This window comes from Westiellopsis prolifica IICB1 (genome assembly GCF_004323185.1).
GTDB classification, from domain to species: domain Bacteria; phylum Cyanobacteriota; class Cyanobacteriia; order Cyanobacteriales; family Nostocaceae; genus Pelatocladus; species Pelatocladus prolificus_A.
Window position 1 is genome coordinate 264,154 of sequence record NZ_NAPS01000002.1, and the last position, 54,175, is coordinate 318,328.

Below are 54,175 nucleotides of genomic sequence, written 5' to 3' on the forward strand. Positions count from 1 at the left end.
TACCAATGCCCAATGCCCCATGCCCCATGCCCAATGCCCAATGCCCAATGCCCAATGCCCAATAAAAAGCAAAGCCCGCACTTAGCGCGGGCCAGAGCAAAGAAAATTAAAATTAGTTGAGTTTTATATTAGAGGTCGCCACCGCGAAAAGCTAGTACAAAAATTACCGCTGGGCCAGCTAGCATGATCAATGCTACGAACAATAGCTGAAAAATTACTTCCCAATTGATATTGGCTACAGCCTCAAACATTATTCCCTCCCAAAAAACTTAAAAGAATGTATTACTCTATTGTCAAACTCGGAATTAATCATATCTGGCGATCGCCAGTTAAATTTAATTTACTTAACAAAATTATAAGAAACCACATAAAAAACTAAGATGAACAAGATGTGTATGGCTGAATGCTTAAATAAGTAAAATAACTGTCATCAGCACCTTCTAGCAAGCTTCAGAACTTGATAACTGATAACTGATAAATAAAATAAAGGTATAAAAAATGTCAAATTGGCAATGTGTAAAACAATGTGGAGCCTGCTGTCATCTCGATCCTGAATACCGTCCAGACTTAGACGAGTATTTAAATCCAGACGAACTAGAACTTTATTTAAGTATGGTAGGTGAAGATGGATGGTGTATGAATTATGATCATAATACTCGCGAATGCCGTATTTACCCTGAGCGACCACGTTTTTGTCGAGTAGAACCAGACGTATTTGAAGATATGTATAGCATTAACTCAGAAGATTTAAACGATTTTGCCATTGAGTGTTGCCAACAACAAATAGAAGGCGTTTATGGCGATCGCAGTCTCGAAATGCTGCGCTTCAATCAAACTGTCGGGTATCTAGCAAAGTGAGTTGCAATCAGCCGTCAAATAAATTTTCGGCTCAAAGCTTAAACCCATTTTAATGGGTTAAAACCTGAGCCAGTGGGTTTTGAACCGACTTTAGCTTTCAGCCCAAATTTTAATTTAGGGCTAGGCACAAGATAGTACGATCAGTGGTTTTGTCTAAAAATAAAGATAAGTAAGTTGGCGCTAATATTTACAGCTAATTTATATTTCTTCATATACATTGAATTTTTCCCGCCGACTTACTTATTCTCAATCTAAAATCTAAAATCCAAAATCTAAAATTGCTAGAACTGGAGTGTAGGAACAAGTGAATGAGCAATTACAAGGGATCAACTTGTACTTAATAGGTATGATGGGTGCTGGTAAAACCACACTGGGGCGAATGCTAGCTCGTGAACTAAGATACGGCTTTGTAGATACTGATGATTTACTAGAAAAAGCAGCAGGAAAAACCATCAATCAACTTTTTGCTGAGGAAGGAGAAGCAGCATTTCGTCAGTTAGAAAGCCAGGTACTGGCGCAAGTGTGTGCTTTTACCAAGCTAGTCATTGCTACAGGTGGAGGAATAATACTGCGACGAGACAACTGGAGTTACCTGCATCACGGCATAATTATCTGGCTAGATGTAACAGTGGAAATACTATACAAACGTTTAGCAGAAGATACTACTAGACCATTATTACAAGATAGTGATCCTCAGGGAAAACTGCGATCGCTCCTTGAACAAAGACAAGCACTCTATAACCAAGCTGATCTGCGAATTACCATTACAGCAGAAGAAACCTCAGAAGAAATCATCAAAAGAATCATACAGGCTATTCCTAGCGTTCTGAAACAACCACAGGTTTCACCAAATGGTCATTAGTGGTTCGTGGTTGTACCAGATATGACCAGCACATTTGCCAATTTTGGTGATGGGTTCGGTAATTTTCGCTCAATGTCGAATTTTTGAGTTTGTTTACCAATGACATAGACGCGCAAGCGGCTTCTCGTAGAGTAGGACTTTTGACAAATGACGACCGTTGAAACATAAATTAGTTTACAACTTTCCATTGTCGGGGTTGGTAAAACAAAGATTGATTGGTAATCGTATTTGCTTTGACTGTAAATCTAAAAGATTCGACTGCATCAAAAGAGTAGGCGCCTTCTTTGATAAAAACTTTGGCATTGTATACACCAGGATTCAAGCAGCAAAAAGGCATATACATTTGTAATTCATTTTTTCCCGGTAGAACTTTTAAATAATTATTGTCGCTGGCTGCGGTGAGATATAAAATACGACCGTTTTCTCCTCCAATATCCGTAATTGTGACACAGAGATTAGCATTAGTTACTCTCCGATGTGCTTTGCATTCTACACACAGAGAAGCAGATGTGCCACTTATAGGTGTTTCTACAAAATTTCCTTGCTCATCTTTAAAATATACAGAAGTAATGTCTATACCTGTACTTTCACTTTCAGGTTTTTCTGGTAAAACCAAGTAACCTGTAGATTTTTCTGTACCAGCTAGACATAAATCTTCTTCATATTTACGGACAACAGTATCTATATCCCCAGCAGAAATCAAGCTACCTTTTGATATATAAACTGCCGAATTACAGACATTTAAAATTGCCGGAGGATTATGAGAAACTAAGATAAAGGCAGTACCATTTTCTCGAAGTTTAGCGAGTTTGCGATGACATTTCATTCTAAATTTGATATCACCAACTGCTAAGACTTCATCAATTAATAAAATATCCGGTTCAATATGCACAGCACAAGCAAATCCTAGTCGTGCAGCCATTCCAGAACTATAAGTTTGTACAGGTGCATCAATGGCATCGGCAATTTCAGCAAAGTCTATGACATCCTGAAATCTTTCTTCAATTTCTTTTGTAGATAGACCCAAGATCGACATATTAGCATAAATATTTTCTCGCCCTGTCAAAATAGGATTAAAACCTGCTCCCAAAGCAATTAACGGTGCAATTCTACCTCTAACTTTGACTCTGCCAGTATCAGGTTTAATCAAGCCACTAATAATACGTAGAATTGTACTTTTACCAGCTCCATTTGACCCGATTAATGCTAGGGCTTCTCCCCGATGGAGTTGAAAGCTAATATCTTTGAGCGCCCAAAATTCTTTTGGTCTTAAGGAATCACTTTTTCGATTCACACCAAACAATTCTGTGGTAATATCTTGAACACCGTATAACAAAGATTTTTTTAAGTTTCTACAAAATTTTTTCGAGACATTCTCTACTGAAATCACAACTTCAGCATCCTCTTGAGGCTGGGTAGAAAAATTTTGTTCGATTAAATTTGTCATAATTATGAACTAACTCTTTCGACTACGAAAGGCATAGCTAGACGAAATGTAATCCAAGTGAGTAGTAAACCGATAAAAGTAATGGCGCTGACTACCCAAAATCCTAAAGGTTCTGATACTATGCCTGTGGTTGCTAACTCTCTAGTTGTAACTAATAAAGGAGTAACAGGATTGAGCTTTACTAAAAATCTAAATATCCCATCACTCGGAATTTCATAAACTACTGGTGTTAAAAATAGCCAAAAACCTGTGACTAAAGTTAGTCCTTTAGACACATCTTGATATAGGATTCCGAAAGGAGCTAATAAAATACCGATAAATGTTCCGAGTAAAACTAAGTGAATTAATGCGACTGGCGTTAAAATCACTGTCCAACTTACAGAAACACGAAAGAATATAAATAAAGCAACGATCAAAATTACTTTAATGGCAAAGTTAAAAAATACTTCGCCTAGCTTTGCCAAAATTAATGCTTCGCGGGGAAAATTAACTCTGGCTAGCATCGGTTTAGCGACTGTCACTGCTTGTACTGGGCCGTTTAATGCTTCCACAAATGTTTGCCACAAAGCAGTGCTAAACATGACGTAAGCTGGATAGGGTATATCTGTTTTCCCAACATTGATGACTTGGGCATTATTGGCAAGGGTAAAACTTATTGCCATGACAATTGGGGGTAAAAAGGCCCAGACTATTCCTAAAAATGATTGACGGTATTGGGCGCTGATATCGCGAATCATGAGTCGCCAAGCGAGTTCACGAGAGGCGAGTAAGTCTCGCCACATTTGTTGGAATAATCGGAGGGGATGTTTCAGGCTACTTTCTGGTGTATGAATAACCTCATGTAGCTGAGATTTTGAACGCCTGTTATGCTTCAAAGTTTTCACCCTACTACACTGCATATATATATTTCCCTTCACAGGTAAGTGTTTTCCACTACCTTATGACTGAGGTATTCTCAGTCATGAGAATGTGATCCGGGAAAATTGTATTTTTATCTAGTGAACAATAAAAAAAGATTATCGCGATCGCAGTTTTCTGGCAATAATCTGCGGCACATACAGAGGATCATATGAAGATTTGATGAGGATTGATCGTAGAGTGCCAAAATATTTATTACTTGGGTTACAAGGATAGATAGCTAATTGAGGAGCTGCTTGAGAAATCAAATCAAGTTGATATTTGGCATTGAGGCGGCGATTTTCGGGGATACTGAGCATTAACGCATAGGTGCGAGCAGCGTTAACAATGGGAATTCTCTGGATATTACTAAGATCATACAACTGTTCTTTGGAACTTTGCCAACCAGCGAGGCGTTGTTCAATGTAAAATCTATCTCGCCAGTCCATGTGTTCTTGGGGAGTTTGTTTTACCCATTCTAACCATTCACAAATACCTGCGATCGCACTAGAATTTAATGGTTCGCCATAGGTGCGGGCAATGTATTGAGTGCAGATTTCGATATCATCTATGTTATCGGGAAAGCATTTGCGCCACATGGCTTTACCCACTTCAAAGCACCAACCACCCACAGAAATTCCGTCTAAAGAATCTCGTACACTTTGGAGAAAAGGTAAAGCGTCACCTTCTGAAACATGTCCTGCGGTGTGTTCGGTGACGAGTTCTTTACGGTTGGCTTTGCTGTTGCGTCCTTTTAAAAAGATGTGCTGATATCCAAGTTTATCTGCTAATGTGGCTGGTAGAATGCGATCGGCTACTGACATCCTGGCAGCAATCCGAGTGAAGGGTGTGATCTTGACATTACCACAAGATGCCATTGCTAATACCAGCCGTGAATCAACACCAGCGGAAAGTCCTAGCCAAACTCTATTCTCTAGTTGATAAAGTCGTCGTAGTGCTGTAATCATACTTTGGCTTAAAAGCTCCAAAGCTTGTTCATAGTCAAGTTCTGGATTGATTGGGGGTAGCAAAGGTCGGGAATGAATGCTACCATCTTTGAGGTGAATAACTTGACTGGGTAAAAGACGACTTATTTCCCCAAACCCAGAAAATGGCGGTGTAAACCAGGAAACTCCCCGTTGATAACATAACTGTCGGCAATCAGCCTTTGGTAAAAGTATATCGTTAAGTAAAGCTGGACTACTCGATACCCAAGGTTGACCATCGCGGGTAGTTCCATAAAAGCAACCGAGAAGTCCAGAAGCATCCATGTGTACCTGGCCCTTACCAATCAAGACCCAACGACCAGCCCAACTGGTGTAGAGTTTGGGTATGTCTTCACTAGCTGTCCGGGAAATCTCTGTTATTGGTTCTGATTGGGACTCTAGCGTTTCTACAGCCACTCCCAGAATTACCCAAGAAACTCCGTCAGCGTCCTTTGTCCAAGTGGCACGAAGTTCGGGACAATAGGAAATCCAAATAGAGTCGTCTAATCGGCAATAATGCCAGTCTTCATAGACAGCGAAAACTTCTGGTCCAATTATAAACTGGCGACGATGCGGCCGCATTAATAGGGATTGATTAGAAGGCACAGATTCTTTACTCATGGAGGTTGTGTCCTTGTTTTTTCAGGTCACACCCTGATTAACTTTGTGATGACAGTGTTGTAGATGTGGGTGGGGGTGGGGGCGGAACTTGATTTTTTTGTCCTTGCAAGTATCTCCTTGCATAGCGAGAGGTCAGATAATGGTTTAACGCTTTGTCCATTTCTCGGAGAATTTTCCCTAGTACGCGAGAACCAAATTTACCCAAAGGAATTTTACGGGCGAGGGGATTAACAATTGTCATATCTCGCCGCCATCCTAAGCGTTTGTATTTGTTTTGGAAATACTCATCTTCAGTGAGGTTCCACTTATCACGTAAACGCTTCAAGCTAGCTAGTTCCCAAGCATCGCTCCACCGCAGCATATAGAAGTGTAAGTCTGTCCATTGTAAGGGCGGCCCTGGTACGTAGGTGACTAAAGATTCGGGTTCTAGGTAGATTGTACCGCCAGCTTCATTAACCAAAATACACAAATCTACGTGTTCTTTCGTGTTCAGCAGTCCTTCATCCAGAAGACCAATCCTATCAAAGATTTCTCTACGTACGAGCATACAGTGAAACTCTGCCAATCCAGTTGGTTGGCGTTGCAGTTGGGGACGCACATCAGCTACTTTTCGTCCCTGCTTATAAATCTTCTCAATCATCCGCCGTCTGGTAGTCTCACCTTTAGTTTCGACTTTGACTCCAGATTCCCCACCTGCACAATGCACTTCTGTATGTAGGGGTAGGTATTGACAGACGAGGGGACTAACGATAGTTGCGTCGGTAGCTTCTGCACAGTCTACCAATGCTTGCAACCAGCCAGGTGTCACCGCGACATCGTTATCCATAAACACAACATATTTACTGTTGACTTGGCGTAAACCGATGTTTCTGGCGTGGTTAGGAGAAAGGTAGTGATTCGTGCGGATTAATTGAAACTGTTTTTCGGCTGCTTTTGCTTGCAAATAATTTTTGATGTCAGCAGGGGAACCGCCATCTACATAAATTAATTTAAAAGGATAATCTGTATTGTCGTAAATACTTTCCAAGGATTCACGGCTATAGCTAAAACGTTCACGGGGAACAACAACAATCGTTACCTCTGGTTCTGAAAATAAAGATTTATTCATAAATTATGCTCTTTTTTAAGTGGGGAATAAAACAAGCCAGTGTAACTGTTCTAAATTTTTTTGACTAGTAGTCCATATCACCTTTTTCCAATTGATTGAGGAGTAACCGGAGATCGTTGCAGATCATTCATGATAACTTGTTGATATATTTTGACTAGTTCATCATTGAGGTGATTGGTATCGTAGTGTTTTTCTACATAAGCACGACCAGCTTTACCCATTTTTTCCCATAATTCTGGATGCTCGATTAAATAAGTTAATTTATCTGCGATCGCATTTGCATCTTTTTCTGGAACTAAGAAACCAGAAATTCCATCCTCAACTAATTCCGGAATCCCTCCATGTCGAGTCGCAATCACTGGTAAACCCATAGCCATTGCTTCTTTGAGGGTATTAACCGGTGCATCCTGATTTCCATCTTTGGCTGTGACACTCGGAGCGATAAAAATATGTGTATTATCGATAATTTGAATAATTTCTTTTTGATTTTTCCAGCCTAATAGCTTAACTTGTTCTGCAACACCCAGTTCGATAATTACTTGCTCTAAATGTTCTTTTAAAGCTCCATCACCTACTATATTATATTCCAAGTTGGGATAGATTTTTAAAACTTTCGCAACCCCACGAATGCCATACTCTATTCCTTTCTTTTCCACCAACCGACCAGTTGTGGCAATAGAGATTTTGCCATCTTCTAGAGGCTGGCGTGTGCGAAAACTAAACCGACTACAATCTATTCCCGAACCGTGAACAATTATCTTTTTCTCGTCACACCCTAATTTAATCGCTCGCTGGCGGAAAAACTCACAATTCGCCAGGAAAAAATCTCCTTTGACAAACAATTGATTGTATACATTTTCTCCATATTCTTTTACATACCAGCTGATATCATAGCCCCGAAAAGTGGTAATTAACTTGCCTTCAATTGCACCGATTTCACGATAAATCATTCCCTCGTTGCCTTGGATACCAAATTGAGAGTGAATGATATCATATGATTCGCTATTTAATAAAGGGATAATAGAGTATAAAATCCTCAAAGACGCTGCCAGTTCATGATATCTAAAAAAATTCAGCGATCGCAGTATGACTAGTGGAGCTTTATAAAAATTTGTAATGATTAACCACAGTGCTTTTAATAGCCGCCAGAGTTTATTTTGAGGAAGATTCGGAGCATAAAAAGTAGATTTTAGCAAGTCATATTTTTCTACATCTGGATGATATTTAGCAGTATCATCAGGTCTATAACCGTAAATGTGAACTTCATGTCCTCGGCAAATTAGACCTGTAATCTGATTCAAAATAAATGTTTCCGATAGGACTGGAAATTTGTTGACGATGAAAGCTATTCTCATATGCTCATGCCACCACCTACTAGCTATTTATCAACAGCTATACTATCTGCTTGCGCTGTCAAGATGCACTTTGAAAACCGAATTATTTCTATTGGCAATAAATATAACAAAAGACACCGTAATTATTGTTTCATAAAAAAGCCGAATAGTTAAACTTTATTTGAAATGGAAAATACACAAGCCATCCTCTAACAGGATTTTGGATTGAACCCCATTGTAGAGACGCGAAATTTCGCGTCTCTACAAAGAAATTTCGCGTCTCTACATTTGGTGGAATGACGAAAAATCGTTCAATAAGGGATGATACCCCTGATTTGTCAGCGATATCCTTTAAGAAGTCGGAGATTTGAACACCCGCAACTGATCAAAATTAATGTGGTGAAGTCGCTAGGATCAAGAACAGTGAGTTTGCTGGGATGAAGTTCTATGTCTTTAACTGAGGAAATTCTTTCGCAATTACCGGGTGATGTTTTGGGGGGATTGCGTCGTAGCGATCGCATCTTAACATCGATCAGAGAAGGTAAAGCCCCAGTACCGACAGCAGTTCAAGAAAATCAGCAACAATTGGGTGCTGTCGATTGGGATGTTTTGATTTGCGGTGGTACTTTAGGGATTTTAATTGGTTGCGCCTTAGCTGTGCAAGGGTTCCGGGTGGCGTTACTCGAACGGGGGATATTGCGGGGAAGAGATCAAGAATGGAATATTTCTCGCCAAGAACTGGAAGTTTTTTTACAATTATCTTTATTAACAAACGCAGAATTAGAACAAGCGATCGCCACAGAGTACAATCCAGCTAGAGTCGGGTTTGACAATGGTGTAGAGATTTGGGTAGAAAATGTCTTAAATATTGGTGTAGATCCAGTGTATTTACTGGAAACCTTAAAACAGCGATTTTTGGCTGTGGGCGGAAAGTTATTTGAAAACACGCCTTTTAAAGAAGCAGTGATTCATCCAGATGGAGTCATAGTTAACAATCAATACAAAGCGAGATTGTTAATTGACGCCATGGGACATTTTTCTCCGATGATCCAACAAGCGCGACAAGGACAAAAACCAGATGCGGTATGTTTGGTAGTTGGGAGTTGCGCCCAAGGTTTTCCAGAAAATCACACTGGCGATTTAATCTTATCTTTGACACCAATTCAAAAACAGTGCCAATATTTTTGGGAAGCTTTCCCCGCCAGAGATGGTAGAACTACTTACATGTTTACCTATATGGATGCAGACCCACGACATATAGGATTAGAAGCTTTGTTTGAAGACTATCTGCGCTTAATGCCAAAATATCAAAATGTGGAATTGTCACAGTTAAAATTTCAAAGGGCGCTATTTGGCTTCTTTCCCTCCTATCGTCAAAGTCCAGTACACACACCCTGGAGTCGCATTCTCCCAGTTGGAGACAGCAGTGGGAATCAATCACCTTTAAGTTTTGGTGGTTTTGGGGCGATGGTGCGTCATTTACAGAGATTAACCCAAGGAATTGATGAAGCACTGCAAACTGATCAATTATCTGCCGATGCATTAGGATTATTGCAACCATATCAACCCAGTTTGAGTGTAACTTGGCTATTTCAAAAAGCGATGAGTGTGGGTGTCAATCAAAAAATTGCTCCAGAACAAATTAACGAATTGTTATCAGCAGTATTTCGACAAATGCAAGAATCAGGTGAGATGGTTTTAAAACCATTTTTACAAGATATAATCAGGTTTCCAGCCTTAACGCAAACCTTGTTAAAAACAAATTTTGCCCATCCTGGGATTGTGGTTAAAATCATTCCTCATGTAGGTTTACCAGCTTTGTTAAATTGGTTGATACATTACGGAAATTTAGGTTTATATTCTGCGTTGTTTTGGCTAAGTAAAAGTTTTGAACCCTGGGAGAAATATTTACCCAACACTTCTAAATATTATTTGCATCGTTGGGTTGATGCTTGGAAGTATGGTTCTGGTGGTGATTATGAGAACGGGGAATAGGGAACGCTGACAGGTGTGAGGGTATAAGGGTGTAGGGGTGTAAGTTTTGTAGTAGCGTGTCAAGGCTAAAATAGTGCAATAAATCTCTGATTCTTTCTCTGCGTTCTCTCTCTTGAAAAGCTTTGAAGTTCCCTCCGGGACGCTGCGCGAACGGAGGAAACCTCCGCTCAAACTTTTCGCTGCTTCCTCTGCGGTTTATTAATGCAACATTTTAGTCTAGACACGCCAGTAGGGTGCGTTATAGCTTCAGCCTAACGCACCGCCCATAACATGGTGCATTAAGCACTCATATTATGTTTCTCGCGAAAAATGATACTAAGATACGCGCCTAACAGGTTCAAATTTGGCGATCGCACCCTCGCAAATAAAATCTATACTGTTACCGGGTCAACTACTACAATCCCTTCTAGTGCATAGCGGGTGAAATCACTAGTATTAAATGTCAAAATATGAGTTACACCGTTGGCTTTCATGCTAGCAACAAGGCGAGCATCATGCACTTGCACACCTGATACACTGTATGTAACCACAAGCCTACGCCACTCAGGATAAACAGCAGGTGTCTCAGGCAATAATGAAAACAGACGTTCAATCCGTTGCAGCATTCGTTTTGCATCTGTGGGAGTCAAGCCAAAACCATTTCTTGCTATAGGTCTTGTGGCAACGTTCCAAAATTCGATACAGTTTTGCGATGAGATATATAGTGTGTGCTTATCAGTTCGTAGTTTTCGTATAGCAGTTTTTACGACTGGGTATCGTGGATCGCTGCGAAAAATAAAACGCAACAGAACGTTAGTATCTATAAGGTACACCACGTTTAAGGATGCTCCTGGTAAATACCCTCACGACTCACTGCATAATCTGATAATGGAAGTGCATCTGACCCAACACAAGCTGCAAAATCGTCAGCTAATTGGTCAGCAATTATCTCAAATTCATCATCATGAATTTCAGTATCTGTTTTTTGTCCTAGTAATGCTTCTACCGTTGGTGCAAATGCATCAGCTAATAGCTGTCGAATGGTTTGGGTGTCTTGACGTGCAATACTTTCTCGTAGTTTTTGCTCTAATTCTGGCGATAATTGCAGGGTTATTGTGGTCATACCTTAATAGTACGGCTAAGAGAACGGCTCAACTTTTTTCATCTTATCAAGGTAATCAACGACCATCGTTGGGAATAAGTTTCTGCGTTCGCATTCACTTCTATCAAAAAGCGATCGCGTTCTGATACCAATCTGCGTTCTAATTTAATTAAAAAAACTTGTTGAATTTCAAAGCGCTGGTTTGAGACATTGCAAAAAAGCAAGAGCTTCTGGGTGGGGCGATCGCACAAATTCGGCTGGGGTTCCCAACACTACCAATTCTCCCCCATACATTAAACCAATTCTTGACGCTAAAACAAAAGCTTCTTGAATATCATGAGTCACAAAAACAACTGTTTTACCTAATTCTTGTTGTAACCGTTTAAATTCTCGCTGCAATTCCAACCGCGTAATCGGATCAAGGGCGCCAAAAGGCTCATCCATCAATAATACAGGTGGATCGGCTGCTAATGCTCTGGCGACACCAACTCGTTGTCTTTGTCCTCCTGATAATTCATGAGGATACCTTTGAGCAAACTTTTCTGGTTCTAAACCCACCAAATGTAACATTTCATAAACACGGCTTTTGATTTGGTTGGGTTTCCAATTTTCTAGAGAGGGAACCAGACCCACATTCCGCTCAACAGTAAAATGGGGAAATAAACCTGTTTCTTGAATTACATAACCAATCTTGCGCCGCAATTTAATTTCATTCCATCGAGTTGTGGGAATATTGTTAAATAACACTTCGCCTTGGGTTGGTATGAACAAGCGGTTGATTAATTTCATCGTCGTAGTTTTACCGCTTCCACTACGTCCAAGTAATACCAGCGCTTCTCCTTGAGGAATACTAAAATTGAGATTTGCTACCAGTGGGCGATGGTTACGGCTAAAGGTGACATGGCGAAATTCAACAGCAATCTCCTGGGACATGGATAAATTTTTGTGGAGTTTGGTTTTCTGTTATTATCTAATATTTTGCTTTTGATTGCAGAAGATACGGGAAATATTCTTTGTGGGCGTCTTGGTGTTCACGAATGATTTTGACATACTGTAGTGCGATCGCATTCTCATACCATTTCACGTTAATCGTGATACACATAAATAATGCAGAGACGCGATATATCGCGTCTCTACAAAAAAATATGTTTCACTTTTAAAGGAAATTGGTATCAGATGACAAAAGAGGGGAATAGGGAACAGAGGTTTAAGAATTTCCTCTAACTAACATTTCACCGATCAAAAGCTAGTATCATTCCTTGAGTATAAAGTGACAAAATCTTCTGATATTCTGGCTTGACACGATGAATAATTTCATCCATTAAAATTTGATTCCATTGTTGTAATATTTCCCATTTCACTTCTAATTTTTCCATGACCATTACACATAAATCTACTAGTTCCTGTTCTACTGGTATGAGACTTTCTTCTAATACACATAGCCAAAGATAGGCTTGGAACATATTCAAGTCACGAATACTTGATTGTGCGACTATGGGAGTGTTTAATGAACCGCTACGACTACAATGATTAGGAAATAATTTTACTAGTTTATGATAAACAGCATGAGCAATATCTTCAGAAATAGGTAGCATTTGCTCTACAATCTTAAAGACAGGTGAGCCTAAATCATGTTTCGCACTTGCAACACATACTCTCTGCCAAGGAATTGCAACTTGCTCTTCAATAAAATTGATATATGGGCTGAGTAAAACTTTTTCAATAGGTGTAATTTGATTTAAGATGAATTTATTCGTAAATTTTAACTGCGTAGTCATAAAGCCTAGTGTACACCAGTCTTTACATGCCATGTGTTGCTCTTGAAATGCTATTAATGTCGGTTCCAATGTGGATGTTAATTCTTTGATTGCTGATATTCCGATTTCAGCAATCAAAACCTCCTCTAAATTAAGAGATGTTTGTGATACTTTTGTGATTAATGCAGTCGTATGAGATGCTTGTTTTTGGTAAAAATCTAGTAGAGCTTTATAAACAATCAGTGCAGAATCAGTAATTTTTTTGGCTTCGTTAAAATCTAAAACATTAGGAATATAATTATGTAGAGATTTTGTTTGTAGCCATGCCATTTGACTGTTGATATCTAATAAATTATTTTTTAATCTTGCAACAGTTTGCGCTCTACCTTCTGGTGAAACAGCTTCTGTCAAAGAAGCGATCAATATTTCTTGAGATAGGGATAGAGAAGATAAGTCAGGTATGTAACGTCTTACCCAAAGCTTAAGCAAGCATTCTACAGAAGGTGTCGTTACAATCTGAGTCGTTTTGAACATATATTTTGACTTTATTATCCCTATTTTTATTACTTTGGTGACAGGAAGTAAATTTACTATTTTTTATTTTTCAAGAGTAAAATAAATCAGACAATTTATTTGCTTTTGTTGATTCTCCTAGTTTCCAGGGAGCATCCCAAATGTTTAAAAAACCCGCCTGCGATTGAAATCACAGTCTCATAGTTCAAGTCTGCTGAAGCAGACTGTTTGATTTATTTAAGTCCTCTGAAGACGACTTGTGCTATTAGCTAAGGGTTTAAACCCTTAGCAGTTAAAAAAAATTGCGATGCTCCCAGCTTCCATTTGTTAATCTTGGCTTAACTTTGCGTCTATAATTTTCAAATGATTTATGTCACTTCTCAAAAAAATTTATATTTGTTTACATTTCATACTTGAATATTTGTATTCAAGGAATTCAATGGGTTGGGAATCAGAATCCACATAGCAACCCAGTTTCAGCAATTGATTACCTTGTAAAAAATTTTTTGGAAAGTTTCCGGAATAGGCTGGGGTGATTGAGTAGATAGCTATAGAGCAGTAAAACAATATTGCTCAGTTATATCTCAAGAGTTATACCGAATTCTTTAACTTTATCAATTATCTCAAAAACCCCTCAGCTATAGTCTTTCTCTAATATAGGAGAGAGCAAAGCCAAGATCCCCGACTTCTGTTGAGAAGTCGGGGATCTTGTCTCTCACGAGATGCTGTATGATCAGGATAACTGATAGTTTAGTAAATAATTTGACTTGAAATTAAGTAATATGACTGGCATATTGCACCAGTTGCAATCCGCCATAAAATGAATATAAATCAAGTAATATTTGATTTTTAATCTACAAGATATGTATAAAAGATTATTTATTGCTTTTATTTTGAGTGCGATCGCATTTTTATCTGTTCTGGTTATTCCTAGTCTAGCAACACCAAGCACAGCGATCGCGCAAAAGCCAACAATTAACTGCTCTCAAGCAACAACAACACCAGAATTGAAGTATTGTTCTCAACAATCATACGCAGCCGCAGACAAAAAACTCAATCAAACTTACCAAAAAGTCCTTGTAAATATAAAAAAAGAGCCAAAGCAACTATTAACCAAAGGACAACAAGCGTGGATAGTCTTTCGAGATAACATCTGTGATTTTGAAGTCTATGGTTCTCGCGGTGGGACAGGTTACGAAATTTTTCGCAACGCATGTTTAGAACGACTAACTAAACAACGCACCCAAGATTTAGAAAATTATCTACAACTCAGAGCTAGATAAATTTCCTAAGTCAAAATCGCTCCACCCATCAACCGCTCGTATCGATACTTTAATTCTTCCTTCATCAAATACCAACGCTCTAAAGTTACATCTATTTCTATAACTTTTTCCGCAGCTTGTCGCGCTAGTATTAGTACTTCTTCATCTTCCACTAAACTTGCTAAGGTAAAATCCGGCACACCCGATTGACGAGTCCCCAGTACTTCACCGGGACCACGAAACCGCATATCCATTTCAGAGATAAAAAAGCCGTCTTGGGACTGTTCCAATACTTTTAGCCGTTGTTGAGCATCAGCACTTCTAGAACTACTCATGAGCAAACAGTAGGATTGTGCTGCACCTCGACCAACACGTCCGCGTAGCTGGTGCAGTTGCGACAAGCCAAAACGCTCCGCATTTTCTATGAGCATAACTGTAGCATTGGGTACGTCTACGCCAACTTCGATCACAGTAGTGGAAACCAAGATTTGAGTTTCGTTGTCGCGAAATTTACCGATTGCTTCGTCTTTTTCCGCAGAACTCATGCGACCATGCAACAACCCAACCTGAAACTCAGGAAACACACTTTCTTGTAACTTTTGATGCTCCTCAACAGCCGATCGCAAATCCAATTTTTCTGATTCTTCCACCAAGGGTAAAACTACATAAACTTGTCGTCCCTGTACTATTTCCCGACGCATCAAATCGTAAGCTTGGGGACGCTCCTGACTTGTTAAAGCTGTAGTTTGAATTTTTTGCCGTCCTGGTGGTAATTCATCAATTTGACTCACATCCAAATCGCCGTGAATTGTCAGCGCCAGCGTCCGGGGAATAGGTGTAGCTGTCATCGTTAATACATGAGGTTGTTCACCTTTTTGCTGTAACTTCGCTCGTTGTTCCACGCCAAAACGGTGTTGTTCATCAATTACCACTAAACCCAAACGATGGAAATTTACAGGGTCTTGAATTAAAGCATGAGTTCCCACTAACAGAGGTAATTCTCCTGTTTCTAACTGAGCGTGAATTTGTCGCCGTTTTGCAGTTTTTGTCGAACCTGTCAGTAGTTCTACTGGTAAATATAGTAAGTTAAACCAGCTCACTAACTTACGATAATGTTGTTCTGCTAATACTTCCGTCGGAGCCATCAGTGCTGCTTGATACCCAGATTGAATTGCAGCCAGAATCGCAATTACACCGACTATTGTTTTCCCAGAACCAACATCACCCTGTACCAGACGATTCATCGGAACTGGCTTTTGCAAATCGTTGAGAATTTCATTGATCACACGTTGCTGGGCGTTAGTTAATTTAAAAGGCAATATTTGATAAAATTGTTCTAATAATTCACCTCTAGATGCAAGCACAGCGCTAGTTTGAATTTGCTTTGCTTGTTGCTGACGTTGCAGTAAACCTAATTGCAGGTAAAAAAATTCATCAAAGACAAGGCGACGACGGGCATGTTGTAAACTATCGCTATCTGAAGGGTAATGGATATTGGCGATCGCATCTTTCAATTCCATCAACCCATATTTCCCTCTTAAACCACTGGGTAGAGGATCTTTCAGATGCGCCGCAGTTGGTAAAGCAGCAATCATCGCTTGTCGCACCAAATCCGCACCTACCCCTTCAGTCAGAGCATAAACAGGCACAACTCGCCCGATAGTTAATGACTCAATCGTATCACCCGGATTAGCCAAAACTTCTAGCTCTGGGTCTTCTAGAGTTAGACCATATTTAGTTCCTTTTACCAACCCACACGCCGCCACAATACTACCAACCGGATAGCGACGTTTTAAACTTTCTTGCCAAGCCCGACTACTAAAACGCGTACCCGCAAAAAAACGGCTAATTTTAATCTTGCCAGTATTATCCCGCAGTACCAGTTCTAAAATTGTTAATTTTTGATTCTTTTGGCTAGTACGACAATTGCAACTTTTCACCGCCGCCACGAGCGTCACCGTCTCACCAGCATCTAATTCACTAATACTCACCTGACGCGCATAATCAATATGATCGCGGGGATAGTAAAACAGCAAGTCACGCACAGTATACAAACCAAGACGTGCTAGCTTTTCCGCCTTGCGTAATCCAATTTCTGGTAAATCCTTTAATTTCTGTTCCAGCTTTGGCGCCAGAGTGCGACTTACCTCAGCGACAACTGGAGATTTAGGATTGGGTTTTTTAGACTTAGCACCAGAAGACAAAGAATAAACATTACTTCCCTGTCCCCCCTGTCCTCCTTGTCCTCCTTGTCCCCCATCTCCCCCCGTAACCGTCTCCTGTTCCTGCTGTTCGAGTTGATAAAGATAATTACTAGTCTCCAATATTAAGTTTTTTCTATCTTCAAGTCCCAGATTTGGATAATTAGAAAATTGAGCCGCCAGTTCTTGCCATCGGCGACGTTCATTATTTGGTAAGTTAGCAGGAAATTTGCCAAAAGTTAAGGTAAGAAACTCGCTGAAGCGGTATTGTCTACCCACCAAATCAATAAACCCCTGTTCTTCTTCTATTGCTAGGGCTTTTTGCAATCTTATCCAGTCTGGTTTGTCGATAGTCATTGGTTATTGGTCATTGGTTATTGGTTATTGGTAGAGACGCGATAAATCGCGTCTGTACAATGGTCATTGGTTATTGGTCATTGGTTATTGGTTTTAAACAAATGACAAATGACTTTTGACAAATGACAAAAAACTAATCTTCATACCAACTAGCACGCCATGCTGCTTCAGCTTCGGCTACTGAAAGTTCCCGCAGTCTTTTTTGATACTCTAACCCTAGTTTATTCAATTGGGCTAAAATATTGCGAATCTGTTTGCGCTCAGATGAAAGTTTGGTGTCCGCAAATTCAATTTCGACAAGACGCAGGTTAATAGCCATGAACTGAGTCAAACCAGACTCTTCTGATTGTTGATTATTTTCAATTTCGATCACCAAGCTCATTAGATTGGGTGGACTTGGTACAAGTTCAGCAGATGCTTCCGAACCCATTGCTTCTAAAATCGGTTCTGGCAATTTTTGAGGTAAGATTTTGGCTTTTTGTAGGAGGACATTAGCCTCATGAGAAATCCTTTTGAGAGTATATTGTGTAGCTCTCTCTAGGAACTGTTGCCATTTTGCTAGTTCTATGGGGTTTGCAGAAGTGGGGAAAGTTGGATAAGTAGCTAAAGAGGAGAAATTTGTATCTTCTTCTTCTTGTTCCTCTTGTTCTTGTTGTTCTTCTTCTTCTTGTTCCTCTTCTTCTTCTTGTTCTTGTTCTTCTTCCTCTAGCTCACTTTCATCGTCAGTTGTCTGTTGTAAAGAAATAATTTCAGGATGATCCTGATTCCATTCTAGGAGTTTGTCGTTTTCCTCGTCCTGCGGCTGTTGTTGCTTTTGTTCCTCACCATTTACTAGAGCTAGTAACTGTTCAGTTGACAGTTTACCTAGCTTACGGATCGACTGCTGCAAATTTTGTCGCTGATTCAAGCTTAATTTGAGAAAGCTTTCCGAATATCCTTGAGTACACAAGTGATAAGCTGCTAGAATCAACTGCTGCTGTACAGCTTTCCCCAAAGTGTTTAAATAACTAGTATAAGTGGATTGGAGTTCTTTAGCGATCGCGGCGATCGCCTCTTCTAAAGCTGCAAGATCCCGTTCAATTCGCTCGATTGGTCTCGCCATAGTCTCTACTGATTGCCCATTGCAAACCAAACATAATAGTACAAAAGTACGCTTATATTTTAGGATAATTGTCTTAAAGACTTTAAATTTTAGCTTGATTTTGCTGGTTGTTGGTCAATGGTCAGAAGCCCTCTCTAAAGGAAGTTGTTTGACTGAACAATAATTAACTAGACTGAATGCAGTGAATTTATAATTCGCATACCGGGAGTAAAGAGGATGAAAGCAGCTGTCATTCATCGGTATGGTTCTGCTGATGTGTTGCAATACGAAGATGTCGCACCACCAACAATTAAAGCTGACGAATTACTTGTGAAAGTTCACGCCAGTTGTATTAACCCTGCTGATTGGAAAATCCGTAAGGGAATGTTAAAAATTGTCACAGGCAATAAATTCCCAATAATTTTGGGATTTGATTTGGCAGGTGAAGTTGTGGAAGTTGGTTCTAATGTGACACGCTTCACAATCGGAGATTCAATTTACGGTACTCTCAAACTACCAAGTGCAGGTGCTTACGCCGAATTTGTAGCAATTTCCGAAAATTGTGCAGCTCTCAAACCCACAAACATCAGCTACACAGAAGCAGCTTCTATACCCCTCGCTGGACTGACTGCTTTACAAGGACTGCGAGACCAAGGCAACATTAAACCAGGACAAGCTGTTTTAATTAATGGTGCTTCTGGTGGAGTGGGTACTTTCGCGGTACAAATTGCCAAGATACTGGGTGCAGAAGTGACTGGTGTTTGCAGTACGAAAAACCTAGACTTGGTGAAATCTTTAGGAGCAGATCACGTCATCGATTACACGCAGCAAGATTTCACTCAAGAACCAGTGCAATACGATATTATTTTTGACGCAGTTGGAAAGCGGTCTTTTTCTGATTGCAAAAAAGTATTAAAGCCTAACGGAATTTACGTGACTACCCTACCCACCCCGGAAAATATTCTGCCGGGAATTGTAACAATATTTATCCCTGGGAAAAAAGCTAAATTGGTGCTGGAATCACCCAAAGCTCAAGATTTAGTTTATCTCAAAGAATTGATTGAAGCCGGTAAACTCCGTACAGTGATTGATCGCACCTATTCCCTCCAAGAAATAGCCACAGCTCATGCTTATAGCGAAAGTGAACGCGCTGTAGGCAAAATTGTGATCGCCATAACATAAAATTCACAAGTAGTGGACTGTCAAGGCTAAAATGATGCAATAAATCTCTGATTCTATCTCTGTGTTCTCTGCGCCTCTGCGGTTTATTAATGCACTATTTTAGCCTTGACACGACAGTAGGGTGCGTTATGCCGCAAGCTAACGCACCTCTGAAAATAGCTCTTCACGATATTAATTCTAAAATCCTTGCTGGGGTGAGTTCCTGGACATTATTCAAAATAATAGCTGCTCCTGCTTGGCGCAGAGTCTCAGCATAAGCATCACGTCGTGCAGTTGTTTCCTGGACATGTGGCGGTAGTACACCCACGCCAATCCAAGTTTTTTCGGGTTGGAGCGATGTCTGACGCGCTCTTTCTACTGTATACATGTCAGCTACCGTATCTCCGATGTATACTATTAATGACGATTTGTCAATACTATCTTCCAATAGGCGAACAGTAGCGAAAAGTCCCGTTGGATCTGGTTTTCCTGGTGCATCTTCCATAGCAATTAATACCGGAGATTGTAAACCCAGGCGACCTTGCAAAACGTAGTTAGCAGAACCACGAGTCGCACCACTGAAAAATCCCCAAGCAATACCAGCTAAAGTCAGTTGTTCGAGATAGCTAGGACTCAACAATAAAGGTTCATCACAAATATAGCCAGTAAAATTTTCCGGATCAGTACCTCGATAACGAGCTTGAAAAAAAGCAACAATATTTTTGTAGTCCAATCCCAATTGTTCGCGGGACTGTCCTTGAGCTTCAAAATACCGACAGATTAACTCTTGGGATGCTTCCCAATCATTATTCCAAATTCCTTCAGACTTTAACTTGTCAATATCAAGCGGTGTAGGACGATACTCACCTTGAGTAAAATTTTCCACCGTATCCGCGATCGCGCGACGATAAGAACCACTCACATCGCGCACAACACCATCAATATCAAAAATTACAATTGTGTTCATAGTCATTTGTCATTTGTCATTTGTCATTGGGCATTGGGCATTGGGCATTGGGCATGAATCAGTTAACAGTTTAATTTGATAACTGATAACTGATAACTGATAACTGACAAGTCTCCCCACACTCCCTGCTCCCTTGTCCCCCTTGTCCCCCTTGTCCCTATTCCCCTTTCCCCGATCCCCTTTCCCCGATCCCCGATCCCCAATCCCCAATCTCCTCATTCAATTTGTCCACCTGGCAAGGATTGCGATAGAATAAGCGATCGCTGTTGTTAGTAAGTATTGCCCGGAAATTTCGCGGAGGTGCGATTGTCAAAGTTCATTTTGAAAATTTTGTGGTTAGATGAAAACGTCGCCTTGGCTGTTGATCAGGTGGTAGGTAAAGGTACTAGTCCTTTGACAAAGTACTTTTTCTGGCCCAGAAATGACGCCTGGGAAGAACTCAAAAAAGAGCTAGAGTCAAAACATTGGATTACTGAGGTAGATCGGGTAGAGTTACTCAATAAAGCTACCGAAGTTATCAACTACTGGCAAGAGGAAGGTAGAAACCGCCCGATGTCAGAAGCGCAAGGGAAATTTCCCGATGTTGCTTTCACAGGTAGCGCCTAGTACTGCGAGATTAACCACTTTGCTGTTGTTAAAGCTGCCATAGCTTGATCGTTTTATCCCTGCTGCCACTTACAATTATTTGTGCAACAGGGTTGACAACAACAGTAGTTACTGAATCCACATGTCCAGTGAGAGTAGCAATTTGTTCTCCTGTACAGACTCTCCAAAACTTGAGTGTATTGTCTCTACTCCCACTAATTAGCGTTTCGCCATCAGCGCTAAAAGCTACTGCTAGAACAGACCAAGAATGGCCTAGTAGTGTGTGAATTACCTGACCAGTATTTACATCCCACAATTTGATAGTGTTATCATCGCTACCAGTTGCCAAGATTTTACCGTCGGGACTGAAGGCGACTGTCAAAACTGCCCATGCATGACCCGAAAGGCTGTAGCATGGGCAGTTTTCAATTTTTTTATGGGTTTGCGTGTGAAGCGAAGACAAATCCCACAGACGAATTGTTCTGTCAAAACTAGCACTAGCAAGTAGTTGATTTTGAGGCAAATAAATACCCAATGCTTGCATGACTTCATCAGCTGATTGAAAGCGATGAGATAGATCAATCTCTATCAACTTGTCAAGAATTTTAACTAAGCGATCGCTCACTTTCACGGTTAAATATTGTTGCCAAATCCAGCAATTATTGGCAATATCAAATAAATCAAAAGGGGAAATATGGGTGAGTAAGTAAATACAGGTTACACCCAAACTATAAAGATCACTGGCAAAAACAGCATGACCTTGTATTTGTTCTGGTGCAGCATATTCTGGACTAACCAAGCTTTTTGCTGCTGAAATTTGCTGTTCTGAGAGTAATTTCGCGGTACTAAAATCAACTAAAAATAGATTCTCTTTTGTGAACCTACCAGAAGACCCCAAAATAATATTTTCTGGTTTAATATCACAGTGAATCACATAGCGATCGCTAATAAATTTGATCACAGGCAACAAACTTTCTAAAAGTTGCCAAATTTGAGTCTCATTAAAAGCTCCTTGTTCTTCTACCAACGCAGCTAAATTTTTACCCTCAATCAACTCTTGTACTAAATAAAAATGATCATTTTCAGCAAAATATGATATGACTTTGGGAATTTGTGGATGTTTGCCCAATTCCTCTAATCGCTGTGCTGTTTGTCCAAAAGTTTCAGGTGTATAGTCTTGTTTAGCAAATTGTTGGACAACACAAAAAAATGGGAGAGATTGACCTTCATCTACAGCAATAAAAGTTTGACAATCTCCCCCTTGACCAATTTGTTTAATTAAGCGATGGCGTTCGTGTAGTAATACCATTTCACAAAAATCTTGATACAAATACAGGTGTGTAGAGACGTAGCAATGCTACGTCTGGTACAAGATTCATATGTATCGCTATTAACGTGAAATGGTATAACACTATTTTTAAATCACAGGACAACTATTTTTGGTTTAGTTCGTAGTAAACACTTCAGTGCTTAAAACTGAGCGTTAAAACGCTCACTACGAACTAACCAATATTCCCATCCAAGGGAAAATCCACAACCACGGGTGAATTCCCATTTGGTTGAACTGGTTCTGCTTCGGTAACTGGTGGTTTCGGTTGCAACGGTGATATGATTTCACCTGGTTTAGTTGTTTGATTCCAGAGAATCATTGAAAGTAACCCATCTACCAAACCGTTGCTAGTACTATTATTACCGCCAACTAAGACATCAGGGATGAGGCGGACGTGGCGATCGCCAATAATTTGCATCAGTTGCATAGCTGTGTAACCCCGTGAACCTAAAGCTTCCACCCCAGCACGGTAAGCTTCGGCTTTGGCGTTACCAGTAGCACGGATAGCTTCGGCTTCAGCAAGGCTTTTGAGTCGTAGAGATTGAGCTTCGGCGTCGGCTCTTAAACGAATCGCTTGGGCTTCCCCTGTGGTTTCCTTAACTTTAGCATTCGCTTTGAGTTCGGCAATTTTCACGCCTTGCTCAGATTTTACCGCTTCTTGCTGAATATCAGCTTGGGCTTTGAGTTCAGCAATTTTTACACCCTGCTCAGACTTCACCATGTCTTGTTGGATATCAGCCAAAGCTGTTTCCCTTACCAGTTGCTGTCTTTGAGTTTGCGCCTGCTGCTGAACTTCAAAAGTTTTACGTTGTTCTTCGGCAATTTTTCGGTCTGTTTGCGTTTGCATTAACGTTGCAGGCGGCTGAATATCACCAATCAAGGTATCGATCGCCTGTACATCATAAGCCCGCAGCGCTACTCTAATATAATCGGCGGCTTCTGCTTGGCGTTCACTACGGGCGCTCAAGAAATCTAATACGGTGTAATCTTGGGCTGAGTTGCGGAAATAGTTCCCAATCGTTGGTTCCAATACATGGTCTACTAAATTCTGCATCGAACCCACACGAGAAATCACCTTGGGAGCGTCCAAAGCACCAACGTGAATAATTTGGGCAATTTCCAAGTCAAAAGCAAACCCGTCTTTGGAACGTACTGTTAAAGAGTCAAGTTTGGCATCATAATTATGGCGTTCGGTGCGAACCGACCAATTTAAAACAATATTGGTTGTTGGCACTAATTCAATCTTCATAACGCGACTATTTACTGGGTGCTTACCTGGATACAGGGGTTCTACCCAAACACCTTTGTGTCCTTGATTGACTAAATTCCCGTGGGTAAAAGCTGCACCACTCACATCTTCGTGCGCTTTACCAACGAACGAAATCACTACACCCACATAACCAATGGGAATTTCTGTCATCGGTACTTGCTCAACTTGGACAAACCAAGGATTCAAGTTCCAAGAACCAGAAAGCAAAATCTGTTCTTGCAAACCCCGGCGTCCACCACCATCAATAAATCTTTGTCCATTTTGGAAGTTATCGTGAGCAGCGATTACCGGGCCAGCAATTTCACCGCCAGGAATCGGAAGACCATCTAGGGTTGTAACGATACCAACTTTGTCTCCAGCTACACTATACACCCGCAACTGTTCTGGACTCATGCCATGTTTGCTGGCGTTAGCTGCTGTGATGATCTTAAATAGGGCGGTGTTGATTCGGTAAGTACCAGCTGTGAGAAAACCCATTTGTCGCCCTTTTTCCCCGCCATGAGTCAGGAATTTTCGAGCGTCTTGGAAATTATCACATTCTACAACCTTGCCCAAAATACGTTCCGGTGGTGTATGTGTGCCATCCTCGGCTACAATCAGAGCAATTTCACCTTGGGGAATGGCGACTACTGACTCTTTTTTCACCGAGTATTGCCAAGGCCAATAGCCCCAGTGCCAACCAGGAGCCAGAGTATCAGCTTGAAAACCAGCTTCACCATTCATCGCGATTAAGCGTCCGGCGGGAAGTCCACGTCCAGAAATCGTAAATTTTTTAATCACAACCCCAACTTCTCGTTCACCGATCACAACCAGTCCGCCAAAAAACAGGGGGACAAAAATCACAACACCACCTACAACAATAATGGGAATAACTCCCCAAGGTGATATTTCTGAAAGTTGAACGGTTTTTGGTTGTGTTTGCTGAATTTGGGTTGGGACTGAGGCGAATTCTTGGGTAGTTGTTTTGTTAATCGGATTAGCGATCGCAGTATGAATGCTACCGGCTAAAGTCAAAGTTGTAATTACAGATGCTGCGAAACGAAGTATCTTATTGTGCTTTTGTTGACTTTGATTAGAGGAATCTTGTGAGCCTTCCATATATTTGCCCCTCTGGGCAACTAATTATCTAAGTTATCACTCCATTTAGGTTTCCCCGAATTTCTTAAACTTGTCCTAATTTTGACAAAAGTTTACTAATAACCAAAAGTACACGCAAAATTTCTCGGTGTGCATCATTTTGCACGATGGTCGATATCTAAAAACCCAGTTTATAGAAAGAAGATTAAAGGTTTTGCTACACCGTACCCTTGCGAATCATTCCCAAACCATATACATAAATGTCTGCAAATTTATAGCGTTGCTCCTTTTCACGCCATTCAGCAAGACCAATTTCGCTCAGAAAATCCGCAAAATCGTCAAATTGTAATATATCCTGTGCTGATCTATGCCATATATTTTGCAATTCTTCTCTTGACAAAAGAGCTGAGACATCCTTCAGAGAGTCAAAGAATTGACTCAAATGAGGATATTCCTCTTTAATCGCATCACAGCGTTCTTCTGATGCTTTCTTCAATCCAATTTCCAAAGATGTTGCTCGAAGTAAACGGTCTGTAGGCGATTTAATTGAGGATTGTCCTTTGTAGCTTAACTCTTGTTCTTTTGCTCCTTTAAGCAATATGCTCAAACTTCGAGGAAACGTAGTACCACTTGAGTCAGTTAAGCGTTCATAGACCCATCGAGATACATACTTAGCTTTATTACCACTTCTTCGACGACTTCCCCAAAGTAATTCTAAGGCTCGATCAATAGCTTCTTCATTGGCTTGATCAATACTTTCAATAGGAGAAAATCGATCAACCAAGTTTTTAAATTTTTCTGATTGAATTGCTTGTCGTAGTGCTAATCGCAGAAAGTCAATTCTAGTCCATTGTAAGAGAATATCACGTCCATTAAAATGACTTTTATTATCAAAACTGAGGCGATTCCAAATATCTTCTCTTAAAAATATTTTAAATTTAATTGCTGTCAATCGACGCGCATCACAAGACTGCAAAAATTGGAATAAACCTGTTAAGGCTTTTTGTCTAACCTCTCCTTGTTCAGGGAAATCTTCATCTAAATCATCATAAAGGAACCAAAGCATTTGAGATTGATTTCTCGCTTTTTCATTAACAATATCTATTGCATCCTTAACTATAAGTTGTAAACGAGAATCAGTAGATAATTGTAGTAATGCTTGAGTGTGTTCATACTGCCATTTTTCAAGCAACAGATTATTTATTATTGGTTTTAAATCACTAAATTTTTGACCTTGTTTACCTTTAGGAAAACTAAAATATTTTCTTTGAAATGCTCTCAGAAGCAAATAAGCTCTCCAAAAAGCTTCCCATGAGCCTCCATTCTCTTGTAATTCGTGATTAATGACTCGAAATTCATCACGAGATGGCCGACTATCGTTAAATCTACCATGAGATGACAAACAAACTGTATTATCTAATCGGCTACGAGCCAAATGTTGAGCAACGTCATAGTGTTTTAGTAGAAGCCAATAAAGAGCCGTTTTGCCTGTTCCTTTACGACCTCTAATTAGACAAGTAGTATCATCTAAAAACCTGTCAAAATCAGTAGTGCGTTGAAATAGTAGACTGAGAGGTTGCTTTTGATCAGCAGCATTTACTTCAGGAAATTGAAGGCTTTCAATAATATCCCAGCGACTATCTGTGCTATTTAAAACAGTTTTTCGTTTTAGTTCATCCGTTTCTTCATCGATTAAATTAGCAATTCGAGTGTAATAATCTACTAATGCTGGTACAGGATAGTTATCCGCCAAAGCAATGGGCGAAAGATAAGGAACTACTAATGGCTCTGAGAGTTCAGATTGAGACTCTTCTAAATCTGGTTCACTACCATTAGTTTCATCTTCATTACTTTCATCGTTTTCATCGGTTGTATGATTAATCTTTTCATACAAGCCCTTCCAAATCTTTCTGACTTTAGCCATCCCAGTTTCAGTAACATCTGGGACTGGAGTAAAAACAAAATTTATTGATATATTTTTTAAGAATTGAAGTGATTGTAGAAGTAAATCAATTCCTTGTCGATTTTGCTCATTAGGAAATAAAAATACAATAACTTCATCAGCAGCTTGTAGTAATGAAAAAGCTCCCCATTGATTAATTCCTGTTCGTGAATCAACCAAAAGAATATCAGGTTTCAACTGTTCTTGAATTTCACGACTAAAAATAGACCAAAGATTTTCACCACTATCAATAACAGTAGTAGCTCGTAGATCATCAACTTTAGAAATATAATCCAAGTTTAGAGAACCAGCAGGAACAACAAATAATCTGCCTGTGGCGTTAGGTATTCTCACTTCGCCAAATATTTGAGCAATTGAAATACTAGGATTACTACCTTCCGGTAAGTACGAACGTTCATAGAAATAGTCAACAATTCCATAGCTTGGTTGTGGATTTAAGTTGAATGCTGTACTCAAACCAGGTGCTTCTAAATCTAAATCAACAGCCACAACTTTACGACCGCGCATCGCTAGAATCCAAGCAACATGAGTTAATGCAGTTGTTCGACCGACTCCTCCTTTAAAGGAATAAAATGTTACCGTTCTAGGTACATGCGGTTCACGCTGGTTAACTTGAGATTGATTTTGAGGATTTGCTGCGTGTAGAGCTAAATCTTGCCAAGTGTATACTGAAGCTCCATTAACAACTTGTGGACGCGAAATATTTAGTGATTCTGCTTCTTGAATCGTATATAGAGAGAGAAAACCTGGCGATAAATGAGGAACTTGTGGTTGCAGTAAACTTAGCACTTGCTCTTTGCGCTGAGGTATGGATAAACCAACAAAGCGATCGCTCACAATGCTCAAATTCAGCAAGCCGGACGTCGAAATATTCATTTCAAGCCACTCATGCGGATTTTTTATATATACTTCTGTAATTCGCTGCTTGAGTGATCCTTGCCAAGTTTGCTGCATTTTCATCCTCCTTACAGTGAAGAGGCTTGCTTGTGTAACCAGTCTTTGAGGCGCTGATATTTATCTAACCACCTTTTGTAGCTTGCATCATCAGGCTCACTGCAACAATAGCGCATATCGATGAAATTTTGGTTAGGATTCTCAACCTCGTTTATCCATGTCATCACTTCCGGAAACTTCTCAACTCTAGATTTGAGGCGATTGTGTCGTTTCAGAGCCTCAATGTAGCTATGCCCTGGATTGGTGGTAGTATGTCCGGGATTATTAGAGTCTGTCTTCCATTCCCGATTTGCTTTCTTCGGTAAAGTGGCAAAAATCATTGACTTTAGGAGGCACTCAATAGTCACGCCACCAAAGTGCATAGCAGCTATTTTTCTTCCAGATTTATGTAATGCTTCAGTATCAATATGACGATCTAGAAAAGCTGCTTGGTAATCTTCCATACTCAAATAAAAATGGGTTTGATTCTTATAGGTAAGTAATTAGGCAAAATTATTTATATATCTCGTTTGTCTCTTTGGTTTGGCAAATCAAGGATACAGAATAAAAAATGTCTAATTAATTTTGCATAAGTACTTATTATGAAATAAGAACCACAGCCATTTAGAATAAGAGTAAAAATTTTACATTGACCCTAGATTATATTAATTTTATATAAAATCTAATACTTAACTAAAAACCCGGTTCCTGCTCGAAACCGGGTTTTTAATTATACCATGCCACCAGCAGCTTGAAAACGAGCGCGGGCGCGTTTAAAGGCTTGATTGGCTTGGATTTGACCTTGGCGATCGCCTTCTTTCACTTGACCTAAACGGGCTTGTGCTTCGTTAAAAGCAGTACGAGCTTCTTCAAGGTCAATTTTGTCGCCACGTTCTGCACCATTGACCAAAATGGTCACTTCATCTTCTTCAACTTCAGCAAATCCACCTAGAAGAGCAATCGGTGTCCAGCCTTGATTTTTACTAGAACGTACTCGCATCACACCAGTATCCAAAGCTGTTAATAATGGTGCGTGTCCAGAGAGGATACCTAGCTGACCAGTAGTACTGGGCAAAATTACTTCTTCAGCAGGAGCATCCCAGATTGTTTTGTCTGGGGAAATTACACGAACGGTTAATGGCATATGTCAATGGTCAATAGTCAATAGTCAATGGTCAATAGTCAATGGTCAATGATCCATAGTCAATAGTTAATAGTATTGGACTATGGACTATTGACTCTGGACTATTGACTAGTTTTTAGCCTTTGAGTTTTTCAGCTTTAGCAACGGCTTCGTCAATGCTGCCGACCATGTAGAATGCTTGTTCTGGCAGTTCGTCCAACTCACCAGACAAAATCATGTTGAAGCCTTTGATCGTGTCTTCCAACTTTACGTATTTACCAGGAGAACCGGTGAATACTTCAGCGACGAAGAACGGCTGAGACAAAAAGCGTTCTACTTTGCGGGCCCGTGCCACAACCAGACGGTCATCTTCAGACAATTCATCCAAACCAAGGATAGCAATAATGTCTTGCAGTTCCTTATAACGTTGTAGAGTTGATTGTACAGCACGAGCGGTGTTGTAGTGTTCATCACCAACAATGTTAGGCTGCAACATGGTGGAAGTGGAACCCAGAGGATCTACCGCCGGATAAATTCCTTTAGCAGCCAAACCACGAGACAATACAGTGGTTCCATCCAAGTGAGCAAAGGTAGTAGCGGGTGCGGGGTCAGTCAAGTCGTCCGCAGGTACGTACACAGCTTGAATAGAGGTGATAGAACCTTCGTTGGTAGAAGTGATGCGCTCTTGCAGTTCACCCACATCTGTACCCAATGTCGGCTGATATCCTACCGCAGAAGGCATCCGTCCTAACAGTGCTGATACTTCGGAACCAGCTTGGACGAAACGGAAGATGTTATCGATAAACAAAAGTACGTCTTGCTTGTTTACATCCCGGAAGTATTCTGCCATGGTCAAACCAGACAGACCGACACGCATTCTTGCTCCGGGTGGTTCGTTCATCTGACCGTAAACGAGAGCAATTTTAGATTCGTTGAGGTTATCTTTGTTGATCACCCCAGATTCGATCATTTCATTGTAGAGGTCATTGCCCTCACGAGTGCGTTCACCCACACCCGCGAATACAGACACACCACCGTGTTGAGTCGCGATGTTGTTAATCAACTCCATCATGATCACGGTTTTGCCAACGCCTGCACCACCGAACAGACCAATCTTACCGCCACGACGGTAGGGAGTCAGCAGATCAACAACTTTAATCCCAGTCTCAAACACCGAAGGTTTGGTTTCCAGTTCGGTGAGTTTGGGAGCAGCGCGGTGGATGGGTAATTTATCTTCGCTGTTGACAGGCCCTTGATTATCTACAGGTTCGCCCAGGACGTTGAAAATCCGACCCAGGGTGGCTTTACCAACAGGTACGCTAATGGGAGCGCCAGTATCGACAGCTTCCATACCACGTACTAAGCCATCAGTAGAAGTCATCGCCACAGCCCGCACCTGGTTGTCACCAAGCAGTTGCTGTACTTCGCAGGTAATTGCGATTTTCTGTCCAGCTTCGTTAGTGCCAGAGACTTGCAAAGCGTTGTAGATTGGTGGCATTTTTCCGCTAGGGAATTTTACGTCTACAACCGGCCCAATGATTTGGGTAATGTAACCAATGTTTGTTTTTTCTGCTGTGGTGACCATGCTGAGTCTATGTGATTGAAGCTATATTTCAGATCGGGTCGTAAGAGACTTAAATTTAAGCTATGTCATTTTCCAGAGTAGCACTGAACGACGCCATAATTTGGCATAAATTCATTATTAAGGTTGGGGTGATCAGTGAGTTAGCCAGGTTAGGATCACAGCAGGGGCATTTAGATTTGGTCAAGAGACTAAAAAGGGTGTAGGGATGTAGGAGGAATCCTATTTTCATGCAAGGCTAGTGAAATTTTTTGATTGGGACTGCGTCTCTAAATAATTTATTGGCTGGGAACGTTGGGAACGTCGGTATTTGTCGCTTGAAAAAATTCCTTTTTCTCAAACCCAAAAGTATTAGCAACGAGTGAGTTAGGAAAACTCTGAACTTTTTGATTATATGCTTGCACTGCTTGGTTATAGCGCATCCGCTCGATCGCGAGGCGATTTTCAGTACCTGTTAACTCGTACTGAAGGTTGGTAAATAATTGGCTTGATTGCAATTGGGGATGAGCAACTGCATAATCACGAAAACTGTCGATCGCTTGATTGATTTGTACTGTTGCAGCAGCTTTTTGATTAGGGGTAATTGCTTGTAAATAAGCCTGACGCGATCGCACCAACAAAGAGACTAACTCTTTTTCCTGTTTAGCATAGGCTTTTGTCACGTTCACAAGGTTGGGAATCAGATCAGCACGTCGTTGCAGTTGATTTTCCACTTGCGCCCAAGCTGCATCAACTTTAGTGTTACTGCTTTGAAGAGAGTTGTAAGTCCAGCCACACCAAATAGTTAATGCTGCTACTATCCCAACACCAGCTAGCAATAGTCTTTGGCGTAGATACACTAGTCGCTTTTGTTGTTCTTGCTGCTGTTTATGCTTTGCTTGCACATCTTGGATAGCTTGCTGAATAAACTCGGCGGGAATATCAGCTTCCTTTCCTGCTGCTACCAATTCCGAAACCGAATAACTTTGGGTGTGATTGGCTCCGTAGCGCGAGGCTAACTCTAGCACCTCCGGGGCAATTTCTTCAGGAATTTTCTTCTGTGGATTATTCATAGTATTCACCAGTTACTACCAGCACCACCACCACCGCTACTTCCACCACCAAAGTCACCACCACCCCCACCACTGGAATTACCACTACCAAAACTTACGACAGAAGACGGAGGTAAACAAGGAATGATTTCCTCTTTTTCGTTGCGATAAGCACAATTGTGGCACTCATCGATAATTAGTCGTTCGCCATAATCATATTCTGTAGCTGCTCTGACAGTAGTTTGAGTACGGGTGACGGTTAACTCTTGACAATTAGGACATTTCTGAAATCGAGATGAATCAGATTCTTGAGCGACAATGTGTAAGCCATTACCAGTTAGCTTGTCGCTGCAATTGGCACATCTCCAACCTTCAAATTTGACACTACCAATTTCTTGTGCTGTTTTTTCTGGTTTACTGAGATAAGAATCAATAGTAGTGTCGTCTACTTTTGCCATCGGTTGTTGGCAATCAGCACACAAAAACATGTAATGTCCCTTACTTCTGCGTGTACGTCCTTCTGGTGCAATCAAAACTTTACGAGGACGTGCCAAATAAGCAACTGTTCCTGTCAGCACTACAATCATTCCACCAGTAAAAAGTACTCCCCAAAGCAAACCATCATCGGAATTTGCTTGTATATTCGGGGAAGTTTTCTGGTTGGGAATTACCTGATTTCCAGAGGATGGACGATCAGAGTTTAAAACGAGTACTAGGGCTTTTGTTCCCGCCAGTGTCCCCGCTTGAAAATCTCCTTTTTTAAATTGTGGGATGATTTGGGTATCGATGATATTGCCGACTTTCGCATCAGGCAAAATTGCTTCTACACCATAACCAGTCTCAATTTCTACGCGGCGATCGCCTACTGAAATCAAAAACAAAACACCATTATCCTGTCCTTTCTTGCCAATTCCCCAATTATTAAACAATTCAGTGGCAAATTTTTTCGGAGTACTTGCAGGTGCAGTTTCTGGCACTGTCACCACTGCCATTTCCGTGCCATTTTTTGCCTCTAATTCCGAAATCATCTGATTGATTTGGCTTTCTGTGCGATCGCTAAGAATTCCTGCCAGATCACTTACCCAACCACCATTTGTTTGACGAGGGTTAGGTACTTCTTGGACAGTCACAGCCAAGCTGGAAAGTGGAGAAACAAGTATACCCAAGGAAAATAAACTCACCCAGAAAATACGTTTTGGTTTCAGAAAATTTAATTTCATTGCTTTAGCCTCCAGTAGAACATTTTCTGGAGTTAAATTTGAGTAAAATCAGCTTCTGTTATGGTTTTGTTCTATGATTAATTCTTGATTAACAGAACAATTATTAATATTTTACTAACTAATCAAATCATTTGTTTCACATACTTCTAGTTCTATTTTATGTCTCATCTGACTTTATAGATCATGCAAATCTTCAGCTATTAGTTGCAAAATATTAACAAGTGTGGGTAATTATTTCTTTTTTGGTATTTTTGTACTATAATGAGTTTTCAAAAGTTGAAATTTTAAATTCTAATACTAATACTAATACTAATAATAGATATGCTGAATCACAGCAAAAACTCTCCAGTTAATTCAGCTAATGTTCTTTACAGACATGGTGATGTTTTGATTAGACGTGTTGCGACTATACCTAATCTTGCCCAAAAGCATGTAGGTTCTATTCTTGCTCATGGTGAAGTCACAGGACACACTCATCGTATCCAGCCATCTAATGCTGTGCAGTTATGGGTAAATGGTAGTGAGCTTTTTCTGGAGGTGAAACAAACAGGTGCAACTTTGGTTCATGAAGAGCATCGAGCAATTGAAATACCACAGGGTTTTTACCGTGTTTGGAGACAACGTGAATACCACCCTGATGCTTACGTGGAAGTGGAGGATTAATGCTGAGTTTGATGTCGAAAGGGCGTGTGCCGAAGAAACCAGTAAAGCAGCGCCCATTTGAAACCCAGTCCATAACCGGACAAGATATCCTCAATACAGAAAATGTTGAGTTGCGTCGCCTGCTGCTTGAGCGTCTGGGATACGAAAAATTTTTACAGCAAGTGGGAGGGTTAATACGCGATCGCGATCAAGATGCAGGAGGAGAACGTCAACTCATCTACATTCCTTTCGATGATGATGAAGCCCTGATGGTGTTGAAGGTGATTTGTCCCTCCACAAAGCACATTCACATCCTACGTGTTCCCCCCTATATGCAGACTTGTCATCAAGCAGCAGCCTGGATTGCTGGGTTTGATAACCCAGATGACTATCACCCTCTGATTGAAGCCTGACTATTAGAATGTAGAGACGCCAGATCTCGCGTCTCTACTCAATTGCTAGTGTTGGGTTGCACAAAACGCTTAATGTCACCACAGGCTATATAAGACTTGCCGTCAGGAGCTATTTTGATTTCATCAACGACGTACAGCATTCCTTCCTCACGAATTGAGCGAGGAAAACGCATATTCCAATCAGGTTCATATCCGTCAGAAACTACCCTGGCGCGCAGCTTGCTGCCATCTTTCACACACTGAACAAGAATGCCATGATTTACACTGTCAGTGGTAAGTAAGTCGGCAGCGCTGGCGGGGCCTTTAGCAGCTTTGCCAGTGCTAGTAGGCTTTGATTGTCTGGAAACAACGAAAATATCTGCTTCACCGGGTTTCGCAAAACGGTTAATTTTGCCAGATACACGATAGAAAGAGCCATCAGTTGAAAGTTCCACACCTTCAACAACATAGCGCGCTCCCTCAGCACGAATTGCTCTGGGAAACTGCACGTTTTTAGTTGCATCGTAACCATCGGATATGACTTTGACCCGTAACTTGCCCCCTTCGCGAACACAGTATAATTCCACACCTGAACCAACTTCATTTACTGTTGGCATCGCGTATATTTCATCGCCCGCAGTTACACCACGACCCACCAGATCACTGCGAGTACGGGTCATTGCCTGATAAGTTTGATCGCGTAGTTCTTTACGTCCAGCATTTCCCAAAGCTTTTTGGGCAATCCGTCCGGCAAAATATTCTAGCTGATCTATCTCCTCAGCAATTTCAAAATTCTCATTCAAACCTTTATTTCGCAGGTCTTGCACCAACGCCCGTAGAATTTGCTCGGCTTCTTCATGTTTACCATGCTCTGCTAAATTGAGGGCAGTTTCTTTAGCCTTTGCAATAGTCAGACGGCTCAAATCAAGGATGATATGGCTGGAAGCAGCAAAAGCTGATTCTTCAACTGTGCCAACTTTGGCGACGACATCTGTTGTACCAGACACGCTTTGAATGATGTCATTCTGCACGACATCAGCATTGTAATGCAGTTTCATCACGGGGAATTGACCTATTTGAGCAACAGGAATCTCCAGACTTAACCCCAAAAGCTTGTCTTCGCCCTCGTAAAGTTCCCCTAAAGTAATCACAGATTGACCAAGGTGATTTTGCTCAAATTTAGCAAGACTTAAAACATCAACGAGATTAACACCATCAGCCAACTCAAGCGTGACTTTCAGATTTTGACCAACAACTGCTCTGAGGGTATCTAGCTCAATACTGAATACTTCGGTTGCTTCATCAATGCTTTGAATAAAGTAGAAGTTGCCACTAGCGGCTCTGGCCATACCAATCAGCAGATCCTCATTGAAACCCTGATCAAAACCTAATGTAGTTGTGATCATACCTTCCTCAGCTTTTTTACCTGCTGTTGCTGTGAGTACTTTAGGATCTTGAATACCCATATTGGCGTGACCATCGGTGAGCAGCAGCACACGGTTGATTTTTTGCGGATCAAGTTGCTGTTTTACATATTCGCAACCTTTGAGCCATCCCCCAGATAAATTGGTAATACCTCCTGCATAGACCTTGCTGATAGAATTTTTCAATGCAGATTTGTTGTTTACAGGCTGGGGTGGCACAACGGTATCCACTGCATCATCGTAAACAACCACTGAAAGAATGTCATTTGCCTCAAGTTGATCGACTACAGATTCAGCAGCTTTGAGTGCATGAAACAAGGGAGCGCCAGCCATAGAGCCAGAACGATCAATTACAAGAGACAAGTTAAGATCACGTCGCCCAGACTCAGGTATGTCAGCACGAAAACGGAGCAACAAATTAGTCTTTAATGAAGAGCCGACAGGTAATATAGCTTGGTCAAATGCGTAACTTGTTTTGATCATTTGTAGACTCTCAAAATTATTTTTAATTACTGGTGAGCTTTTTTAATCCGGTCACGATCAGTGTTGCTTTTAGTTTGCCCAGTGGGTGTCAAAATCTAATTCTTTATCCTTTGTCTGTGACGAGATTTTCAAAGATTTTGATATTTCTTAACGTATTACAAAAAATCTTCGTGCTGTACTAGGTATCTACACACTCTTCAAATTCACGTTGATCACAAAAATCATTCCATCCATAGAGAACATTAAAGCGTTTGTTCAATTTGCTTCAACGTTGCTTATTAAGCTTCCTTGATCCATAGAGAACATTAAAGCGTTTGTTCACTACGCTTCAATGTTGCTTATTAAGCTTCCTTGATCCATAGAGAACATTAAAGCGTTTGTTCACTACGCTTCAATGTTGCTTATTAACATTGAATTCATTCACAACAAACGTGAAAGCGATCAAATAACAATTAAATTTATTACGGTTCTTGGTTGGGTGGACTATTAAAAAGTCGCGTAAATGAAGAGTTTTCGTCCCCGTTAGGGGTGAAGGTAGTCTACGACAAAATTGCGTCTACAAAAATCAGCCAGGATGTAAAGACATGTTTCCGTCCCCGTTAGGGGTGAAGGTAGTCTACGACTGTTCACGAGAGTGTCTTCGAGCAATTTGTTGAAGCTCTCAAAGTTCCCGTCCCCGTTAGGGGTGAAGGTAGTCTACGACTGGATTATATATCAGACTTCTTAAAAGAAGACTGATATGGTTTCCGTCCCCGTTAGGGGTGAAGGTAGTCTACGACGTGGCAGTCCAGGAAACCAGAAAAACGTCACCATCATTCAGTTTCCGTCCCCGTTAGGGGTGAAGGTAGTCTACGACTCGTCGTTCCCACTTCCAACCGTTCTCAATGTGTCCTTCGTTTCCGTCCCCGTTAGGGGTGAAGGTAGTCTACGACTAGGGATCTAAACGATCCCAATCGTACGCCTCACCCAAGTTTGGAGTTTCCGTCCCCGTTAGGGGTGAAGGTAGTCTACGACTCAAGATCGCGCCAATGCCTTTTTAGCTTTTCCAACAACGTGTTTCCGTCCCCGTTAGGGGTGAAGGTAGTCTACGACGACATCGAAGAAATAATTGGCGGCGGGGTATTTCTTAAGAGTTTCCGTCCCCGTTAGGGGTGAAGGTAGTCTACGACCCTACCCTGTGGAAACTCTTACTATATTTACTTTTCAAGGTGCAGTTGCGCCAATGCACGGAAGTGGTGATGTAACCTAATAGTACCGTACACATGTCAAAAAACATTTAGCGTCAAAAATTACTTTCAGCTTTCATATTACAGCAAAACAGCCACGAGTAAACCTAAAAAATCTAACTTTTCTTTTATTTACAAACTTTGACTCATTCATAGTTTTGAATCCTCACTGCGTCATTTTCACGCTTCATTTTACAATTGGTTACATTCGTCGAAAAGTAGATATTCAGTCAGTTTCAGCCTTTATACCCCCGTTGATTTCCAATCTCTAGTCTTTACAAGACTTAAAACACAAGAGCCGCATGAGGGACAGTCGCACAGTGAACAAAAGAATGGCGAACCAGTAAATATAGGCAACTGTGGGCGATTTGCGTTATACAAATAATAATGAGGACTCTTCGTAAAAAACGTAACGCCCTGCGCCAATCCTTGGCAGTTTTTCGCTACAGTGGACGAGCGATCGCTTTAGTATGGAACACTAATCGCTCTCTGACGATTATTCTGGCAACTTTAACTCTGGTGGCTGGTTTATTACCAGCAGCTATAGCTTACATCGGTAAGTTAATTGTCGATGCAGTGGTTTTTGCATCTCAAAATAATCCACAAGCTAGCAATATTGTCAATCACTCTCATCCTCTGATTTATGTAGGAATAGAAGCGATCGCTGTAGCTTTACTTGCTTTTAGTCAGAGGGGATTGACAATTTGTCAATCGTTGTTGCGGGTATTACTCGGTCAACGGGTGAATGAATTAATCTTGGAAAAAGCCCTGACTCTAGAACTAACACAGTTTGAAGACTCGGAATTTTACGATAAACTGACAAACGCTCGCCGAGAAGCTTCCATTCGTCCCCTTTCCCTAGTCAATCGTACCTTTGGCTTGGTACAAAGCGCCCTTTCACTATTAACCTATGGCGCTTTGTTGATCAAATTCTCAATTTGGGCAGTGGCTGTACTGATCTTAGCAGCCATGCCTGCATTTGTTGCCGAAACTAGATTTGCGGGGGAAGCGTTTCGCTTGTTTCGTTGGCGCGCACCGGAAACTCGCCAGCAGCATTATTTAGAAACCTTGGCTGCGAGAGAAGATTTTGCCAAGGAAGTCAAACTTTATCAATTGGGAGATATGTTGCTGGAACGTTACCGCAATATCTTCTATCAACTTTACGATGAAGACCGCAACTTAACGATCCGGCGGGGAATGTGGGGATATTTGCTGAGTTTGCTCAGTACGGTTGCTTTTTATATCGCCTACGCTTGGATTGTACTAGAAACCGTCGCGGGAAGAATTTCTCTCGGCGATATGACGATGTATCTCACCGTGTTTCGCCAAGGACAGATGACTTTTTCTGGTGCTTTGACTTCGATTGGCGGAATGTACGAAGACAATTTATATCTTTCTAATCTCTACGAATTTCTCGAAGAAGAAGTAGCACAACCAATAGGAAAAGCAACCAGAGGTGTGAAACCGGGAGATGGTATTCGGTTTGAGAATGTCACTTTTACCTATCCAGAAAGTATCCAACCTGCATTAACAAATATTTCTTTTCACCTCAAACCAGGAGAGAAATTAGCGATTGTGGGTGAAAACGGTTCTGGTAAGACTACTTTAATTAAACTACTAACTCGACTCTACAACCCAAGCTCTGGCAGGATTTTACTAGATGGCTTGGATTTACAAGAGTGGGATGTGGAGGTATTGCGACGACGCATCGGCGTAATTTTCCAGAACTTTGTCCGCTACCAATTTACGGTAGGAGAAAACATTGGTGTGGGTGATGTGGAACGGATGGAAGATAGGGAATTGTGGGAAATTGCTGCTGAAAAAGGTATGGCGCTACCTTTTATTGAAAAATTACCTACAGGTTTCACTACGCAATTGGGTAAGTGGTTCAAAGGCGGACAGGAACTTTCTGGAGGACAATGGCAGAAAATTGCCCTCGCCCGTGCTTTTATGCGAACTAACGCAGATATAGTAGTCTTGGATGAGCCGACATCAGCAATGGATGCTCAAGCTGAGTATGAGATTTTCAATCATTTTCGCACTTTAACTAAAAATCAGATGGTGTTTTTAATCTCTCACCGTTTTTCCACAGTGCGGATGGCTGACAAAATTTTGGTAATAGAAGCTGGGGAAGTGGTAGAAGAGGGAAACCACGAGGAGTTATTGCAGAATGGGGGGAGGTACGCGAGGCTGTTTTATTTGCAAGCGGCGGGGTATCAGTAGGGAGCGGGGAAAGGGAAGACGCGGGGAGGGGGTGATGCAAAGACGCGGAGAGAGAAGAAAACGCGGAGAAGGGAAGACGTATTGCTTTTTAGCTGGAACCTACGATTTTATTCTTGAAGCTCTTTTCTATGCAGCTTCAATGTAAATTGATATCACATCAATCTAGTAAGAATAAGGTACTCATTACTCTCATTTTGTTTCTGAAATTTTTGGATGGGTACAAATCCTAAGTTTTGCCAAACTTTCAAGGCTCTTTTATTAAATGCTGCAATTGTAACGCGAAGGCATTGAGGAGAAAATAATTGTCTAGCATGGTCAACTGTGGCGATCGCAACCCAAACTTCCTACTACTGAAGCATGATTTAAATATGTTTCAGCTTGTCAAAACCCTAATAACATACTACGCAAGCATTTTTATCAGTCGATTAATTTGCTATTATTGAGCGCGACTAACATAAATGTAACACAGGTTACTACTACATGTTAATAAAATTTGATAATATAAAAATTAATTACTACTTCAGAAGTAGAAGGTTAAGATTTTTGTTTGCTATGTTTTTTGTGTTAATTCAAACTCATTATATCTAATGAAACAGTTAAAGGTAATTACAATTGTTACTTCTGGAAGAGGTCTTTAAGAGTATAAAATGAGCAAGCTTAAGTCATAACAGTAAATGAAATAATTACAGGAATTTTACTACTGTCTCACAAAGTAAAACTTTTACTTATTTGAACTGCTATGACCAATAATATTGTACCTAACCGTGTTTGTGAATCTGGCAACAATCATCAAACTGTAGAAATTCCTCTTTTGTTGGTGAACCTGAAAAATAGTATTTGGTTCTGGGGTATTTTTTCTTGGATGTTCGCCATCACTGATAGAGGTATGGCTGCATTTGCTGATGATTATTTATCTGCAACAGAGATTCTACAAATATGTGCGATCTCTTTCTTATTCTTAAGTTGGTTATTTTTGAAGCCAGAAGAAAACTTAAATCATGATGATGAAGTATCGATAAGTGATCAAAATAATTTAGCTCACTATCGCCAGCAAGCAATATCTACAGTCAAAGATAGAATATTTGCTCTGCAAGATCAACATATGATCAGCCAAGTTTATACGCTACCCTTCCCCTATATCTGCCAAATCTATCATTTGTTAAATTTAAAACATCTGGAAACAGTTCACAGCTTTAGCCTGAACAATTTAAAAGTTGTTGATGTTAATCATGTTCAATCTACAACTCATGGCGGAATGCTAAAATTCCAAACAATTTTGGCTGTATCAAACCTCAATATTTTAAGAATGTGGAGACGACCAATAGTTGAGGTAGAGTTAATACTGCATACTCCTTTTACTGTGGAATTGAGTATTCCAGTTTATAACAACAAAAAAATCATTGTTATTTTCAATGCTCTGCCTTTAAACAATAACGCGCATAAGTTTTTTGTAGATATTTACAGTGATTTAGAATGGCCTAAGCCCATAATGCAAATCCTATTACATTTTGCCTCTTGTTTAACACTGTATGAAGATTTACCCTATTTACGCGCACTTGCGAAAAGAAATATAGATCGTTTAATTAACTTAAATAGGATTTCAACTCACAAAACAATGTGGCTATTTAGAAGATTCGTTGAACTCTATGGTTCGAGTATAGAACCTGCTGACCAATTAAGACTACTAAGCAGCTACGAAGCATAAATTATCAGTTATCAGTGAACAGTTAACAGTTAACAGTTTAATTTGATAACTGATAACTGATAACTGATAATTGCGGATACAATCGGAATGCAAGCAGAAATAGAGACAGTTCTGCATTCTGGGAGCGATCGCTAATGAAATTCATTTCTGAACCGTCGATACCTGTAAAAATTCAAAAGATGAAAGAACGGGTGCGTTGGGGTAATGCAAGTCTTATCCAGCGTGGGATTGATCAAACTAGCATGGTAATCGACGATCGCAACTCGGATAATCCAGAATTTTCGTTTATGGTCATCGGTGATAGTGGGACGAAATCATATTATAAACACCATCCCCAGCGCCAAGTTGCAGAATTGATGCTTCCGCACCAACAGGAATCTAGTTTTATTTTGCATACGGGAGATGTAATTTATGTTGTCGGTTCCCGCGAGTATTATCCGCGAAATTTTATTGAACCCTATCGCGAGTTCATCGAAGGGGGAGAAAACTACAAACGCATTCCCTATGATCGCATGGTGTTTAAAACCCCGATTTTGCCAGTACTTGGTAATCACGATTACTATGATGTACCGTTGATGTATCGGCTGTTGACAGGAACTACACTACCACTGCGTCGCTTGTTCCGCTATAAAGATATTGAAATTGGTTGGTATGGTTCTAATCAAGGTGATGCGTATGCACGAGCGTTTATTGATTATCTGAAAGTATTCCATTCTCAAGAACAGTTAGAATTTCATCTCGACGAACACTACACCGCCAAAACAGACACAGGAAGGTGTTTACGCTACGAACCTGGACGTTTTACCCGTTTACCCAATCGTTATTATACTTTTCGTTACGGCGGGATTGACTTTTTCGCCCTAGACTCGAATACTTTTAATGAACCATCTCCCCTACCCGCAACCAAAGAAGGAGAAAGTAGTCGCCGTCAACTAGAAAAACGTCGCCACGAAATCGAAGACGAAGAGATGGAAATTTTGGAAGTGTGCGATCGCCTCAATCCAGATAATCCTGAAGATGCAGAAAAACTCGACGCACTCAAAGCCAAGTTATACCAAATCGACGAAGTTAAAATTGACATCGAAAAACAACTTGCATCCCACGACGAACCAGCGATCGACTTTGAACAATTAGAATGGTTCAAGCAAAGATTGATTGCATCTTGGCATACTCAAGAAGTACGGGGAAGGGTAGTTTATTTCCATCATCCCCCCTATGTTACCGAAGCGAGTAAATGGCATCAAGCCCAAACTTTAGCAGTGCGTCGGCGTTTGCGTTGGGTATTTGACAGTGCTGCACAAACTCTTGGTGCTTTAACTCAAGGACGTCCGATTGTGGATTTGATTTTAAACGGTCATGCTCACTGCTTGGAATATCTCCGCACTACCGACACCGGATATGCCGATTCTCACCTCAATTGTATAATTTCCGGTGGTAGCGGTCGTCGTCCCCGTCGTCAACGAGATGAAGGGACTGAATTAATGGAGACTTTTGAATATATAGAAGAAAAACCCACTCGCAAAATTGCGGATTCGCTTTTATTTATTGGTCGCAATGGTTACGACAATTTCAAGCGCTTGCCATACTCATGTGTGCGAATTGATGTCAGAGGGGGTACTCCACCGAAGTTTGTTGTCAAACCACTGGTTGCAGAACGGTTTCAAGGAGAGTGGTTTAATAAAGAATTGGAAAAGTTTGAGATTTGAAGCTTTAATAGTTTCTTGAACAAAAAACCTGATGTTTACTGATATATTTGTGCATAGTTCCGAAAAACTGCGGCTTAACGTTGTAGCTTTTTCTATTACTGCCAGATTTGAATTAACTTAATATATGCAGTTGAGGTTATTTGCTCAAGTATTATCAGGGGTAGCTTTTGCTTTGGCGCTTGTCACCACTACCACAAGCAACCAACCAAGTTACGCTGATAGTGAAAAGTTCTTTTGTACTCAGGAAAAAGGTGTACCAGTCACCAAAGTCCGTACTACAAGGGGAAATGAAACATTTATCCGTTGGGTAGTGAAAGACTTTAAAAAATTCCCACCCCAACAACGCTGCAAAATTGTCACGAAAAGGTTTCAACGCTATTACGACAATGGTGCGCTATTTATCACCAGTCGAGACAACGTGAACGGCTATCCAGTGTTATGTATTTCTGATCGTAAAAATGCACCTTGTACAACAGATAATATCTTAGTTACCCTCAAGCCAGGAGCAGATGCGGGAGTTATTCTCAAGCAAATGCTTGATTTCCGTAGTGGTGCTAATGCAACAGGGGGTATTCCACTGAGTGGTAGTCAATATCTTACCTACGAGCAGGGTGATTTATATCTTGATGTTAAGCAATTAGTTAACTCTGCGGATAGTGGGAATAGCAATCAATCTGTCACCACAACTCCTCAATCACAACCCATCGAACCCCGTTTTTAGTTTTGCTTGTAGTGAGGGCTAAAGCCCTCAACTCAGCACTAAAGTGCTGACTACGAACTTGCAGAATTTAATCACTCGCTTTAGTATGGCTGTACCGATTCAGAAAGGGCATTAAATCATGTGGAGAGTAAATAATGAGGCTTAGTGGTAGACTTCCGGCTGTATTATTTGGGACTGCAATTGTTATTATTACGCCGTTAGTCGCCACCGCCTTGACATCCGCAGAAATTTACCCCATTGCCCAACAAATTACAGTCCGCATTGATGGAGTAGTTCCAGGTTCTGGAGTAATTATTGAACGCGCAGGTAATATTTATACTGTTGTCACCAACTGGCATGTAGTGCAAGAAAAAGGAAATTACACAGTTAGGACAGCAGATGGTAAGCAATATAACATCAACCACAGCCAAGTGAACCAATTACCAGGTGTTGATTTGGCAGTGTTTCAATTTACCAGTAATCAAAATTACCGTGTTGCGGAAAAGGGAGATTCTGATCAAGTTACAGGGGGTAAAAATGTATATGTGGGAGGTTATCCCGCAGGAATAACTGGTGTCCCAGGACGCAACTTTAAATTTTTGAGTGGAGAAATTTCTAGTCTTTTATCAACTCCGAAAGATGGCTATGCTTTTGATTATACAGTGCAGGCTTTTCAAGGCATGAGTGGAGGGCCAATACTGGATGAGCAAGGGAAATTAGTTGGAATTCACGGACGCGCAGGAACTGATATAGGTGGGGGTGGTACTGCTGTGTTGGGGATTCCGTTGAAGACTTATTTGAGTCTTGCACCATCTGTGCAGCCGATGGCAACTGCGCCAGCACCAAATCCACCAGTTTCAACTGCACTATCAGTTACCACTTCACCACCAGTAAATATTAACAACACATCCAACAAATATGCTTTAGCAAAAACCTTCAAAGGCCATTCTGATTTAGTTCGGTCAGTTGCATTTAGCCCAGATGGCAAAACTTTGGCTAGCGGCAGTTATGACAGTACTATTAAAATATGGAACGTCACCACTGGGCAAGAAATTACTACCCTCAAAGGTCATTCTAATTCGGTGAATTCAGTCGCGTTTAGCCCAGATGGCAAAACTTTAGCTAGTCGTAGTGATGACGGGGCTATCAAAATTTGGAATGTCACCACTGGGCAAGAAATTCGTACTCTTAATGGTTATTCTGGGGTTAGCTCAGTCGCGTTTAGTCCAGATGGCAAAACTTTAGCTAGTGGTAGTTATGGCAATACTATGAAAATCTGGAATGTCGCCACAGGACAAGAAATTGCTAGCCTCGAAAATCATTATCGTAGGGTTAATTCAGTCGCGTTTAGTCCAGATGGCAAAACTTTAGCTAGTGGTAGTAGAGACAGTACTATCATAATTTGGAATGTCGCCACAGGGCAAGAAATTCGTTACCTCAAGGTTCATTCAGGTTCGGTTGGAGAACTCACGTTTAGCCCAGATGGCAAAACTTTAGTTAGTGGTAGTCAGAACAGGACTATCATAATTTGGAATGTCACCACAGGGCAAGAAATTCGTACTCTCAATAGTCATCCTTATGGGGTTAATTCAGTCGCGTTTAGCCCAGATGGCAGAACTTTAGCTAGTGGTAGTAGAGACAGTACTATCATAATTTGGAATGTCGGCACAGCACAAGAAATTCGTACCCTCAGAGGTCATTCTGGTTCGGTTAATTCAGTCGCGTTTAGTCCAGATGGCAAAACTTTAGCTAGTGGTAGTGCTGACGCAACTATCAAAATTTGGCGGTTGTCTGAGTAAAAAGCTTTCAAATCAACTAATCTTAAGGTAGCGGACGTTGACGTAATTGTGTACGCTCAAAAACTGTAAAATATCCTTCCAAAACTAATCCTTCAACACTCAACAAATGCAATAAATCCTGTGCAGGTTCTTCAGGCGTTGTAGGAACAAAGCATCATGCTGACTCAGATAAAAACGGTAGCATATACAAAGATTCATCTTGCATACACTCAGCAACAAACACAAACACAGCTTGCACAGCTTGCGGTGTCAAAGTCGGATAATTTTCTAAAACTTGCTGTACTGTCCAACCATTAGCAAATAAACCAAGTATAAATTCAACAGATAATCTTGTACCTTTTACTGTTGGTTTACCTAATAATATTTAGGGGTCAGAATGGATGTACTGTCGCCAGTCCATAATTAATAGTTTTTTATAGTCAAAGTCATAATTAGGATTTTAACTAAATATAGCGATATTTGGTGATTGTCTGAGTAGCCATTCAGTTTTAGATTTTTAGATACAGAGATTCAAGAATTGGAAAAAAACTTGGGCGAACTCATGGATAAGATGTTCCTCAAGTCTTTGCTCACCGTTGTGCTTATCTTAATGGATTAATATTTGGTTGCTAAATAAAAAGTGGGATGCTCCCACTTGGCGTGCTTCCCGTTAATCTAACAGTATTCGCTGTTCACCAATTTCTAGTGCTAAAGCGATCGCTTCCCGTTCACCATGATCTAATTCTGATGGTATGCTAGGTGCTAAAGAATCAGGTAAGATTTGCAAGTTTAATGGCTGAATCAATTAACTCATGGCTAATTCTTGTAAAAGATTCGTCTCGCATACGCTTAATCAAATTTGACCTTATTATATAAATCCTGCAATGTAATTTCAAACGGAATAAAAACCAAAGTAATTAACTCATCTTCTTGATCATATTCTTGCAACGACCATCGCTTATTGGCGGTTTTAGAATAATGCTCTACATAAATTCTATTTTGTTCTATTAATAAATATTCTTCAAAAGAGGGTATTGTGCGATATGCTTGAAATTTTCCCTCTCTGTCATAATTTCCGGTAGATTTTGATAAGACCTCAACAATTACTTTTGGATTGAGAATGGTATCTGTACGATTATCGAAAAACTCTGGTTCACCCGCTACAACAGTCACATCTGGATATGTATAAATACGTCGTTTAGGTATCCATAAACGCATATCACTGTTAAATACTTCATAATCTTGTTGCCTAAAGGCAAAATTCAAAATAGCATAAAAATTGCCAACGATTCTATTATGATTTGCAGTTCCACCAGCCATTGGAATAATTTTACCGTCGATATACTCGCTTTTGGAGTCAGCTTTTTCCTCTAGCGCTAAGTATTCCTGTGGGGTAAAATATTGTTTCTCTCTTATTTGCATGATTTTGTTAGATCAATCAATAGGTTGAGCTTACGAACCCACAACTTGGTAAATTGTCGCATAAATGGGTATTAATGGGCATAAATGCAGACTGAAATCCCACCCAAATATCTAACTTGCACATCTGTGGTTATGTTTTATTCTTTACTCTGTCAAATAAACAGCTAAATATTAAGATAGACTCTAACTTTTGCCATTTTAACGCAACTCTATACTATGTTATTGAATCAATTTAAGATGCTGGTTGTTACAGCAGCCCTCTATTTAGCCTGTGATTGAAATCGCAGTCTTATAGCTCAAGCTTGAAGCCTACGATTGAAATCGCAGTCTTATAGCTCAAGTCTGCTTGAAGCAGACTACTTGATTTATTTGAATAAATACCTAATTCTTATATTTTGTTTATTTATTATTTATATTTATACGTACAAGAAGTAATAGCTTGGCATATAAATTTAGCCAAGCATATGACATCAATAATTATCAGCTGGGAGATGTAATTATTTATTAAGATATAGCCATAAAAGCAGATCATTCTGTTCATCAAGAACAAAATAAATTAGTCCTTTGTCATGAATCACTTATCTTTGTAAACAACCAATGACAAATGACAATTGTACAGACGCGATTAATCGCATTGTACAGACGCAATTAATCGCGTCTCTACTAATGACCAATGACAAATGACCTGATATTATGAGTCAATCTTCAAAAACAAGCTTTTGGCAAAACTTAAATAACTCTACTCTACTACGCTTATTGTTGCTGTTTGCCTGTGGTTGGGCGCTGGTAATACTAATTACTTACTTCTATAACGTTATTGCCATTTTTACCACAGCTGCTATTTTTGCTGCATTGTTAAATTATCCTGTTCAGTGGTTGTCTCGTTATCTTCCTCGCGGATTAGCAATTACTATCACCTTCTTGGGCGCTGTTGTTATTTTAATTGCCTTAGTAACTGCTTTGGGATTAGAAGTGTTAAATCAAGGACAGAGTTTAGTCGATCGCATCACTGAAGCAGTGAAGACACAAGATTTACTACCACTAAAAGAATTTATCGGCAATCTTAATCTCGAAAGGCTTTTGCAAACCCTGCAAACTGGTTTAATATCGGGATTGGGAATTGCTCAAAATATTTTTTCTAGCGTCTTTACATTAATTTTTCTCGCCGTTATCAGTCTTTATATGCTCATAGATGGCGAAAAACTCTGGTTTTCTAGTTTACAGCTGATTCCTGCCGAGTCACGCGATCGCTTTGCTACAACTTTTCAACGCAGTTTCTTGGGGTTTCTGCGGGGACAGTTATTGTTAATATTATTCTTATCAAGTGCGAGTTTTCTGATCTTTTTAGTCTTGGGAATCAACTATGCGTTATTTTTAGCACTTATAATTGGCATTTTAGATGCTATTCCTGGTATTGGTGCAACACTAGGAGTACTGACTATTACTCTATTAGTTCTGGGATCTCAAGGCTGGATAGTTGCACTTGAAGTTGTCATTGCTTGCATAATTCTTCAGCAAATTCAAGATAACTTTATTAGTCCCAAAGTCATGGGTAATACCTTGGAAATTAGTCCAGTAGTACTGTTTCTAGCTCTATTTATTGGTGAGCGAGTAGCTGGTTTACTGGGTATATTTCTCTCTATTCCTATTGCTGGGATGATTGCTGCTTGGTTAAGATTAGAAAATACAAAAGCAGAGCAATCTTCAGAAGAGCGATCGCCATAATTGATACACAAATATCTTGAAAATCTATAATGCTCCCTTTTAAATTAACTTCTTACTTAATTTCCACATTTATTTTTGTGACTTGTAGCACTTTCATCCCAGGATTTCAAATCAAACCTGCTATTAGTGCAGAGAATATTTATTTACCTGTTGGCTCTACAAATTTACGTCTATCAGTTAAATCTTTAGAAGTTTTTGCAAAAGAAGGTCGAATTACTAAAGAATTTGAGTTTTTTGCTCAACGACTCAAACCAGAAAAATTACAAACTCTTCGCAATTTATTACAGTATAAATTTAATACTAATCCTCTAGCAGTTTCCAAACTCACCTACTCTCCAATCGGCGAAGAATACATACGCCAATATGGTGCTATTATCAAGACACGAACAGGTCAAAATGGTTTTTATGCTATCCGTTCAGCCTTATTAGTAGCAGCAGCAGACCCAGAAGGATTAACTGGATTAACTTTTATACGTCACTTTCCTACAGATATTCAAATCAGTGTCAAAGATTTTTTAGAACTGTTGGATGAATTGAGTTATATTACAGGTTCTAAACAATCAGAGCCACGCAGCAATTACTACGGAATTGAAAATTCAGAATCCAGATCCTCGGTAGCATCCCAAATGTTAAAAAACCTGCCTACGATTGAAATCGCAGTCTCATAATGAAAGTCTGCTTAAGCAGACTGTTTGATTTTATGAAGTCGTTTTCAGACGATTTGCTCTAGAAGAAAAAATACTCTGAATACAAAAAATAAACTAACTTATCTTTGGCTAGCTTATTTGCTCTTAAAACAATACTATAAAGGTGAAAAAATAATTTCTGTGCTAATGGGCGATCGCTCATGATAACAGTTGGCAAATTAAGAAGAAGCGTAACCCTTCGCTTTTCACTTTTCCCCTAACTAACCCTAAGAAGTCTACAGTTGATAATCCCAATTTTATACTGAGGTGTATCAATGGCTGGTTTTATCATTTCTGTTGTAGTAATTGCAATTAGCTTGTTAATTATCTCAAAGCTACCTACGGGTGTGGAGATAGACAGTCCCTGGATTGCTCTAATTTCAGGAGCAATTATCGGTGCTTTCAATGGCTTTTGGAGTCTTTTCCCTACTTGGTTTAGAACAACTAGCGCCCTTATCAGTCTAGGCTTAATTCCCTTGATCGGCAGCATAATTGTATTTGGTTTAGCAGCTTGGCTAGTAGAAGGATTTCGACTACGATGGGGAATTGCTAGCGCCATCATTGGAGCGATCGCTCTGAGCATTATCAACTCCATTCTATTCTTCATTTTGCGTCAAGTTGGTTTAGTGGCAGTGTAGTTAACCACCACTCACAGGAGGAATTAATACCACTTCATCACCCTCTTGCAAGATGGTATCCGGTTCGACAAATACCAAATTAATTCCAAACCGGGTGACATCTCGCCATTGACTCAGTTCTGGATGTTCAGTAACTAAGCGATCGCATACTGCAACAACTGGTGTATTCTTCGGAAATTCTAGTACTAGTTCTGGTACTCCATAAGCTTCTTGGTAAGCAGCGAATAACTTGACTGTAATTTTAATTGCAGGTTCAGACATAAAAGCCCAATCAAAGCAGCCTTTTAAACATGTCTTCACATTATCGCTAATTTTGAAGAAAGTAGTCTGCCATGGCACAGATCTACATTAGTCATTAGAGACGCGACTTACCTTGAAGCCGCTCTTACGAGCGTCTACGCGTCTGTACAATGGTCATTTGTCATTGGTAAGGCTTTTAGGCTTGTTTACTTTTCGTAACCCAAATGTTGTGTTGAGGAACCCAAATGTTATGTTGAGGAACCTCAATGTTATGTTGAGGAACCCAAATGTTATGTTGAGGAACCTAATTGTGATTTTCGTGTCAGCGTTTGTTGATTCTGTTAAAGCTTTGGTTCCCAATAACCAATGACAAATGACCAATGACCATTGTACAGACGCGATTCATCGCGTCTCTAATGACAATTAAATTTTTTGTGCGCCTGGTTTACCATTTTCAACTACAAACGAAGCCAGAGTACTCACAGAGGCATTTTCTTCAGTAATTGTTGATACAATGCGGTAATCACTTTGCCAGCGATCGCGTGTGATGTTACAACGGACATAACCCCGGTAAGCACCATCAAAAAATTTAGTGTGGGGATTATCACTTAAAGCAGCTTTGATTGGAGGGATGAAATCGGTGGAAAAATCTGATGTGATTGAGGTTCCCACGAACTCAGTCCCGACTGTGGCTGAATCCGGGTTTTTGAAGTCCACTTTGAGATCATTTACCCAGCTAGAATGGATATCTCCAGTAATCACCACTGGGTTAGAAGGTTGGCGTTGAGCCAAAAAATTTACAATTCGATTACGTGCAGCTACGTAACCATCCCACTGATCCATATTGAATACTCCTGAGTCTGGACGGGGATCAAAATCGTATTCAGCAAAGATAAGTTGTTGAGCAATCACATTCCAGCGTGCTGAGGATTTATCTAAACCTTTTAATAACCATTGCTCTTGTTCTTTGCCCGTCATTGTAGCTTCTGGATCAAAAGCTTGAGCGCAACGGGGTTTGAGTCCGTCATTACAAGGTTGATCAGTGCGATACTGACGGGTATCTAAGACATTGAATTCAGCTAAATCACCAAAGGTAAACCGCCGATAAAGTTGCATGTCAGGCCCTTTAGGCAAAGAAAAGCGGCGTAGCGGCATATGTTCGTAGTAAGCTTGATAGGCATAAGCCCGCCGAGTTACAAACGCTTCCTGACTTTGATTTTCTTCTGGTATCAAACCAGCGTAGTTATTTTCTACTTCATGATCATCCCAGGTAACAATCCAAGGAAACTTACCATGAACTGCTTGCAGATTTCGGTCGGTTTTGTATTGGGCGTGGCGGTTGCGATAGTCTTCTAAGGTGAGGATTTCCGAACCAATATGCTGACGTGGCTTGTCAGGTTGAGCTGCATACTCGTAAATGTAATCGCCCAAATGCACCACTAGATCTAGTTCTTCATCCGCCATGTGCTTGTAAGCTGTGTAATAACCATTCTGCCAATCTTGGCAAGAAGCAAAAGCAAACTTGAGTTGTGAGATAGAAGTATTCAATGCTGGTGCTGTGCGTGTCCGTCCAATCGGGCTAACTTCATTCCCTACTCGAAATTGATACCAATACCAACGATCAGGTTGTAATCCACGGACATCAACGTGTACTGAGTGTGCTAGTTCCGGAGTTGCTAAAGTTTGCCCTTTTCGCACAATCTTGGTCATATTTTCATCAAGGGCAACTGACCACCGCACTACAATGTTTTCTGGTGGCATTCCACCGCCATTTAATGGATCGATCGCCAGACGTGTCCATAATACTACACTATTTGGTAGTGGATCACCAGAGGCAACACCAAGACTGAAGGGATAGCTAGAAAACTTTGGTTGTGCCATGACCGGACGCCATTGGCTAGTCACCGCCAATCCAGTTAAGAATCCTGCACCTAACAGAAAATTCCGTCGTCTGCACCGGATTGGTAATAAACGATCGCCATCCATCATTTCCATATTGCCCCCCATTGTTAGTATTGATCAACTCGTTTCTAGGTGATTCAACCATGCAAAACGAACATACCAACTTACAACCAAATGGGGTTTAAGGTAATGTTAAATAAGTGAACAGTAACTAAATAAAGTTTGATAGCCGATTACTGATAACTGTTAATAAAAAAGAACTCACGTAGATTGACCAGATTTCTGAATCAACTCAATGATGGCATCAATGATGCGATCGCCTTTCATTGGTATAATGCTTTCCCCATGCAGCACTTCCTGTGTAATGTGGAAATATACTAAAGATCCAACTAAAATTCTAGCTATTGACTCTGGATCACTGATTTTCAGTTCTGGATGAGACATCAAAAATTGATTGAGAGTATCCAGAGATGGCTTGATCATAGAACTAACACAAATTTGAGCTAACTCCGGAAAACGACCAGATTCCCCAATTAACACGCGCATAAATGCACAATGTTCTTGGTCAGTACTCATCTGTTCTAAAGCTCTAGTTGCTATTTGGTGCAAAACTTCTAATGGCTCTCCTTCCAAAGGTTCGCTACCAAATATCAACTGAAACTTTTTGTGAGCTAGTCGCTCGATCATAGCTTTAAACAGTGCTTCTTTATCTGCAAAATGGCTGTAAACAGTAGCTTTAGAAACGCCTGCTGCTGCTGCTACTCTATCCATGCTTGTACCAGCGAAGCCATGGGTGAGAAACTCTTGCATTGCTCCTTGAAAAATTTGTTCTACTTTCTCAACTGAAGTCTCACGCTCCATTTCATTTACTTTTGCACGTACCATTTTTTTACTAATTCCTGCTATATACCAATTTGAGAATCTGGGCTTTGAAATTCCCCCTGTTATGATTCCTGGGTTAAATATCAAGTTATTAACCCTTATGCCTTTACCTTTCTCCTTTTTATCTTTACACCCTCAACAGCTCATACCCTATTTTTTCCATAAATATTATCTATATATCTTTAGATAGTGACATTTAAAAAGAGAAACACGGACACAACAATAGATTCATGGAGAAGTCAGGATTATCAGCAATGAAAATTTTTTCCTTTTAACCCTAAATTTTTTCCCTAATCTATGCTGTGCCGTGTTTGTTAAGAAACTGCAAGGAATTTGACTAAACTATACAGTTTAGTTTTTTCTATTATAGTACTTGCAAAACTAAACCAAACAGTTTAGTTTAGTAATATTATAAAACTAAACAGTTTAGTTTTGCGGGAATCAATGCTATGCTACAAAACTTCAAAGAGGGTTCTTTCCTCCCAGCATCAATTTTTCGTCCCTCAATTGCGATCGCAGCAGTTGCAACATTAGCTGTAGGTGGCATCAGTATTTATGCGATGCAACAATCCCGTAGTGCTGAACAACAGAAAGCCCAACAACAGCTAGTGCAAGTACCAGAAGTAAAAACAGTCACAGCTTTGGGTAGGTTAGAACCAAAAGGAGAAGTGATTAAATTATCTGCGCCTGCTTCCTCAGAAGGGAGTCGAGTAGAGCAATTGTTGGTGAAAGAGGGAGATACAGTTAAAACAGGGCAAGTAGTCGCAATTTTAGACAGTCGCGATCGCCTTGCAGCGGCCTTAGAAGAAGCTAAAGAAGCAGTGCAAGTAGCCGAAGCTAATCTGTTGCAAGTCAAAGCAGGCGCAAAGCAAGGTGAAATCGCAGCACAGTCAGCAGAGATTGATCGCTTGCAAGTAGAAAGAGAAACACAAATCACAGCCCAAAAAGCTACCATTGCTCGTCTGGAAGCAGAAAAAAACACACAAACAGAAGCACAGAAAGCAACTATCGCCCAGTTGCAAGCCCAACTAGATAATGCTCAAGCCGAAGACCAACGTTATCAAAGTTTGTATCAACAAGGAGCAATTTCGGCATCTTCCCAAGATAGCAAGCGTTTAACTTTGCGAACAGCCCAACAACAACTAGCAGAAGCACAAGCAAATCTCAAGCGCATTGAAGAATCTTTACAAGAACAAATAGCAGAAGCAAAAGCCAACCTAGCACGTATCCAAGCATCTGGACAAAAACAAATCGAATCAGGTAAAGCAACCCTCAATCGGATCGCCGAAATTCGTCCCACAGATATCGCAGCAGCTCAAGCTGAAGTAAATAAAGCCGTAGCATCAGTCAAAAGAGCAGAAGCCAACTTAAAACAAGCTTATGTGCGATCGCCCCAAGATGGTCAAGTTTTCAAAATATACACCCGTCCCGGTGAATTAGTATCTAATGACGGGATCGCCGAAATTGGGCAAACTGGTCAGATGTATGCAGTAGTGGAAGTTTATCAAAGTGATGTTAGTAAAGTATATCCTGGACAAAAAGTCCGCTTAGACAGTGATTCTATTCCTGGTGAATTATACGCAACCGTAGAAAGAATTGGCTGGCAAATCCAGCGACAAAACGTCATCAACAGCGATCCCTCCAGCAACATCGACGCCAGAGTCGTAGAAGTTCACGTGCAATTAGACAAACCCTCCAGCCAAAAAGCAGCCAAATTCACCAACTTGCAAGTGAAAGCGGTGATTGGGGATCAGGGAAAGGGGATCGGGTATCGGGGATCGGGGATCGGGGATCGGGGA

46 protein-coding genes and 1 CRISPR repeat array are annotated in these 54,175 nt (G+C 40.5%); of the genes, 17 read left to right on the forward strand and 29 right to left on the reverse strand.

Annotated elements, in window-relative coordinates:
• Positions 1-128: 128 nt before the first annotated feature.
• Positions 129-251 carry a photosystem II reaction center protein Ycf12/Psb30 gene (gene psb30, locus B4U84_RS15355; protein WP_009458857.1) on the reverse strand — a complete coding sequence of 41 codons (123 nt, stop codon included), beginning with the start codon at positions 249-251 and terminating at the stop codon, positions 129-131.
• A gap of 247 nt (positions 252-498) precedes the next feature.
• On the opposite strand from psb30, the gene B4U84_RS15360 reads away from it, so the two are divergent.
• Complete coding sequence (locus B4U84_RS15360; RefSeq protein WP_131119214.1) at positions 499-858, forward strand: YkgJ family cysteine cluster protein; 360 nt, start codon at positions 499-501, stop codon at positions 856-858.
• A 346-nt stretch (positions 859-1,204) separates the two neighbouring features.
• Positions 1,205-1,720, forward strand: a complete 516-nt coding sequence (locus B4U84_RS15365; RefSeq protein WP_131120980.1) for a shikimate kinase — start codon at positions 1,205-1,207, stop codon at positions 1,718-1,720.
• A 169-nt stretch (positions 1,721-1,889) separates the two neighbouring features.
• Here B4U84_RS15365 and B4U84_RS15370 read toward each other — a convergent pair whose 3' ends face one another.
• From B4U84_RS15370 to B4U84_RS15390, 5 genes are all read right to left on the reverse strand, one after another.
• Complete coding sequence (locus tag B4U84_RS15370) at positions 1,890-3,167, reverse strand: ABC transporter ATP-binding protein (RefSeq protein WP_131119216.1); 1,278 nt, start codon at positions 3,165-3,167, stop codon at positions 1,890-1,892.
• Between the two features lie 2 nt (positions 3,168-3,169).
• Positions 3,170-4,066 (reverse strand): ABC transporter permease, encoded by an 897-nt coding sequence (locus B4U84_RS15375; protein ID WP_131119218.1) that lies wholly within the window; start codon positions 4,064-4,066, stop codon positions 3,170-3,172.
• 117 nt (positions 4,067-4,183) lie between these two features.
• The gene (locus tag B4U84_RS15380; RefSeq protein WP_131119220.1) at positions 4,184-5,671 is read right to left on the reverse strand and encodes an asparagine synthetase B family protein; all 1,488 of its coding nucleotides are present in this window, start codon (positions 5,669-5,671) and stop codon (positions 4,184-4,186) included.
• A 37-nt stretch (positions 5,672-5,708) separates the two neighbouring features.
• Positions 5,709-6,779 carry a glycosyltransferase family 2 protein gene (locus tag B4U84_RS15385; protein WP_131119222.1) on the reverse strand — a complete coding sequence of 357 codons (1,071 nt, stop codon included), beginning with the start codon at positions 6,777-6,779 and terminating at the stop codon, positions 5,709-5,711.
• A 77-nt stretch (positions 6,780-6,856) separates the two neighbouring features.
• The gene (locus B4U84_RS15390) at positions 6,857-8,134 is read right to left on the reverse strand and encodes a glycosyltransferase (protein ID WP_131119224.1); all 1,278 of its coding nucleotides are present in this window, start codon (positions 8,132-8,134) and stop codon (positions 6,857-6,859) included.
• 426 nt (positions 8,135-8,560) lie between these two features.
• On the opposite strand from B4U84_RS15390, the gene B4U84_RS15395 reads away from it, so the two are divergent.
• Entirely contained in the window at positions 8,561-10,108 is a 1,548-nt protein-coding gene (locus tag B4U84_RS15395) for an FAD-dependent oxidoreductase (RefSeq protein ID WP_131119226.1), read from the forward strand.
• Between the two features lie 371 nt (positions 10,109-10,479).
• On the opposite strand, the gene B4U84_RS15400 is transcribed toward B4U84_RS15395, so the two are convergent.
• From B4U84_RS15400 to B4U84_RS15415, 5 genes are all read right to left on the reverse strand, one after another.
• Positions 10,480-10,923, reverse strand: coding sequence for a type II toxin-antitoxin system VapC family toxin (locus B4U84_RS15400; protein ID WP_131119228.1), 444 nt, complete (start codon positions 10,921-10,923; stop codon positions 10,480-10,482).
• A 2-nt stretch (positions 10,924-10,925) separates the two neighbouring features.
• Positions 10,926-11,210, reverse strand: coding sequence for a hypothetical protein (locus B4U84_RS15405; RefSeq protein ID WP_131119230.1), 285 nt, complete (start codon positions 11,208-11,210; stop codon positions 10,926-10,928).
• A gap of 168 nt (positions 11,211-11,378) precedes the next feature.
• Positions 11,379-12,122, reverse strand: a complete 744-nt coding sequence (locus B4U84_RS15410) for an ATP-binding cassette domain-containing protein (RefSeq protein WP_131119232.1) — start codon at positions 12,120-12,122, stop codon at positions 11,379-11,381.
• 37 nt (positions 12,123-12,159) lie between these two features.
• Entirely contained in the window at positions 12,160-12,291 is a 132-nt protein-coding gene (locus B4U84_RS31945; protein WP_278248343.1) for a hypothetical protein, read from the reverse strand.
• Positions 12,292-12,421: 130 nt separating this feature from the next.
• Positions 12,422-13,480 carry a hypothetical protein gene (locus tag B4U84_RS15415; protein ID WP_131119234.1) on the reverse strand — a complete coding sequence of 353 codons (1,059 nt, stop codon included), beginning with the start codon at positions 13,478-13,480 and terminating at the stop codon, positions 12,422-12,424.
• 842 nt (positions 13,481-14,322) lie between these two features.
• On the opposite strand from B4U84_RS15415, the gene B4U84_RS15420 reads away from it, so the two are divergent.
• Complete coding sequence (locus tag B4U84_RS15420; RefSeq protein WP_131119236.1) at positions 14,323-14,742, forward strand: lysozyme inhibitor LprI family protein; 420 nt, start codon at positions 14,323-14,325, stop codon at positions 14,740-14,742.
• A gap of 5 nt (positions 14,743-14,747) precedes the next feature.
• Here the strand turns inward: B4U84_RS15420 and recG are convergent, their stop codons facing one another.
• Together recG and B4U84_RS15430 are read right to left on the reverse strand one after the other, a co-directional pair.
• Positions 14,748-17,279: an ATP-dependent DNA helicase RecG gene (gene recG / locus B4U84_RS15425; protein ID WP_131119238.1), complete on the reverse strand. Its 2,532-nt coding sequence runs from the start codon at positions 17,277-17,279 to the stop codon at positions 14,748-14,750.
• 133 nt (positions 17,280-17,412) lie between these two features.
• Complete coding sequence (locus B4U84_RS15430) at positions 17,413-18,381, reverse strand: hypothetical protein (RefSeq protein WP_131119240.1); 969 nt, start codon at positions 18,379-18,381, stop codon at positions 17,413-17,415.
• 216 nt (positions 18,382-18,597) lie between these two features.
• On the opposite strand from B4U84_RS15430, the gene B4U84_RS15435 reads away from it, so the two are divergent.
• Entirely contained in the window at positions 18,598-19,542 is a 945-nt protein-coding gene (locus B4U84_RS15435) for an NAD(P)-dependent alcohol dehydrogenase (protein WP_131119242.1), read from the forward strand.
• Positions 19,543-19,705: 163 nt separating this feature from the next.
• Here B4U84_RS15435 and B4U84_RS15440 read toward each other — a convergent pair whose 3' ends face one another.
• Positions 19,706-20,488, reverse strand: a complete 783-nt coding sequence (locus B4U84_RS15440; protein ID WP_207390957.1) for a TIGR01548 family HAD-type hydrolase — start codon at positions 20,486-20,488, stop codon at positions 19,706-19,708.
• A 300-nt stretch (positions 20,489-20,788) separates the two neighbouring features.
• Between B4U84_RS15440 and B4U84_RS15450 the strand changes: the two genes are divergently transcribed.
• A complete protein-coding gene (locus tag B4U84_RS15450; RefSeq protein ID WP_016860032.1) occupies positions 20,789-21,094 on the forward strand; it encodes a 30S ribosomal protein PSRP-3 in 306 nt (101 codons plus the stop codon).
• 28 nt (positions 21,095-21,122) lie between these two features.
• Here the strand turns inward: B4U84_RS15450 and B4U84_RS15455 are convergent, their stop codons facing one another.
• The 8 genes from B4U84_RS15455 to B4U84_RS15490 all read right to left on the reverse strand — a co-directional run bounded on the left by B4U84_RS15455 (position 21,123) and on the right by B4U84_RS15490 (position 32,602).
• Positions 21,123-22,382 carry a serine/threonine-protein kinase gene (locus B4U84_RS15455; RefSeq protein ID WP_131119248.1) on the reverse strand — a complete coding sequence of 420 codons (1,260 nt, stop codon included), beginning with the start codon at positions 22,380-22,382 and terminating at the stop codon, positions 21,123-21,125.
• 193 nt (positions 22,383-22,575) lie between these two features.
• Complete coding sequence (locus tag B4U84_RS15460; protein WP_131119250.1) at positions 22,576-24,771, reverse strand: SPFH domain-containing protein; 2,196 nt, start codon at positions 24,769-24,771, stop codon at positions 22,576-22,578.
• Positions 24,772-24,967: 196 nt separating this feature from the next.
• On the reverse strand, positions 24,968-27,667 hold the full coding sequence (locus B4U84_RS15465; protein ID WP_242677645.1) for a P-loop ATPase, Sll1717 family: 2,700 nt from the start codon (positions 27,665-27,667) through the stop codon (positions 24,968-24,970).
• An 11-nt stretch (positions 27,668-27,678) separates the two neighbouring features.
• Complete coding sequence (locus B4U84_RS15470) at positions 27,679-28,110, reverse strand: hypothetical protein (RefSeq protein WP_131119254.1); 432 nt, start codon at positions 28,108-28,110, stop codon at positions 27,679-27,681.
• 266 nt (positions 28,111-28,376) lie between these two features.
• Positions 28,377-28,790 (reverse strand): ATP synthase F1 subunit epsilon, encoded by a 414-nt coding sequence (gene atpC / locus B4U84_RS15475; RefSeq protein ID WP_017310043.1) that lies wholly within the window; start codon positions 28,788-28,790, stop codon positions 28,377-28,379.
• A 115-nt stretch (positions 28,791-28,905) separates the two neighbouring features.
• On the reverse strand, positions 28,906-30,354 hold the full coding sequence (gene atpD / locus B4U84_RS15480; protein ID WP_017310042.1) for a F0F1 ATP synthase subunit beta: 1,449 nt from the start codon (positions 30,352-30,354) through the stop codon (positions 28,906-28,908).
• 275 nt (positions 30,355-30,629) lie between these two features.
• The gene (locus B4U84_RS15485; protein ID WP_131119256.1) at positions 30,630-31,403 is read right to left on the reverse strand and encodes a LemA family protein; all 774 of its coding nucleotides are present in this window, start codon (positions 31,401-31,403) and stop codon (positions 30,630-30,632) included.
• A 5-nt stretch (positions 31,404-31,408) separates the two neighbouring features.
• Positions 31,409-32,602 (reverse strand): TPM domain-containing protein, encoded by a 1,194-nt coding sequence (locus B4U84_RS15490; RefSeq protein ID WP_131119258.1) that lies wholly within the window; start codon positions 32,600-32,602, stop codon positions 31,409-31,411.
• A 321-nt stretch (positions 32,603-32,923) separates the two neighbouring features.
• On the opposite strand from B4U84_RS15490, the gene B4U84_RS15495 reads away from it, so the two are divergent.
• Together B4U84_RS15495 and B4U84_RS15500 are read left to right on the forward strand one after the other, a co-directional pair.
• Positions 32,924-33,265, forward strand: coding sequence for a DUF8820 family protein (locus B4U84_RS15495; protein ID WP_131119260.1), 342 nt, complete (start codon positions 32,924-32,926; stop codon positions 33,263-33,265).
• Complete coding sequence (locus B4U84_RS15500) at positions 33,265-33,657, forward strand: DUF6745 domain-containing protein (protein WP_242677646.1); 393 nt, start codon at positions 33,265-33,267, stop codon at positions 33,655-33,657. Before B4U84_RS15495 ends, B4U84_RS15500 begins: the two co-directional genes overlap by 1 nt.
• A 38-nt stretch (positions 33,658-33,695) precedes the next feature.
• On the opposite strand, the gene B4U84_RS15505 is transcribed toward B4U84_RS15500, so the two are convergent.
• A complete protein-coding gene (locus B4U84_RS15505) occupies positions 33,696-35,543 on the reverse strand; it encodes a vWA domain-containing protein (RefSeq protein WP_017310039.1) in 1,848 nt (615 codons plus the stop codon).
• Between the two features lie 509 nt (positions 35,544-36,052).
• Positions 36,053-36,712: direct repeats of the CRISPR family, unit length 37 nt; unit sequence GTTTCCGTCCCCGTTAGGGGTGAAGGTAGTCTACGAC.
• A 444-nt stretch (positions 36,713-37,156) separates the two neighbouring features.
• On the opposite strand from B4U84_RS15505, the gene B4U84_RS15510 reads away from it, so the two are divergent.
• The 5 genes from B4U84_RS15510 to B4U84_RS15530 all read left to right on the forward strand — a co-directional run bounded on the left by B4U84_RS15510 (position 37,157) and on the right by B4U84_RS15530 (position 44,902).
• The gene (locus B4U84_RS15510; protein ID WP_131119262.1) at positions 37,157-38,992 is read left to right on the forward strand and encodes an ABC transporter ATP-binding protein; all 1,836 of its coding nucleotides are present in this window, start codon (positions 37,157-37,159) and stop codon (positions 38,990-38,992) included.
• Positions 38,993-39,731: 739 nt separating this feature from the next.
• A complete protein-coding gene (locus B4U84_RS15515) occupies positions 39,732-40,697 on the forward strand; it encodes a hypothetical protein (RefSeq protein WP_017310037.1) in 966 nt (321 codons plus the stop codon).
• A gap of 134 nt (positions 40,698-40,831) precedes the next feature.
• A complete protein-coding gene (locus B4U84_RS15520) occupies positions 40,832-42,403 on the forward strand; it encodes a metallophosphoesterase family protein (RefSeq protein ID WP_131119264.1) in 1,572 nt (523 codons plus the stop codon).
• Positions 42,404-42,527: 124 nt separating this feature from the next.
• Positions 42,528-43,124, forward strand: coding sequence for a COP23 domain-containing protein (locus B4U84_RS15525; RefSeq protein WP_131119266.1), 597 nt, complete (start codon positions 42,528-42,530; stop codon positions 43,122-43,124).
• Between the two features lie 134 nt (positions 43,125-43,258).
• Positions 43,259-44,902 (forward strand): WD40 domain-containing protein, encoded by a 1,644-nt coding sequence (locus B4U84_RS15530; protein WP_131119268.1) that lies wholly within the window; start codon positions 43,259-43,261, stop codon positions 44,900-44,902.
• Positions 44,903-45,056: 154 nt separating this feature from the next.
• Here the strand turns inward: B4U84_RS15530 and B4U84_RS31610 are convergent, their stop codons facing one another.
• The 3 genes from B4U84_RS31610 to B4U84_RS15545 form a co-directional block, all read right to left on the reverse strand.
• Positions 45,057-45,266 (reverse strand): DUF433 domain-containing protein, encoded by a 210-nt coding sequence (locus B4U84_RS31610; protein ID WP_278248352.1) that lies wholly within the window; start codon positions 45,264-45,266, stop codon positions 45,057-45,059.
• 285 nt (positions 45,267-45,551) lie between these two features.
• Positions 45,552-45,686 carry a hypothetical protein gene (locus tag B4U84_RS31950; protein ID WP_278248344.1) on the reverse strand — a complete coding sequence of 45 codons (135 nt, stop codon included), beginning with the start codon at positions 45,684-45,686 and terminating at the stop codon, positions 45,552-45,554.
• 44 nt (positions 45,687-45,730) lie between these two features.
• Positions 45,731-46,303: a Uma2 family endonuclease gene (locus B4U84_RS15545; protein ID WP_131119270.1), complete on the reverse strand. Its 573-nt coding sequence runs from the start codon at positions 46,301-46,303 to the stop codon at positions 45,731-45,733.
• Positions 46,304-46,996: 693 nt separating this feature from the next.
• Between B4U84_RS15545 and B4U84_RS15550 the strand changes: the two genes are divergently transcribed.
• The 3 genes from B4U84_RS15550 to B4U84_RS15560 all read left to right on the forward strand — a co-directional run bounded on the left by B4U84_RS15550 (position 46,997) and on the right by B4U84_RS15560 (position 49,352).
• On the forward strand, positions 46,997-48,028 hold the full coding sequence (locus B4U84_RS15550) for an AI-2E family transporter (protein WP_131119272.1): 1,032 nt from the start codon (positions 46,997-46,999) through the stop codon (positions 48,026-48,028).
• Between the two features lie 29 nt (positions 48,029-48,057).
• Positions 48,058-48,696: an alpha/beta hydrolase gene (locus tag B4U84_RS15555; RefSeq protein WP_131119274.1), complete on the forward strand. Its 639-nt coding sequence runs from the start codon at positions 48,058-48,060 to the stop codon at positions 48,694-48,696.
• A gap of 293 nt (positions 48,697-48,989) precedes the next feature.
• Positions 48,990-49,352, forward strand: coding sequence for a phage holin family protein (locus B4U84_RS15560; protein ID WP_017310026.1), 363 nt, complete (start codon positions 48,990-48,992; stop codon positions 49,350-49,352).
• On the opposite strand, the gene B4U84_RS15565 is transcribed toward B4U84_RS15560, so the two are convergent.
• The 3 genes from B4U84_RS15565 to B4U84_RS15575 form a co-directional block, all read right to left on the reverse strand.
• On the reverse strand, positions 49,353-49,613 hold the full coding sequence (locus B4U84_RS15565) for a MoaD/ThiS family protein (RefSeq protein ID WP_017310025.1): 261 nt from the start codon (positions 49,611-49,613) through the stop codon (positions 49,353-49,355). It abuts the gene before it with no gap.
• A gap of 402 nt (positions 49,614-50,015) precedes the next feature.
• Positions 50,016-51,587: an alkaline phosphatase D family protein gene (locus B4U84_RS15570; protein ID WP_131119276.1), complete on the reverse strand. Its 1,572-nt coding sequence runs from the start codon at positions 51,585-51,587 to the stop codon at positions 50,016-50,018.
• Positions 51,588-51,755: 168 nt separating this feature from the next.
• Positions 51,756-52,379 carry a TetR/AcrR family transcriptional regulator gene (locus B4U84_RS15575; RefSeq protein WP_131119278.1) on the reverse strand — a complete coding sequence of 208 codons (624 nt, stop codon included), beginning with the start codon at positions 52,377-52,379 and terminating at the stop codon, positions 51,756-51,758.
• A gap of 446 nt (positions 52,380-52,825) precedes the next feature.
• Here B4U84_RS15575 and B4U84_RS15580 point away from each other — a divergent pair.
• A partial coding sequence (locus tag B4U84_RS15580; protein WP_131120981.1) for an ABC exporter membrane fusion protein occupies positions 52,826-54,175 on the forward strand: 1,350 nt, incomplete at its 3' end.

Excerpts from the sequence above, each read along its gene's own strand:
- B4U84_RS15430 (WP_131119240.1), bottom strand. The coding sequence starts at position 18,381 with ATGGCGAGACCAATCGAGCGAATTGAACGGGATCTTGCAGCTTTAGAA.
- atpD (WP_017310042.1), bottom strand. The coding sequence starts at position 30,354 with ATGGTCACCACAGCAGAAAAAACAAACATTGGTTACATTACCCAAATC.
- B4U84_RS15440 (WP_207390957.1), bottom strand. The coding sequence starts at position 20,488 with ATGAACACAATTGTAATTTTTGATATTGATGGTGTTGTGCGCGATGTG.
- B4U84_RS15530 (WP_131119268.1), top strand. The coding sequence starts at position 43,259 with ATGAGGCTTAGTGGTAGACTTCCGGCTGTATTATTTGGGACTGCAATT.
- B4U84_RS15395 (WP_131119226.1), top strand. The coding sequence starts at position 8,561 with ATGTCTTTAACTGAGGAAATTCTTTCGCAATTACCGGGTGATGTTTTG.
- B4U84_RS15470 (WP_131119254.1), bottom strand. The coding sequence starts at position 28,110 with ATGGAAGATTACCAAGCAGCTTTTCTAGATCGTCATATTGATACTGAA.
- B4U84_RS15370 (WP_131119216.1), bottom strand. The coding sequence starts at position 3,167 with ATGACAAATTTAATCGAACAAAATTTTTCTACCCAGCCTCAAGAGGAT.
- B4U84_RS15415 (WP_131119234.1), bottom strand. The coding sequence starts at position 13,480 with ATGTTCAAAACGACTCAGATTGTAACGACACCTTCTGTAGAATGCTTG.
- B4U84_RS15360 (WP_131119214.1), top strand. The coding sequence starts at position 499 with ATGTCAAATTGGCAATGTGTAAAACAATGTGGAGCCTGCTGTCATCTC.
- B4U84_RS15465 (WP_242677645.1), bottom strand. The coding sequence starts at position 27,667 with ATGCAGCAAACTTGGCAAGGATCACTCAAGCAGCGAATTACAGAAGTA.
- B4U84_RS15570 (WP_131119276.1), bottom strand. The coding sequence starts at position 51,587 with ATGGAAATGATGGATGGCGATCGTTTATTACCAATCCGGTGCAGACGA.
- B4U84_RS15575 (WP_131119278.1), bottom strand. The coding sequence starts at position 52,379 with ATGGTACGTGCAAAAGTAAATGAAATGGAGCGTGAGACTTCAGTTGAG.
- psb30 (WP_009458857.1), bottom strand. The coding sequence starts at position 251 with ATGTTTGAGGCTGTAGCCAATATCAATTGGGAAGTAATTTTTCAGCTA.
- B4U84_RS15420 (WP_131119236.1), top strand. The coding sequence starts at position 14,323 with ATGTATAAAAGATTATTTATTGCTTTTATTTTGAGTGCGATCGCATTT.
- B4U84_RS15510 (WP_131119262.1), top strand. The coding sequence starts at position 37,157 with ATGAGGACTCTTCGTAAAAAACGTAACGCCCTGCGCCAATCCTTGGCA.
- B4U84_RS15380 (WP_131119220.1), bottom strand. The coding sequence starts at position 5,671 with ATGAGTAAAGAATCTGTGCCTTCTAATCAATCCCTATTAATGCGGCCG.
- B4U84_RS15365 (WP_131120980.1), top strand. The coding sequence starts at position 1,205 with ATGATGGGTGCTGGTAAAACCACACTGGGGCGAATGCTAGCTCGTGAA.
- B4U84_RS15405 (WP_131119230.1), bottom strand. The coding sequence starts at position 11,210 with ATGACCACAATAACCCTGCAATTATCGCCAGAATTAGAGCAAAAACTA.
- B4U84_RS15545 (WP_131119270.1), bottom strand. The coding sequence starts at position 46,303 with ATGCAAATAAGAGAGAAACAATATTTTACCCCACAGGAATACTTAGCG.
- B4U84_RS15520 (WP_131119264.1), top strand. The coding sequence starts at position 40,832 with ATGAAATTCATTTCTGAACCGTCGATACCTGTAAAAATTCAAAAGATG.
- B4U84_RS15525 (WP_131119266.1), top strand. The coding sequence starts at position 42,528 with ATGCAGTTGAGGTTATTTGCTCAAGTATTATCAGGGGTAGCTTTTGCT.
- B4U84_RS15490 (WP_131119258.1), bottom strand. The coding sequence starts at position 32,602 with ATGAAATTAAATTTTCTGAAACCAAAACGTATTTTCTGGGTGAGTTTA.
- B4U84_RS15410 (WP_131119232.1), bottom strand. The coding sequence starts at position 12,122 with ATGTCCCAGGAGATTGCTGTTGAATTTCGCCATGTCACCTTTAGCCGT.
- B4U84_RS31945 (WP_278248343.1), bottom strand. The coding sequence starts at position 12,291 with ATGTGTATCACGATTAACGTGAAATGGTATGAGAATGCGATCGCACTA.
- B4U84_RS15455 (WP_131119248.1), bottom strand. The coding sequence starts at position 22,382 with ATGGTATTACTACACGAACGCCATCGCTTAATTAAACAAATTGGTCAA.
- B4U84_RS15460 (WP_131119250.1), bottom strand. The coding sequence starts at position 24,771 with ATGGAAGGCTCACAAGATTCCTCTAATCAAAGTCAACAAAAGCACAAT.
- B4U84_RS15565 (WP_017310025.1), bottom strand. The coding sequence starts at position 49,613 with ATGTCTGAACCTGCAATTAAAATTACAGTCAAGTTATTCGCTGCTTAC.
- B4U84_RS15485 (WP_131119256.1), bottom strand. The coding sequence starts at position 31,403 with ATGAATAATCCACAGAAGAAAATTCCTGAAGAAATTGCCCCGGAGGTG.
- B4U84_RS15390 (WP_131119224.1), bottom strand. The coding sequence starts at position 8,134 with ATGAGAATAGCTTTCATCGTCAACAAATTTCCAGTCCTATCGGAAACA.
- B4U84_RS15555 (WP_131119274.1), top strand. The coding sequence starts at position 48,058 with ATGCTCCCTTTTAAATTAACTTCTTACTTAATTTCCACATTTATTTTT.
- B4U84_RS15495 (WP_131119260.1), top strand. The coding sequence starts at position 32,924 with ATGCTGAATCACAGCAAAAACTCTCCAGTTAATTCAGCTAATGTTCTT.
- recG (WP_131119238.1), bottom strand. The coding sequence starts at position 17,279 with ATGACTATCGACAAACCAGACTGGATAAGATTGCAAAAAGCCCTAGCA.
- B4U84_RS15385 (WP_131119222.1), bottom strand. The coding sequence starts at position 6,779 with ATGAATAAATCTTTATTTTCAGAACCAGAGGTAACGATTGTTGTTGTT.
- B4U84_RS15550 (WP_131119272.1), top strand. The coding sequence starts at position 46,997 with ATGAGTCAATCTTCAAAAACAAGCTTTTGGCAAAACTTAAATAACTCT.
- atpC (WP_017310043.1), bottom strand. The coding sequence starts at position 28,790 with ATGCCATTAACCGTTCGTGTAATTTCCCCAGACAAAACAATCTGGGAT.
- B4U84_RS15375 (WP_131119218.1), bottom strand. The coding sequence starts at position 4,066 with ATGCAGTGTAGTAGGGTGAAAACTTTGAAGCATAACAGGCGTTCAAAA.
- B4U84_RS15560 (WP_017310026.1), top strand. The coding sequence starts at position 48,990 with ATGGCTGGTTTTATCATTTCTGTTGTAGTAATTGCAATTAGCTTGTTA.
- B4U84_RS15505 (WP_017310039.1), bottom strand. The coding sequence starts at position 35,543 with ATGATCAAAACAAGTTACGCATTTGACCAAGCTATATTACCTGTCGGC.
- B4U84_RS15435 (WP_131119242.1), top strand. The coding sequence starts at position 18,598 with ATGAAAGCAGCTGTCATTCATCGGTATGGTTCTGCTGATGTGTTGCAA.
- B4U84_RS15500 (WP_242677646.1), top strand. The coding sequence starts at position 33,265 with ATGCTGAGTTTGATGTCGAAAGGGCGTGTGCCGAAGAAACCAGTAAAG.
- B4U84_RS15515 (WP_017310037.1), top strand. The coding sequence starts at position 39,732 with ATGACCAATAATATTGTACCTAACCGTGTTTGTGAATCTGGCAACAAT.